Origin of the sequence: Catellatospora paridis (assembly GCF_009720365.1) — a bacterium.
GTDB lineage: Bacteria > Actinomycetota > Actinomycetes > Mycobacteriales > Micromonosporaceae > Catellatospora > Catellatospora paridis.
On sequence record NZ_ML769314.1, the window covers coordinates 452620 to 508537 of the forward strand.

The following is a 55918-nucleotide window of genomic DNA, read 5'->3' on the forward strand; positions in this document are numbered from 1 at the left end:
CCGAGCCCACCGAGTAGCGGGCGGTCACCAGCTTCACCATGCGGTTACGCCAGCGCGGCGGGATCCGGTAGAAGACGCCGTAGCCGAACGAGACCAACTTCAGCCGCAGTGGTGAGCGCCGGTTCACCGGACAACCCTGCGGGGCTCGTGCGCGCGCTCCTCGTTCTTCACCTTGCCAGGCTAGTCGACGAGCGTCGCGGCGGCGTGGCAGCGGCTTCGCCGCGCGGGGCGACCACGTTCACCGGGGCCGAACGGGCCGCGTCGTTCTGGTTGTCGACGCTGGCGATGAGCTGGTCGACGATGGTGTCCGCGGACACCCGGTGCTCGGCCACCGCCATCAGCAGCGTGTCGAGATCGGGGTAGTCCAGCGCCTGGGCGAGGCTGATCAGCCGCTGCTCGTCGGCGAGCGCCCGGTCGCGGCGGCGCAGGGCCAGCCCGATCGCGGCCCGGCCGAGCTGCAGCCGGTCGCTGACGGTGCCGGCGGCGACCTCCGGGTCGGTGAAGCGGCGGCTCAGCCGCAGCCGCGCGTTGGGGGCCTTGACGAACTCCAACCACTCCCGGCGCGGGCCGGGATGGTTGCGCGCCCGGCTGACCAGGATGTCGACCACGTCGCCGTCGGTCAGCGCGGCGTTGAGCGGGGTCAGCACGCCGTTCACGGTCGCCGCGACACAGCGGTCGCCGGTGCGGGTGCCCAGCTCGTACGCCACGTCCACCGGGCTCGCGCCCTCGGGCAGCAGCAGCTGGCGGCCCCAGGCGAAGACCTGGATCTGCTGCTCGGCCAGGTCGCAGCGCAGCGTCTCGACGAACTGCACCGCGTCGGGCGCGGCCTGCTCCAGGTCCAGCGCGCGGCGCAGCCAGGCGTGCTCGCCGTGCTGACGCGGCGCGGGCGCGACCTCCCGGGGCGCGGTGCGCGGGTTGAACACGCGCAGCGCCCCGCTGCGCCGCGACGGGCGGGTCGGGTAGCGGAACGGGGCGACCACGCCGTACTCCACGGCGCGGTGCATCTGCTCGGTGCGGATCAGCACCTCGACCATCTGGTCGCCGGGGCCCAGCACCGTGGTGTGCAGCGAGCGGTAGAGGTTGTTCTTCGGCGCGGCGATGAAGTCCTTGAACCGGCCGGGGATCGGCTTCCACTGCTGGTGCACCGCGCACAGGGCGGCGTAGCAGTCGGGGTCGTCGCCGTCGAGGATCACCACGATGCGGGGCAGGTCCATCGGCACCGGGCTGCCCGCCTGCTGGGTGTCCTTCCAGATCGAGTAGTAGTGCCGCGGCCGCGGCTTCACCCGGCCGTCGAGCTTCTCCTTGCGCAGCGCGCCCCTGCCCAGCGTGACCAGGTTCTGGACGTAGTCGTTCCAGTCCGGGCGGTTGGAGACCATGCCGTCGATGCGCTCGTATTCCTCCGGGTCGAGGAAGAGCAGCACCTTGTCCTCGAGTTCGCGCTTGAGCGCCTGGATGCCGAGCCGATCGCAGAGCGGCACCAGCACCTCGCGGGTCGCGCCGGCGATGCGGGCGCGCGAGGCCGCCGAGCGGGCATCGAGGGTCTGCATGTTGTGCAGCCGGTCGGCGAGCTTGATGACGAGCACCCGGATGTCCTGCCCCGCGGCGACGATCATCTTGCGGATGGTCTCGGCCTCCGCGCGGGCGCCGAAGTGCGCCTTGTCGAACTTGGTGACCCCGTCGACCAGGTGTGCGACGTCCGGGCCGAAGTCCTCGCGCAGCTGCGCCAGGGTGTAGCTGGTGTCCTCGACCGTGTCGTGCAGCAGCGCCGCGGCCAGGGTCGTGCCGTCCATGCCCAGGTGGGCCAGGATCTCCGCGACGGCCAGCGGGTGGGTGATGTAGGGGTCGCCGCTCTTGCGCATCTGGCCGCGGTGCATCCGCTCGGCGACCAGGTAGGCGCGGCGCAGCAGGGCGACGTCGGAGCCGGAGTGCACCTGGTGGTGCGCCTTGATCAAAGCGGTGACCGGGTCGGCGGGCGCCGGTGTCCGCTCGCGCATGTTCGGCCAGCTGAGCATTGCTCTGAGCCGGGTGGTGAGCAAGCTCTCCCCGGCCCGGCCCGTGACCGTAATCCCCGTTGCCACCGTGGCGGCTTCCGCGTCCACTGAGGACACCCCCCTCACCGCGTGGAGGTGGAGCGTCGCGCGGCACGTACGCGGCCTCGACGCCCCGTCACGACTGCCCACTTCCGAGAGATCTCTGGATATCGCTCCATAGCCTAGTAACGAACGTCGTAGCCGAATGGTCAAGACCTTTCATGCGTTCGGTCAAGTAATGGCCGAACGGGTATGCCGACAGTGACGCCGCGGGGGTCGGCGACTCGGCTGTTCAGGGCTGCCCGTTACCGGGCGCCGCCGAGCAGGAGCGTTTTCCAGCGCGCCGCGCCGCGGGCCGGGGAGGCCCAGCCTGACGTCGCCTCCACCAGGCGGGTCTCCGGGCGTTCGAGCCAGTCCAGGATCCGCTCGGTCTCCTCGGGCGTGGCCGCGGGCGTCGGGCCGGGCGCGGCGAGCACCGTCTCGGCGGTGGGTCGCAGCACGTCCAGGGTCCGTCGCGGATGGACGCCCGGCTCGGCGGTCGCCGCGGCGGCCAGCCGGCCCCGCCGCACGATGGCGATCTCCCACGCGTTGCGCTCGGTGCGCCGAGCCGCGATCAGCTCCTCGATCGACGTCAGCGCGGACAGCCGCTGCATGCGCACGGCTGCGCGCAGGAACGCGGCGAGCCGGTCGCGCACCGCCGCGGCGTCCTCGTAGCGCTGCGCGTCGGACAGCTTGCGGATGCGGGCCAGCAGCGGATCCACCACCGCGTCCGGGTCGCCGTCGAACGCGGCCCGCAGCGGCGCGGCGGCCAGGGTGTCGTACTCCTCGACGCTGATCGTGAGCTGGCAGGGCGCCGGGCACTTGCCGAGTTCGGCCAGCGCGCAGGCCGGCGAGGCCTTGCGCGCCGACAGCCGGGGCGTGCACTGCCGCAGCGGCAGCGCCTCGTGGATCGCGTCCACCGCCGCCTGCGCCGTCGCCCGCCCGGCGAACGGCCCCAGGTAGGCGGCGCCGTCGGCGGTCAGCTGCCGGACCACGGACAGCCGCGGGAAGGCCTCCGCGGTCAGCTTCAGCCACTGCACCCGCTCCGGGTGCTTGGAGCGCCGGTTGTACGGCGGTGCGTGCACCGCGATCAGCCGCAGCTCGCGGACCTGTGCCTCCAGCGCGTGGGCGCACTCGACCGCGTCCACCCGCACCGCCGCGCCGAGCATCTCCTTGATCCGGGCCCGGCGCTCGGCCGCGGTGAAGTAGCTGCGCACCCGGGTGGCGATGTCGTTGGACGTGCCGACGTAGAGCGGGCGGTCGTCGGCGGCCCGGAACAGATACACCCCCGGCGCGTGTGGCAGGTTCTCGGCCAGGTGCTTCTTGGCCCGCTGCACCGGCGCGACCGCCTTGACGAACTCGATGGTGTCGCCGAGCGTGTGCACCTTGTGGCCGCCGAGCCGGGCGATCAGCGCGTGCAGCACCCCCACGGTGGCTCGTGCGTCGTCCATCGCGCGGTGGTTGGGCTGGTCGCCGACCCGGAAGTAGGCGGCCAGGGTGCCCAGCTTGTTGTTGGGCACCTCGTCGCGCAGCAGCACCCGGCGGGCCAGCGCGACGGTGTCCACCACCCGGGGGTTCGGCCAGCGGTAGCCGTGCGCGGCGCAGGCCGCCTTCAGGAATCCGGTGTCGTACGGCGCGTTGTGCGCGACCAGGACCGCGCCGGACAGGAACTCCAGCAGCGAGGGCAGCACGGCCTCGATCGGCGGAGCCTCGATCGTCATCGCGGTGGTGATGCCGGTAAGCACGGTGATGAACGGCGGGATCGGCACCCCGGGGTTGATCAGCGTGCCGAACGAGCCCAGTTCCTCACCGCCGCGTACCTTCACCGCGCCGATCTCGGTGATACCGCCGCCGTCGGGCGCGCCGCCGGTGGTCTCCAGGTCGAGCACCACGAAGGTGGTGTGCCGCAGGTCGAGCTGCAGCGGGTCGGCCAGCATGCCGTCGAGGGTCGGCTGTTCGAATCGGTCACGCGGCGCGGCGGGGCGCGCGGACGGCACCTGGGACGGGGACGGCACAGACCGGACGCTAAACGTCCGGTACGACATGGGTGGTCGGCGGAGACGGCGAGCCGCGAACCTGAGCGACAAGATCGGTAAGTCGGTGGAACACTAGGACCATGTCAGCCGCTGAACTTTCGTTCGATGCCTCCTCCGGGGACCCGGTGGGGGCGGCTGACTTCATGCCCGAGCCGATCCTGTCCGAGCCCATCCGCCAGCGGGTGGTCGCCCTGGCCGCGGCCGTGCTGACCGCACTGCCCAACGACGAGATGCCGGTCGCGCTACGCAAGGTCGCCAAATTCGCGCCCAACCGCCGGGCCCGGCTCGGCGGCGCGGCCATCGCGGCGCAGCTCACCGCCGACTCGGTGTTCCGGCAGCGGATCAGCGGCCGGGTGCTGGCCGACGCGGGCGAGCTGGGCACGGCGGTGCTCGGCGGCATGGCGCCGGCCGCCGCCGACCCGATCGAGGTCGCCGCGCTGGCCTACCTGGCCCGCCCCGCGGGCTGGCGCGAGCTGCTCGACGCCGCCGGGCAGGCGGTCGCCGCCGAGGCGGAGAGCACCGCCGTCGCCGAGCACATCCGCGACGCCGAGACGCGGGCCGCCCGTGCCGAGCACGACCGCGCCGTCGCCCGGGTCGAGGCCGACAAGCTGCGCGACGAGCTGGCCCGGGTGCGCGACGAGCTGGGCCAGCTGCGCGAAGAGGCCCGCGCGAGCGGCAAGGCGCTGCGCGACGCGCAGGCCCAGCTCAAACGGGCCAACGAATTGCTCTCCATCGAGAAGGGCCGGGCCGCCAAGGGGCACGGCGACCACGAGGCCGAGCTGCGCCGGCTGCGGTCCCGGCTGTCCGACGCCGAGGCGGCGGCAGGGGACGCGCGCCAGGCCGCCCGCGACACCCGGGCCGTCGACGAGGCGCGGCTGTGGCTGCTGCTGGAGACCATCGGGCAGGCCGCCGTGGGGCTGCGCCGGGAGCTGGCGCTGGACCCGGCGAAGGTGCTGCCGGGGGACACCGTCGCCGCGGCGTACGCGGACATGGTCGGCGCCCCCACCGCGACCAACCGGGCCACCGACGGCGACGACCCGGCCCGGCTCGCCCAGCTGCTCGCGCTGCCCAAGGCGCACCTGGTGGTCGACGGCTACAACGTGACCAAGCGCGGCTTCGCCGAGATGTCGCTGGAGCAGCAGCGCAACCGGCTCGTCACGGGCCTGGGCGGGGTCGCCGCGCAGACCGGGGCCGAGGTCACCGTCGTCTTCGACGGGGCCGAGCGGGTGCACGGCCTGCCCGCCCCGCCGCGCGGGGTGCGGGTGCTGTTCTCGCGCAAGGGCGAGACCGCCGACGAGGTGATCCGCCGCCTGGTCCGGGCCGAGCCGCCGGGCCGCCCCGTCGTGGTGGTCTCCTCCGACCGCGAGGTCGCCGACGGCGTACGCCGCCACGGCGCGTACCCCATGAACTCCGAATCCCTGGTCCGCCGCCTCACCCGCAGCTGACCCCGCCCGGCCGTAGGATCGGGCGATGACGGTGCGGGGCTGGGCCTGGCTGACGTTGATCGTCCTTTGTGGCGCGCTGGCGGTGACCGTGGCGCTGCTGGTGCCGTGGCACCGGCCGCCCGCGCCGCGCGCCGACCAGCTCGCCGCGCTGGCCACGCTGCCCACCGACCGGGTCGAACAGGCCCGGCAGCTGCGCGGCGAGCTGCGCTGGATCACGTACCCGGCGATGCTGGTCGGGTTGGGCGTGGCGCTCGTGCTGGGGCTGACCCCGCTGGGCTCCTGGCTGGTGGGGCTGGTGCCCGGACCGTGGCTGGCCAAGGTGCTCGGCGGCGGGCTGCTGGTGCTGCTGGCCGCGGACCTGATCACGCTGCCGTTCGCGGCCTGGCGGCACACCGTGGCGGTGCGCTACGGGCTGTCCACCCAAGGCTGGGGCGGCTGGGCGGTCGACCTGCTCAAGGGATACGCCGTCGGCGCGGTGCTCGGCGCGGTCGCCCTGCTCGGCTTCTACGGCCTGACCAGGCTGGCGCCGAACTGGTGGTGGGCCTTCGGCACGGTCGGCGCGGCCGCGCTCGTGGTGCTGCTCAGCTTCGTGTTCCCGGTGCTGGTCGAACCGGTGTTCAACAAGTTCACGCCGATGGCCGACGGGCCGCTGCGCACCGAACTCATGGAGCTGGCCCAGCGCGACGGGGTGCCGGTGCGCGACGTGCTGGTCGCCGACGCGTCCCGGCGCACCACCTCGCTCAACGCATACGTCAGCGGCATCGGCCCGACCCGGCGCATCGTCGTCTACGACACGCTGCTGCGCGAGGCCCCGCAGGCGGAGATCGTCGCCGTCGCCGCGCACGAACTGGGCCATGCGAAACGCGGCGACGTGGTGATCGGCACGGTCATCGGCGCGCTCGGCGCGGCGATCTTCGTGGTCGGCCTCTACCTGCTCGGCGCGTGGAGCTGGCTGCTGCACCGGGCGGGGGTCGAGTCGATCGCCGAGCCGCGCGCGATCGGGCTGCTGCTGGCCGTCGCGACGGTGGGCGGGCTGCTGGCGGGGCCGGCGCAGGCGTACGTGTCGCGGCTGATCGAGGCGCGCGCCGACGAGCACGCGCTGGAGCTGACCGGGGACCCGGCCGGGTTCGAGCAGATGCAGGGGCGGCTCTCCCTGGTCAACCTCGGCGACCCCGACCCGCCCGCCTGGGAGCAGGCGCTCTTCGGCAGCCACCCCACCACCGTGGAACGCATGGCCGCCGCCCGCGCGTACGCCCGCGACCACTGACCGAAAACTGACATGTATCAAATCCTAGCCAGTTCGTTATGAGGTGGCTAGGATTTGATACATGTCAGAGCGGGGAGCGCGCCGAGCGCGGGTGCGGGCACTGCCACCCACCTTCACCGCCGCTCGCGCGCGCGACGCCGGGATCGGCTCGCGCGACCTGCGGCACCTGGCCGACAGCGGAGACGTCGACGAACTGTCCCGCGGGGTGTATCGGCGCTCGGACGCACCCGAGTCGGCCTACCTGGACCTGCTGGCCGTCGCCGCCCGCTGCCCGGACGGCGTGGTCTGCCTGGAGTCCGCGCTCTCCCTGCACGACCTCATCGACGACCTGCCCGGTGAGGTCCATCTCGCGGTCGCGCGAGGGCATCACGCGCCGCACATCACCTATCCCGTGGTCGACGTGCACCGCTTCGACGACGTGACCTTCGAGATCGGGGTGGAGTTGTTCGAGGCGGCCCCGGGCGAGCACGTTCGCGTCTACAGCCCGGCCCGCAGCGTCGTCGACGCGATGCGGCTGCGGCACCGGGTCGGCGACGGGCTGGCATTGCACGCCCTGCGGCGCTACCTGCGCCGGACGGGACAGCGCGGAGTGCCGGAACTGCTGCGGCTCGCGCGATCGTTCCGGGTCGAGGGGCCGGTTCGTTTTGCCGTCGAGGCGGTGCTCGCCTGATGCCCAACCCCCGCCGTGACACCACCGCCGGTCGGGTCTTCAACGACCTGCGCAATCTGGCCCTGCGCAACGGCCGCAACACCGAGGAACTGCTGATGGCGTACGCCCTCGAACGGTTCCTGCTGAGGTTGAGCATGACCGCGCCGCAGCGGTTCGTCCTCAAGGGTGGGCTGCTGCTGGCTCTGTTCGGGTCCCGCCGTCCCACGCGCGATGTCGACCTGCTGGGCCGTGGCGTCGTCAACAGCCACGAGGAGATCAGTAACGAGATCGCCCGGATCTGCGCGGTCGAGGTGGACGACGGTGTCCTGTTCGCCGCGCAGCGGATCAGGACGGCCACCATTCGCGAGGATGCCGACTACGCGGGCGTGCGGGTGATCCTGCCTGCGTCGCTGGGGCGAGCTCAGCTCAAGCTGAGTCTCGATGTGAACTTCGGCGATCCGGTGACGCCCGGGCCGCGTCGGGTCCGGCTGGCGCAACTCCTTTCCGCCGAGACCTTCGACATGCTTGGTTACCCGATCGAGACCGTCATCGCGGAGAAGCTGACCACCGCGGTGGCCCTGGGCGACGCGAACACCCGTGACCGCGACTACGCCGACATCCACCGGCTCGTCGGCGGCAACGACCTAGCCGGCGATGCGGTCACCGAAGCGGTGCTGAAGACGGCGGCATATCGCGGGATCGAGCTGACGCCGTTGAGTCAGGTGGTCCACGACCTCGCGGAGCGCAGGCAGAGCGCCTACACCGCGTGGCGACGGCGGCAGGGCGCGGATGCCGCGGGTTATCCGGAAAGCTTCCGCGAGGTCGTTGAGGGGGTCGTGGAGTTCGCCGATCCGCTGCTCACCGGCGCGGCTGCCGGGGCGGACTGGTCGGCCGCCACACGTCGCTGGTCGGCCGGATCGGGCCGGTAGGCTGCGCGGATGCGCACGCTGCTGGTGACCAACGACTTCCCGCCCCGCCCTGGGGGCATCCAGCAGTTCCTGCACAACCTCGCGATCCGCCAGCCCGACGGCGAGCTCGTCGTCTACGCCTCGACCTGGCGCGACCCGAAGCAGTTCGACGCCGAGCAGCCGTATCCGGTGGTCCGGGACCGGACCGGGGTGCTGCTGCCCACGCCACGGGTGGCGAGGCGGGTCGCCGAGCTGGCCCGCGCGGAGGGCTGCGACCGGGTCTGGTTCGGCGCTGCCGCGCCGCTCGGGTTGCTGGCCCAGGGCCTGCGCCGGCGGGCGGGGATGCAGCGGGCCGTCGGCGTCACGCACGGGCACGAGATCGGCTGGGCGGCACTGCCGGGTGCGCGCAGCGCGCTGCGCCGTATCGCCGACGGCAACGACGTGCTCACCTACCTCGGGGAGTACCAGCGCGTCCGGCTGGCCAAGGCGCTGGGGGAGCGGACCAGCCTGCAGCGGCTCGCCCCCGGTGTGGACTCGGCGATGTACCACCCCGACGTGGACGGCGCGGCGGTGCGGGCCCGGCATGGGCTCACCGGGCGCCCGGTGATCGTGTGCGTGTCCCGGCTGGTGCCGCGCAAGGGCCAGGACACGCTGGTACGCGCGCTGCCGCTGGTGCGCCGCGCGATCGGTGACGCGGCGCTGCTGCTGGTCGGCGGGGGACCGCACCGGCCCACCGTGCAGCGGCTGGCCCGCGAGCTCGACGTGGCCGACCACGTGGTGCTGACCGGCTCCGTGCCGTGGGCCGAGCTGCCCATGCACTACGCGGCCGGCGACGTCTTCGCCATGCCGTGCCGCACTCGAAACCGGGGCCTCGACGTCGAGGGTTTGGGCATCGTCTACCTGGAGGCGTCCGCGGTGGGCCTGCCGGTGATCGCCGGCGACTCCGGTGGCGCGCCGGACGCCGTCCGCGAGGGCGAGACCGGATATGTGGTGCCCGGCCGCGACGTGGACGCACTCGCCGCCCGCCTGGTCGAGCTGCTGTCCGACGACGCGCTGCGGACCAAGATGGGCGCGGCGGGCCGCTCCTGGGTCGAGCAGGAGTGGGGCTGGGACCTCCAGGCCCGCCGCCTGCGCGCCCTCCTCACCACCGCCCCCGCCTGACCCCGCCTGACTCCGCCCAAATCCACCCGAACGACCGACCCGCTTCGTGCACCCGCCCCGCCTCCGGAGGCACCCCACCCCGCGCCGGCGGCCGCAGTTTCGGGGAAACTGCCGGAATCAGGCACGGCGAAGGTGCAGTTTCCCCGAAACTGCGGGGATGGTGCAGCCCCGTGGCACGGGCTGCGGGGCGGGTCAGTCCTCGCGGGGCCACTCGTGGACGGGGATGTTCTCGTGCATGTGGGTCATGTAGCGCAGCAGCATCTCGCGTAGGGCTTCGGGGCGTCCCAGGCCGCCGCGTTCCAGGCGGTGGACCGTGTCGATCTGCCAGGTCGCGCCGTTGCGGCGGAGCAGGCAGCGCTGCTCGATGATGCCCAGCAGCCGGTCCCGCTCGCGCGCCTCCACGCCCCAGCTCTCCAGGCCCTGGTGGGCCAGTGGCAGCAGCCGCCGCAGCACCAGCTCGTATGCGGTGAGGTAGCCCAGGTCGGGCCAGAACAGGTGGGCGCCGATGCCCTGCCGCGCGCCGGTGTAGAAGTTCTCGTCGGCCTGCTTGAACGGCATCCGGGACCACACCGGCAGGCCGCCCTCGGCCAGGGTGCGCACCAGCCCGAACCAGAACGCCGCGTTGGCCATGATGTCGACGACGGTGGGGCCCGCGGGCAGCACCCGGTTCTCCACCCGTACGTGCGGCATGCCGTCGGAGACGTCGTACACCGGGCGGTTCCAGCGGTAGATGGTGCCGTTGTGCAGGCGCAGCTCGGTCAGCTCGGGCACCTCGCCGCCAGCGAGCTGGTCGGCGGGGTCGTCCTCGGTGCTGATCGGCAGCAGCGCGGGGAAGTAGCGGACGTTCTCCTCGAACAGGTCGAAGACCGAGGTGATCCAGCGCTCGCCGAACCAGACCCGGGGGCGTACCCCCTGGGTCTTGATCTCTTCCGGCCGGGTGTCGGTGGCCTGCTTGAACAGCGGGATGCGGGTCTCGTGCCACAGCTCGTGCCCGAACAGGAAGGGCGAGTTGGCGGCGATGGCCAGCTGCACCCCGGCGATGGCCTGGGCGGCGTTCCAGTACGCCCCGAACTGGGCCGGGCTGACCTGCAGGTGCAGCTGGGCGCTGGTGCAGGCGGCCTCGGGCGCGATGGTGTCGGCGGTGACGTTGAGCGGGTCCGGCCCGTCGATGCTGATGCGCAGGTCCTCGCCGCGGGCGGCGAACACCTGCTCGTTGATGAGTGCGTAGCGGGGGTTGGCCGACAGCGCCGCGCCGGTCAGGTGCTCGGTGCGCAGCGTCGGCAGGATACCGATCATGGCGGTGTGCGCGCCGACGGTGCGCGCCTTGTCCTCGGCGGCGTTCAGGCTGGCCCGGATCTGCTCCTCGTACGCCGTCAGGCCGCCCTTGGCCAGCTCCCGCGGCGGAATGTTGATCTCGATGTTGAACTGGCCGAGTTCGGTGACGAACGCCGGGTCGGCGATCGCGGCGAGCACGTCGGCGTTGCGCATGGACGGCTGGCCCTGCTCGTCGACGAGGTTGAGCTCGATCTCCAGCCCGGTGAGCGGGCGCTCGAAGTCGAACTGGGACTCGCCCAGCATCAGCGCGAACACGTCCAGGCACCGGCGGACCTTCTCCCGGTACATCGCGCGGTCCGCGCGGGTGAAGACGTGCTGCTGCACCTTCTCGCCCATCGGGCGCTCACCGCCCCTCACGGGATCCTTCGCTAATGTCCCATAGATCCCTGCCCGGTGGGAGCAGGACGGAAACATGCGGGCCCCGCAGGCGAAGGGCGCCCGACCACGGTGCGGTCGGGCGCCCTTCGGCACGAACCCGCCGGAGCGGGCTTCGGATGATCAGGCGAGCCGGGCCAGTTCGGCCGTGATGGCCTCGCGGAGCTGGTCGTACTCCTCCGCCTTCGGGGAGACGAGGGTGTCGTGCTCCTCGGCGAAGCGCACCTCGTTCGGGTAGCGCCACACCGGGGTGTCGCGGAACTCCCGGGCCTCCCAGGAGTAGCGGGGGTGGATGTGCGCGTGCAGGTGGTGCAGCGAGTTGCCGAGGATCTCGTAGTTGAGGCGGCGGAACGCGGGGTCGAAACCGTTGCAGGCGGCGAAGACCGCCTCACCGAGCAGGCCCATGTCGGCCAGGAAGTCCGCGCGCTGGGTGCGGGACAGGTCGGTGAGGTGATCGGCGCCGTCCACGTCGGACAGCAGCACGCAGTATCCAGGCAGGTGCTGCGTGTCGCCGAAGACGGCGTATCCGCTGTTGAGCTTGGCCATGACGAGGGGGTTGTCGCCGCGCCGGGCAGCACCCAGCCGGTCGGTCCGCCAGTTGGTGAGCAGTTCGTCACCGCTGGCGTGGGCGTGCCGCCCCATCAGGACAGGTTCGGGGCGTCGGGCGCCTGCAGCAGGCCGAGGCGCAGCGCGGTCATCAGGGCCTGGGCGCGGTTGGCGGCGCCCAGCTTCTCGTAGAGCTTCGAGATGTGGGTCTTGGCCGTCGACTCGCTGACGAACAGCTGCTTGGCGATGCCGGAGACGCTCATGCCCTCGGCGAGCAGCTTCAGCACCTGGCCCTCGCGCGGGCTCAGCTGCGGGCCGCTCGGGGTCAGCCGGCGCTTCATGGCCTCGGCCAGGTCGGCGGCGGTGAACGCGCTGGGCGCGCTGGCCGCGTGGCGGGCCGCCGCGACGACCTCGTCGGCCGGGGCGGTCTTGGGCACGAACGCGCTGGCGCCGGCCTCGAGCGCGCCGAAGAGCTGGTCGTCGCCGGCGTACATGGTGAGCACCACGATGCCCATGGTCGAGCTGGACTTGCGCAGCGTGCGGGTGGCCTCCAGGCCGCTGCCGTCGGGCAGGCGGAGATCCATGATCACTACGTCGGGGTGCAGGGCGCCGGCCTGGCGTACGGCCTCGGCGGCGGTGCTCGCCTCGCCGACCACCTCGAACTGGCGGTCCCGCTCGAACGCGTGGCGAAGCCCCTTGCGGATCAGGTCATGGTCGTCGACGAGCAGGACTTTGGTTCGCCCTGTCGGCACAGTACTAGTGGACATGCCCGCTTTCTCCCCTTCTGGCACCCGCGCTCTGGCTGTGCGGGTGACACACGTTATCGCGTCGCCCGGCCCTCTTGTCGAGAGGAACCGCCCACGACCACGGCGACGGTGGTTCCCACCGGGTCCCGAGGCCTGATCTCGAGTCGGCCCCGGATACGTTCCGCCCTCTCCGCCATGATCGCAAGACCGTAGCGTCCGTCCGTACGCTCATCGGGTATGCCGCGGCCGTCGTCGGACACTTCGATCAGGCCGTACGGCGGGTCCACGGTGCAGGTCACCCACAGATTCGCGGCATTGGCGTGCTTTCGCGCGTTCGTGATCGCCTCCTGCGCGATCCGCAGCAGCTCGGACTCGATCGAGGCCGGCAGCCGGCCCGCCTCGTCCAGGGACAGGTTCACCTTCAGCCCGGCCTGGTTGCCCGAGATGCGGGCGAACTCGGCGATGGCCGCGGTGAGCCCGCCGTGCCGGTCCACCTCGCTGCGCAGCTCGAACAGGCTCAGTCGCAGCTCGGTGATGACCCGCGTGATCTCGGCGCGGAGCACCCGCAGCTCCTCGGCGGTGTCCTTGGCCTCCTCGGGCAGCGTCGCCTGCGCGTTGTCCACGCCGTACCCGATCATCACGAGTTCCTGGGCGACGCCGTCGTGGATCTCGCGGGCCAGCCGCTGGCGCTCCTCGTTGGTGGCGATCGAGCGCACCTCCTCGAACAGCAGCGCGGCCTCCAGCCGCAGTGCCGCCGGGGTTGCCGCGGCCACGATCCGGCCGGTGAGCGCCGGCGGGTAGCCGTTGGTGCCGTCGCGTTCCAGGGCCACCAGGCCCACCGTGCGCACGCCGGCGATCAGGGGCACCACCACGGCCGAGACCGGGCCGGTCTGGTCGAACGAACGCAGCTGGGAGCGCCCGGAGATCTGCGGCTGCTGGCTGGCCCACGCGTCGGCGATGGCCGAGTCGGCGTCGAGGCTGGTCTCCCAGGCGGCCCGGGTCGAGGTGTCGTCGGCCTCCACGCCGAACTGGGCGAGCACCACCAGGCGGCCCGCGCCGCTGGCGGCCAGCACCGCGGCCCGCTGCGGGCGGCCGATCGGGCGCAGCTCCTCGAGCAGGTGCTCGGCGATGCTGCCCGGGTCGAGGGTGGCGCCGGGCAGCTGGCGGGCCACCTGGCGCAGCTGGGTGAGCAGCCGGGTGGCCTCCGCGTACGGCTGGGGGGTGCGGCGGATCAGCGCGGCCCGCTGCATGGCGCCGGTGGTGATGGTGCCGACCGCGGCCAGGATCAGCCACTGCGCGCAGGCGGCCAGGTAGCCGAAGTGGCTCAGCTGCCGGGTGCCGTCGGGCAGCAGGGTCAGCCAGCCCGCTACGGCCAGCGTGAGCGCGGCGACGCTGAGCAGCCCGGCCGACTCCAGCGGGCGGTGGTTGAGCATCGCGGCGGTGATCGGCACGGCCAGGTAGGGCAGGATCGCCGAGGCGCCCGCCCCGTCGGACAGCGAGTACATCTGGTCGGCGGCCAGCGCGACGGCGCTCGCGCCCAGGCCGACCAGGACCGTCTCGGCGAACCGGCCCAGCGAGGCGAGCACCGCGTGCCGGGGCGTGAGCACCCCGGGCAGCCCGGCCAGCGCCAGCAGGGCGACCCAGCGCAGCTCCGCCCAGTCCTTGGTGGCGGCCATGATCAGCACGCCCACCAGCAGCAGCATGGTGCCGCGTACGGCGATCGCGATCAGCTGTGAGGCCGGGATGCGCCGGAGCCGGCGCTTGGGGCGCTCAGCGGTGGTAGATGGCATCGATCTCCTCCGCGTACTCCTTCATCACGACCGCGCGCTTGACCTTCAGCGACGGGGTCAGCTCGCCGGTCGCCTCGGTGAAGTCACGGGGCAGGATCGAGAAGACCTTAATGCCTTCGGCCGCCGACACGGCCTTGTTGGCCTCGCTGACCGCGGCCTGGATCTCGGCGCGCAGGTCGGCGTCGTCGACCAGCGCCGAAACGGGCGTGTCCGGACGGTTGCGCGCGGCCAGCCAGCCCGGCAGCGCCTCGGGGTCGACGGTGACCAGAGCGGCGATGAACGGCTGCCGGTCGCCGACCACCATGCACTGGCTGACCAGCGCGTGGGCGCGCACCCGGTCCTCCAGTACCGCCGGTGCGACGTTCTTGCCGCCCGCGGTCACGATGATCTCCTTCTTGCGCCCGGTGATGCGCAGGAAACCGTCTTCGTCCAGCGAGCCCAGGTCTCCGGTGTGGAACCAGCCGTCGGCGTCGATCGCCTCGGCGGTGGCCGCCGGGTTGTTCCAGTAGCCCGGGAAGATGACCTCGCCGCGGGCCAGGATCTCGCCGTCGTCGGCGATGCCGATCGTCACCCCGGGCAGCGGCTGGCCGACCGTGCCGATCTTCTGCGCGCCGGCCCGGTTGAAGGTGATCGCGGGCGAGGTCTCGGTCAGGCCGTAGCCCTCCAGCACGTTGAGCCCGACCCCGCGGAAGAAGTGGCCCAGCCGGTCGCCCAGCGGCGCGCCCCCGGAGATCGCGCTGTGGCAGCGCCCGCCCAGGGCGGCCCGCAGCTTGCCGTAGACCAGCTTGTCGAAGACCGTGTGGCGCAGCCGCAGACCCAGGCCGGGACCCGAGGGCGTCTCCAGGGCCTGGCTGTACGCGATCGCGACGGCCTCGGCCCGGTCGAAGATCGCGCCCTTGCCGCCGCTGTGCGCCTTCTGCCGGGCGCCGTTGTAGACCTTCTCGAACACCCGCGGCACGCTCAGCACGAACGTGGGCTTGAACGCGCCCAGATCCTCGACCAGGTTCTTCACGTCGGCGGTGTGGCTGGTGCGCACCCGGCCCTGCACCACGCCGATCTGCAGCAGCCGCGCGAAAGCGTGCGCCAGCGGCAGGAACAGCACCGTCGAGGAGCCCTCCTGGAACAGGATGTCCAGCGCCGGGATGGCGTTGCCGATGTCGGAGAGCATGTTGCGGTGCGTCAGCACGCAGCCCTTGGGCCGGCCGGTGGTGCCGGAGGTGTAGACGATGGTGGCCGGGTCGTCGGCGCTGCCGGACTTGCGGCGCACCTCGATCTCGGCGGGGTCGACGCCCGCGCCCCGCGTCACCAGCGTGGACAGGTCGCCGCCCTCGATCTGCCACAGCCGCGTCAGGTCGACGGCGGCCTCGCGCACGGTCGCGGTGTGCGCGGCCGTCTCGGTGAAGCAGCCCACCGTACCGGAGTCGGCCAGGATCCACCGCACCTGCTCGGCACTGGAGGTCTCGTAGATCGGCACGGTGACCGCGCCGCAGGCCCAGATCGCGTAGTCGATCAGCGTCCACTCGAACCGGGTGCGGCTCATCAGGGCGACCCGGTCACCCGGCTGCACGCCCGCGGCGACCAGGCCGCGGGCCAGTGCCACCACCTCGGCGTGGAACTCGGCGCAGGTGACGTCCGCCCAGCCGGACCCGGCGCGGCGGGAGAACTGCACCAGCTGGGGCGTCTGTGCCGCGTTGTCCCACACCGGGTCGGTCAACCGGTCGGTGTCATCGACGATCACCGCCGGGGCCTGCGAAAACTGCCGCACCAAACGCTCCTTGAGCTGCTCGTTCGGGCCACTGGCGCGTCCGCGCCGCCCGGCGGCCAGCGCCGCTGCCGCCCCCGGCACTGTAGAACGTCGTCCCGGTCCCTCTGCAAACGCTGTCCCTGTTCCGACGGGTTGCCGCCCGTCCGTCGTGGCGGGTCGGCTATGCCCCGGCCGCTACGGGTAGCCTGCTGTTCATGGCGGAATCCTCCTCCCAGTCGATCGTGATCAACGCCGACCCGGCCCGCATCGCCGAGGTCATCTGCGACTACCCCTCGTATCCCCGGTGGACCCAGGCCATCAAGGCCGCTGAGGTGCTCGAGGAGTACGAGGACGGTTACCCGGCCACCGTGCGCTTCGTCATCGACGCGGGCATCGTGCAGGACGAGTACACCCTGCACTACGACTACGCCGAGGACATCTCGCGGATCGAGTGGCACCTGGTCGCGCCGTCCAAGATGCAGAAGGCGCAGGACGGGTCCTATGACATCACCGACAACGGCGACGGCACCTGCACGGTGACCTACACGCTGTCGGTGGACCTCTCGATCGGCATGCTGGGCATGTTCAAGAAGAAGGCCGAGAAGGCGATCATGGATACCGCCTTGAAGGAGCTCAAGAAGCAGGTCGAGGCGGCCTGAGCATGGAAATCTCGCCGGGCACTGCCCGAGAGGAGGCGGAGCGGCTGGTGGCGGCGGTGCTCGCGGCCGCGACGCTGGCTGCCAACGCCAATCCGCACCTGGCCACGGGCTCCCCGGAGTGCTGCGTGTGTCCACTCTGCAAGGTGATCGCGGCGGTCCGTGACCCGGACCCGGAACTGGTCGAGCGGGTCGCGACCGGAGCCGGCGACCTGGCCGCGGGCCTGGCCAGCTTCCTGCGCAGCGTCTCCACGCACCGTCCCGGCGACGCGGCATGGCGCGACGCCACGGCGCACCCGGGCGGCCCCGCCGAGGGCGAGGGTGCAGCCGCGGCCCGGAGCGCAGCCGAGGGCGACGGTCCCGGGGGTCCGGCCGACGCCGCACCGCCCGCCGCCTCGGCGGACGCACCGCCCTCCCGGCCGATGGCCAAGAAGGCGGTCAAGAAGATCGTCAAGAAGGTTGTCACTAACCCGACACCCTCTGTTTCCGAGTCGGAAACACCCCCGTCACCCGCTCGGGTTAAGGCAGCAAAAAAGGCCGTCCGCAAGGCGGAGCCGCACCCGCCGCCGGAGTTGTGACATCGATCTTCGGCGGGCGACGCTCGCCGGGGGTCCTTCCGGAGTTAGGGTGTTGCCCAAGTAGCACGGCGTGGGCTCCCCAAAGCGTCACCGCCGGCAAGCCCAGCAAGAAAGGGTTCGGCCGTGGCACTCACCATCGGCGTGGACATCGGTGGCACCAAGGTGCTTGGCGGTGTGGTCGATCCTGACGGCACCGTCGTCGCGACAAACCGTCGCGACACCCCGGCCGGCGACGTCGCCGCGACCCGGGACGTGATCATCGATGTGGTGAAGGATCTGTCCGCCGAACACGAGGTGGACGCGGTCGGCATCGGCGCCGCCGGATGGATTGACGCGACCCGGTCGACGGTGCTGTTCGCACCGAATCTGGCCTGGCGTGACGAACCGCTGCGCGACTATGTCGCGAAGGCGGTCAACCTGCCCGTGGTGGTGGAGAACGACGCGAACGTGGCCGCGTGGGCGGAGTTCCGCTACGGCGCGGCGGCCGACGCCGAGGACTCGATGGTGATGTTCACCGTCGGCACCGGCATCGGCGGCGGCATCGTGCTCGGCGGCGGTCTCGTGCGCGGCGCGCACGGCATCGCGGCAGAGATCGGCCACATGCTCGCGGTCCCCGACGGCCACGTCTGCGGGTGCGGCCGGCACGGCTGCATCGAGCAGTACGCCAGCGGCAACGCCCTGGTCCGCTTCGCCCGCGCGGGAGCGCAGGCCGAGCCGGAGCGGGCGGCACTGCTGCTGGGCAAGGCCGACGGCAAGGTGGAGAACATCACCGGTCCGATCGTGACCGCGGCGGCGCAGGCCGGCGACGAGGTGGCGATCGACGCGTTCACGCAGATCGGATACTGGCTCGGCCAGGGTCTGGCCGACCTGGTCCAGATCCTCGACCCGCAGGTCCTCGTGGTGGGCGGCGGCGTCATCGACGCCGGCGACCTGCTGATGACCCCCGCCCGCCAGTCCTACCTGGACAGCCTCGCCCAGCGAGGCCGCCTCCCCGTAGCCGAACTCCGCGCCGCCAAGATGGGCAACGTCGCAGGCCTCGTCGGCGCCGCCGACCTGGCCCGCCTCTGACCCCACCCGCCGTACCGCGATGATCATGAACTTATGGCAAGGCTCGACGGCGTGTCGTGGCCATAACTTCATGATCATCGTGGTGGGGGTGGGGCATGCTGGGCGGCATGTCGCTGCGGGTTGTGTCGTACAACGTGCATTCGTTGCGGGATGATCTGGCGGCGCTGGCGGGAGTGGTGCGGGGGCTGGCGCCGGACGTGCTGATCGTGCAGGAGGCGCCCCGGCGCTGGCGGTGGCGGACCAAGTGTGCCGATCTGGCGGCGTCGTTCGGGATGTTCATGGCGGCGGGGGGCATGCCCAGCCTGGGGAACGTGATCATGACGAGTCTGCGGGTGCGGGTGCTGGACCAGTGGTGCATGCGCTACCCGCTGACGCCGGGCCGGCACATGCGCGGGGCGTGCTTCGCGCGGCTGGAGGTGCCGGGGCGGGCGCCGTTCGTGGTGGTCGGCTCGCACCTGTCGACCGACGACGCCGAGCGCCCCGCCCAGGCGGCGCTGCTCAAGCCCGCGCTGGCGCTGGACGACCCGGTCATCGTGGGGCTGGACCTCAACGAGTGCCCGGACGGCAGCTCCTGGCAGCTGCTCACCGACCGGCTGGCCGACGCCGCGGCACTGGCCGACCGGGAGGACCGCCACACCTTCCCGACCCCGAACCCGACCCGCCGGATCGACGCGATCCTCCTGGACCCACGCCTGGAGCTGGGCAGATACCAGGTGATCACGTCGGACGAGGCGGACCGGGCCAGCGACCACTACCCGTTGGTCGTGGACCTCGTCTAGGAATCCGCGCTTTACAACCTCTGCCGCAAACGGGAAAGATGCTCTGCGTCTTACCTAGTCGTGGAGGTCGCGGGTGACGTATTCGGCCGGTTACGGCGATCCCGAGTCGGGAGGTCCCGCGACGGCGTGGCGTGACGGCTGGCCGGTCTACGACCGCAGCGGCACGGTCTGCGTCATCGGTGCGGGCCCCAGCGGGTTGACCGCGATGAAGAACCTCAAGGAGCACGGGTTCGGCGTCGACTGCTACGAGCGCGACACCAGCGTCGGCGGGGCCTGGAACTGGCGGCACGACCGCAGCCCGGTGTACGCGAGCACCCACCTGATCTCCTCGAAGCCGTTCAGCCAGTTCCCGGACTTCCCGATGCCGGACAGCTGGCCGGACTACCCCAAGCACACCCAGGTGCTGGAGTACCTCGAGCACTACGCCGACCACTTCGACCTCAAGCCGCACATCTGGTTCGGCACCGAGGTCGTCAAGGTCGAGCCGGCCGAGGGCGAGCGCTGGGACGTGACCACGCGCAGCACCGGCGGCTACGGCGGCGAGCGCATCCACCGCTACGCGGCGGTGGTCATCGCCAACGGCCACAACTGGTCCCCCAAACGCCCGGAGTACGAGGGCCTGGAGGACTTCAAGGGCGAGGTCATCCACGCCGCGCAGTTCAAGGACGCCGCGCAGCTGCGCAACAAGAAGGTCCTGGTGATCGGGGCGGGCAACACCGGCTGCGACATCGCGGTGGAGGCCGCCCAGCAGGCCGCGCGCTGCTGGCACTCGACCCGCCGGGGCTACTGGTACACCCCCAAGTACACCCTGGGCCGCCCGGCCGACCAGGTGAACGACCTGATGCTGTGGCTGAAGCTGCCGCTGCGGGCCCGGCAGTTCCTGGCCCACCGCACGCTGAAGTCGACGGTCGGCGACCTGACCCGGTTCGGTCTGCCCCAGCCCGACCACAAGATCTACGAGACGCACACCATCGTCAACAGCCAGCTGGTCTACTACCTGGGCCACGGTGCGGTCTCGCCGGTGGGCGACGTGGCGCGCTTCCACCGCAACAGCGTGGAGCTCAAGGGCGGCGAGGTGATCGAGCCGGACCTGGTCGTGCTGGCCACCGGCTACCACCCGTCGTTCGATTTCATCGACGGCAACCTGCTCGGCGTCGACGCGTCGGGCCGCCCGCGGCTGGCCATGCACGCCTTCCCCAAGCGCCAGCCGACGCTGGCCGTGGCGGGGCTGCTGCAGCCCGACTCCGGGTTGTTCCCGCTGGTGCACTGGCAGATGGTGGCGTTCGCCCGGATGCTGCGGGTGCGCGAGGCGGCCCCGGCGAAGGCGGTCGCGGTGCAGCGGCGGCTGGAGGCGGAGCTGGACCGGCGATGGACCACGGCGAAGGTGAAGGACTCGACCCGGCACTGGTTCGAGATCAGCCACACCACCTATCTCAAGGCCATCCAGCGCCTGCTCGACGAACTCGGCCTGGAGGGGGCGAAGTGAAGGTCATGCGCGCCCGCGAGTGGGCGTTCCCGATCGCACCGGTACGCCGTGAGGTGCGCCGCGCCACCCCCGAGCTGGACGAGGGCAGGCCGCCGGTGCTGTTCGTGCCCGGGTTCGGCCACGGCGCGTGGGTGTTCGCCGAGCACTGGCTGGAGCACACCGCCGACCGCGGCTTCCCGGCGTACGCGGTGAGCCTGCGCGGGCACGGTGACAGCGCCAAGGCGCCGAAGGCGACGCTGCGGGCGTACGCCCACGATGTGGCCCAGGTCGCCGCCTCCCTGCCGCGCCGCGCGGTGATCGTGGGGCACGGGGCGGGCGCCCTGGTGACCGCGCACGCGCTGGCGCGTTACCCGGCCCGCGCGGCGGTGCTGCTGTCGCCGGTCTTCGGCGGTGCGGGCACCGCGCTGCGCAACCCGATGCTCAGCCTGCCGGCGCTGTTCGGCGGCGGCCTGCGCCTGCCCGCCGGGCAGCTGTTCAGCCGTGAACTGCCGAGCAACGCCTCCCGCGGGTACGCCGCCCGCCTGGGCCGGGCCTCCACCCGGGCGCAGTGGCAGCTGCTGCGCGGCCGCACCCCGCAGCCGCCGGTCGGCGACCCGCCGGTGCTGGTGGTGGGCAGCCCCGACGACCGCATCGTGTCCGACACCGCGCTGCGGCGGGTGGCCCGCGGCTACGGCGGGGCTCCGCTGCTGTTCCCGGGCATGGGCCACGACCTGATGCTGGACACCCGCTGGCGGGAGCCCATCGACGCGATCCTGGACTGGCTGGAGAAGTCGGCCTGAGTAGGCGAGCCCGCGCGGCGGGCTCGCCTGCTCAGACAGGAGCCCGTCGGAGCGGCCGCTCGGGTGTACGGCCGCAGCGCAGCGGAGGCCGGACGACCGATCAAGGCGCGGAGCGGGCTCCGCATGTCTCAGCGCGGGCTCCGCTAAACAACAGCGCCGTCGTCCGGCGGCAGCTCGTCGTCCTCGTCGCCGGGGCGCAGCCGCATGATCAGCGCGGTGGCCCCGCCGAGGATGCAGACGAGCGCGAACAGCATGCTCACCCGATCGTTGAAGGGCAGCAGCCGGGTGTCGAAGAACAGCACGAAGCCGAAGACGATCGACAGCACGGCGACGATCGCGGCGAACGGCACCCGCGGCAGCGGCGGGGGCGGCGGGGGCACGAACTCGTCCGGCGTGTCGTCGGGCAGGCCGCTGCCGAACGAGTCGAGCGAGTCGAGCAGCGACGGGTCGCCGGGGGAGACCCCTCTGGGGTCGCCGGTCAGCGCGGGGCGGTTGAGGATCGGGCCGCCGGCGGGCCACACCGGGCCGGCGGGCGCGGGCGGGCCGGCGGGCGGCTCCTCACCGGCCGGCCAGGTCCGGGCGGTCAGCGGCGTGTCGAAACCGGCGACGATGCGAGCGAACTCGGCATCCACCTGTTCGGGCGTCGCCTCGTTGCCGGACGGCCCGGGACGCGCGGGTTCGGCCGGCGTGCGGTCCGGATCGTCCGTGGCTGGCACCTGGCACACTCCTTGGCGGGATAGGGGCTCGTCGTGGGGCCGGTGGGCATCGCTTCAAATCCTGACACGTGACACCCGTGTTCCGGCAGTAGGCTCTGCGATGCATGCCACAAACTCGGTATGTCCCGGCCGGCCCCTCCGAGCCGGATCGTCAAGCGCCACACCACGTTCGCCGATCGACTTGGACGGGACTCAGTGCTCTACTGGCTGCTGAAATACATCTTCCTCGGCCCCCTGCTGCGGTTGATCTTCAGGCCGCAGGTCGAGGGTCTCGAAAACGTGCCGGGCGGGGGCCCGGCGATCCTCGCCAGCAACCATCTCTCGTTCTCCGATTCCATCTTCATGCCCCTGGTGGTGAAGCGGAAGGTCACATTCGTGGCCAAAGCGGAATACTTCACCGGCAAGGGTCTCAAGGGCCGGCTGACGAAGATGTTCTTCGTGGGCACCGGCACCATCCCGGTGGACCGCTCCGGCGGCCGCGCCGCGCAGGCCGCCCTGGACACCCAGCTGCGGGTGCTGCGCGCGGGCGGGCTGGCCGGCATCTACCCCGAGGGCACCCGCTCGCCGGACGGGCGGCTGTTCCGGGGCAAGACAGGGGTGGCCCGGCTGGCGCTGGAGAGCGGCGCGCCGGTGGTGCCCGTGGCGATGCTCAACTCCGACGTGGTGCAGCCCACCGGCAAGCTCATCCCCAAGGTGATGCGGGTGAAGATCCGCTTCGGGACGCCGCTGGACTTCTCCCGCTACGCGGGCATGGCCGGGGACCGGTTCGTCGAGCGGGCGATCACCGACGAGATCATGTACGACGTGATGGAGCTCTCCGGCCGTGAATACGTCGACACGTACGCCGTGAAGATCAAGAACGTCGCGGCGGCAGGCGTCTAGCCCAGCAGCCCGGTCGCCCGGTTGCGGGCGGCGAACTCGTGCAGCTCGGCCAGGCCGTCCTCGTCGAGCGCGCCCGCCCGCGCGGCCCAGGCCAGCGAGAGCATCCGGTTGCTGGCGTCGCCGATGCGAGCGAAGTGCCCGGCCGCCTCGACGTGCTCACCCGCGACGGTGGCCAGCGCCGCCCGGACCCACGGCGTACGCCGCGGGGACCGCGCCAGCATCGTCCGGACCCGTTCCCGCTCGCCGGGGCCGAGCAGCGCCGCCGCGTGCCCGGCGGCCGCCACCCACTCGCCGAACGGCAGCATCACCCGGGCCTGCCAATCCCGCTCCAGCTCACCGAGCAGCGCGGCGGCCTCCTCGGCGCGGCCCTGCAACGCCCGGCACAGCGCGGCAGGTGCCGCGGCGCCCCGCAGCACCCGGTGGAAGCCGCTGCGGCGGGCGAAGTAGAGCATCTTCTCGATGGCGTCGTCGTCGGGCTCCTCGCCGCGCAGCACCCCGATCCAGGACGAGGTGAGCACGGACATGGCGTCCCACTCGGCCGCGTTGGAGCGCATCGTCTCGCCGATGGCCCGCATCTGGGTGTCCCAGTCCCCGGCGAAGAAGGCGTCGGCCGCCTCGCGGTGGAAGTTGGTGGCCAGGCTCAGCCCGCCCGCGATGTCCACCGTGCGCTGTTCGGTCAGCAGCCGGTGGTGCCGGGCCAGGTCGCCCTCCTCCAGGCAGGCCCAGGCGAAGTTCTGCACCGCCCGGCGACGGCTGGTCAGCCGGTGCTCGCGGCAGTGCTCGGTGAGCAGCTCCAGCTCGCTGAACCCGGTCGGGTCGCCCGCGATGTAGCGCGCCGTGGCCGAGGTGATGCGGGCGTTGGCGTGCGCCTCGGCCAGGCCCAGCCGGTCGGCGATGTCGGCGGCCGCCTCGGCGGCGCCGATCGCCGGCTCGGTCTCGTAGTTCATCATGTGCACCCGGGCCAGCTCCAGCAGCGCCTCGGCCTTCTCCAGGGTCTCCGGCAGTTCCTCGTAGCGCTCGACCGCGGCGTCCAGGTGGGCCAGCGTCGCGGCGCGGTCCGCCCGGCTCCACGCGATCGTGCCGAGCAGTGTCAGCGCGCGGGCGGCGCCGGCCCGCTCGCCGAGCCGGTCGAGCTCCTCGGCCAGCTCGGCCAGCCGCTGCGGGCCGCCGCTGTCGCCGAAGGACTCCCCGGACCGGAACAGCGAAAGCTCGGCGGCGAACAGGTCCAGCAGCGGGTCGTTGTCCAGTTTGAGGCTGAGCGCGCGGTCGAGCAGCGTCGCCGCGGCGTCCAGGGCGTGCAGGGCGTACGCCCGCCGTGCCGCGCGGTGCAGCGCGGTTCGCGCCGCCGGGGCGTACGGCTCGGAGTCCATGCCCAGGGTCCGGGCGATCTCGTGGGCGGCCCAGCGGTGGTTGGCCAGCACCTCGGCGAGGTCGGTCGCCCGGTTGTCGGTGATCTGCTCCAGCCAGTCGGCGGTGCGCTGGTGCCGGGTGACCCGCTCGGTACGCGGCAGCCGCTGGTAGCAGACGTCGCGGACCAGGACGTGGCGGAAGGCGTACTCCGGCTCGCCGGCCATCGCCGAGGTCGGGTGCTCGGCGACCAGGTCCCGCTGCTGCAGCCGCTGCAGCGACCGGGCCACCACGTCGACGGGCAGACCCAGCGCGCCCGCCACCGCGCCCGGCCAGAACTGGGTGCCCACCACGGCGGCGGCCTGCAGCACCGAGCGGTCGGTCGATTCCAGCAGGTCGAGCCGGTTGGCGATGACCGCCTGCACCGTCTGCGGCATCGGGGTCGCGTCGCCGTCGGCCAGCGCCCAGTTGCCGCCGACCGGCCGCAGCTCGCCCCGCTCGACCAGCATGCGCACGAACTCGTGGGCGTAGAGCGGGTTGCCCCCGGCGAGCTCGACCAGCGGGGCGACCCCGGTGGCGGGGAAGACGGCCTGGCCGAACATCAGCCGGTACATGGCGGCGATGTGCTCGTCGTGCATCGGGCCCAGCGACACCGAGACGGTGCCGGTCACCGCGCTGGTCCAGCCCGGCCGGCGCTCGCGCAGCTCGGGCCGGGCGGTGGCGACGACCAGCAGCGGCACGCCCGGGCCGATGCTGCCGAGCATCTCGACGAAGCGCAGCATGGCCTCGTCGGCCCAGTGCATGTCCTCGAAGACCAGCACGGTCGGGTTGGCCGTGGTCATGGCCAGCAGGAAGCGCCGCCACGCCGACTCCGTCTCGCCCGGGGTCAGGCCCGCGCCGGGCAGGCCCACCAGCGGGCCGAGCGCGTCGCCCAGCCGGGCCGCCTCCAGCTCGCCGCACATGGCCCGCAGCGCGCTCTCCAGCCGGCTGCGGGCGGTCTGCTCGTCGTCGGTGTCGAGGATGCCGACCTGTGCCTTCACGATCTCGGCCAGCGCCGAGTAGGTCACGTTCTCGCCGAACGGCGGGCAGTGCCCGACCCGCCAGCACACCGTGGTCTCCGGGATGCGCTCGGCGTGGCGGGCCAGCTCGCGCAGCAGCCTGCTCTTGCCGATGCCGGCGGGTCCGAACACGGTGACCAGCTGCGGGCTGCGGTCGCGGATGGTGCGGTGCAGCGCGGTGACCAGCAGACCCCGCTCGTGGTCGCGGTTGACCATCGGGGTGGACTCGTCCCGGTCGCGCCGCTGTAGCCGCGCGGACACCGCCAGGAAGACCCGGCTGGTGGCGCTGCGGCCCTTGAGCGTCCTGGGCGGCAGCTCGTCGTACTCGATGTCGTCGGCGCTGGCCCGGGCGGTCTCGGCGCACACGAACACCGCGTGCGGCGGGGCGGCGGCCTGCAGCCGGGCTGCGGTGTTGACCACGTCGCCGGCCACGATGGCCTGCCCGCCGTCGCGGGCGGCGCCCACGTCGACCAGCGCCTCCCCGGTCGCGACTCCGGCCCGGAAGGTGGCAGCGTCGGCCAGCGGCCCACGGCTCAGCACCCGCTGCGCCTCCAGCCCGGCCCGCACCGCGCGCAGCGCGTCGGTCTCGGTGGCGACCGGCGCACCGAAGATGGCCATCACCGCGTCGCCGATGTACTTCTCCACCACGCCGCCGAACTGGCGGACCACCTGGCGCACCGCGCTGAAGTACTCCTGCTGCAGGGTGCGCACCTGCTCCGGGTCGGTCTGCTCGGCGTACGTCGTGAAGCCGACCATGTCGACGAACAGCACGCTGACCTGTCGCCGGTCCTCCCGGGCGGGCGGGCCCTGCCCCGCGGCCAGCGGGTTGCCGCAGCCGGTGCAGAAGAGGTCGCCGAAGGCCACCGTACGTCCGCAGTGGACGCAAGGTGGCGTGAGGTTAGCCCCGCAGCCGCCGCAGAACCTGTCGTCCGGGCCGGCCGCGCGGGAGCAGTGCGCGCAGGTTGGGGTCTTCACGTCTCCGCCAGGTCGCCGGAGGTCCAGTATGGCCTGACCACCCGGGTCGATTCCTTACCGCTGTAGCTAACGCGACAAGGGGTCCGCGCCAACACCGCCGCGCGGCTACAGTTTCGTGCACTGACAGACCGCGGCCTGCGCGCCGGGGTCTCGTGTGGCGCTGATGGCGAGTAATCGGGGGTCCCGCCGAGGTGGGCCGCCGGTGCGCGCTGCCAGCGGACGCTAACCAATCGATGGTCGTACGTGGGAGGCCGAACGATGTTGGTGCGACTGGCGCTCGCCTGGACCGATCCCTTCGGGATCGCGCACGGCGTGGGCGAGCTTGTGGACATCGACGCGGTCACCCTCGCGGAGCTCGAAGAGCAGGGAGTGGTGGAGAACATGACCGAAATCCAGCCGACGCCCGACCAGCCGCAGAAGGCGTGGGTCGGCCCCGGTGCCCCGCCGGCCGGTGACAAGGCGTGGGTCGGCCCCGGTGCGCCGCCCGCCGAGGAGAAGGCGTGGGTGGGCCCTGGCGCGCCGCCCGCGGACGACCCGGACGCGGAGACCGACGACCAGCCGTGACCGCCTGACGGCGGCATCACCGCCGTCGCACACCATGGCCAGGTGCACGACGTGACGCAGGGGGCGGGCCGGGTGACCGGCCCGCCCCCTGCCCGTCCGATCAGCCGGCGCTGCAGGCCACCCCGTTGAGCTTCACGTTGCTCGGGGCCGTGGACGGCCCGGAGCCGGTGAAGCTGACCGTCCAGCTCTGCGCCGGGGCGAGGTTCGGGGCCCAGCCGGGGGCGGTGACCGTCACCGTGCCGCCGCTGCCGGTGAATGTGCCGTTCCAGCCGTTGACGATCACCTGGCCGCTGCCGAGGGTGAAGGTCAGCACCCAGTTGGTGAACGTGGTGCTGCCGGTGTTGGTCAGCACCAGCGAGGCGTTGTAGCCGTTGGGCCACGAGTTGTCGATCCGGTACACCGCCCGGCAGCTCGTCCCGGTGCTCGGGCTGGCTGACGCGCTGGGGCTCGGCGGCGTGCTGGCCGACGGGCTTGCGCTGCGGCTCGGGCTGGGACTGGCGCTCGGGCTCGCGCTGCGGCTGGGGCTGGCGCTCGGGCTCGCGCTGGCCGAGGGGGACGGCGACGGGCTCGCCGAGCGGGACGGGCTGGCGCTCGGCGACGGGTCGACGACCCCGCTCTTGGCCTTCATGTTCGCCGAGTGCTGCCGGAACACGGCGTGCTCGGGGCAGCCCTGGCCGGAGTCGAACCCGCCGCAGTTGCTGTTGGCGGGGAACCACCAGAACGCGTCGCCGTCGCCGCCGGAGGCCTCCATCTCGGCGTACATCTCGGACCACCAGGTGGTCTTGTCGTCGTGCACGTTCCACTCGCCGAGGAAGAACGGCTTGCCGACGACGGTGTGCGCGTCGCTGATCCAGCGCCGCAGCAGGGCGCGGGCCGAGGCGAAGTTCAGGCCGGCCCAGCCCTCCGTGGGGTACATGTGCCCCGAGGTGAAGTCGACGTACGGCGAGGACTGGATGTAGGTCCACGGGCCGCCGGAGTCGCCTCCGTAGCCGTACTTCGTCTCCTGGCCCTCCTGGCCGGTGCCCAGCAGGTGGTTCGGGTCCAGGCTCTTGACCAGCGCGCCCATCTCGTCGACCCAGGCCCGCAGGGTGGTGCCGGTGGTGTTCTCGTTGGGGGTGGCGTCGGGGTAGCGGGGCTCGTTCATGAGCTCCCAGGCCAGCACCGTCGGGTCGTTCTTCCAGGCCACGCCCGTGAACGAGTTGACCCGGGTGAGCGCCTTGGTGACGTAGTCGCGGTACTGCGTGAAGCAGCCGGGGCAGGCGGTCTTGTTGAAGAAGCGCCAGCGGTTGGCGTATCCGGTGGGCAGGCCCTCCCAGGACAGGCGCTTGTCGATGCCGCCGTACGCCTCCCAGAAGTTCTCGAAGACGGGGATGAGCCGGATGTTGTGGTCCCGGGCGGACTTCATGACGTAGTCGAAGAGGATGAACGCCTCCTCGGTGTAGACGCCCTCGGCTGCCTCGAAGCCCATCCAGTCCTCGTGGCTGAACATCCACAGCCGCAGCACCGACACGTTGTCGCTCTGCAGCCGGGTCATGTGCGCATCGATCTTGGCCTTGTCCACGTACTGCTCGCCGGGCAGCCAGTCGTAGCCGAAGGTGAACACGTCGTAGGTGTTGGCGCCGGCGAAGTAGTAGGGCTTGCCGTCCAGGCAGAAGCGGATGCCGCAGCGGGTGACGAAACTGTCGCGCGGGTCGGCCGCCTGGGCGGCGGGCGAGCCGACGAACGGCAGGGCCAGAGCCAGCGTGGCCGTGACCGCCGCCAGCGCGGCGAGCAGGGCACGCCGTGGAGAACGGGACATGGGGACTCCTTGGGAACGCGGCCGCGTCCCAGCGATGCGGGCACATCGCGGGCGATGGGAACGGCCGTCAATGGAAGCGCTCCCATACTAGGGCCGGGCCCGCGTCAGGTAAAGCGGTTCAGTAGAGGCCGAACCGGTTGCGCCGCAACGGATCGAGGCTCCGTCCCCGTGCGGGGCGGAGCCTCGATCAGATGATCCTCGGCGTCAGCGGTCCTGCATGCCCGCGCGGCGGCGCAGGGCGGGGACGTCCATCACCACGATGCGGCGGCCCTCGGTGCGCAGCCATCCCCGGCTGGCGAAGGAGCCGATCGCCTGGTTGACGCTCTGCCGCGAGCCGCCCGCCATCTCGGCCAGCTGGCTCTGGTTCAGCTCGATCGTGATCATCGGAGCCTGGCTCTCCCCGGCCAGCCGCACCAGCGTCTTGGCGACGCGGCCGGGCAGGTCGAGGAAGACGTGGTCGGCGTTCTGCTCGGTGAGCCGGCGGATCAGCGCGCCCAGCGAGCGCATGACCGCGTCGAGGATGCGCGGGTTCGAGTGCACCAGCTCCATGAACGCGCCGCGCGACAGCGCCAGCGCGGTGCAGTCCTCCAGCGCCTCGGCCGAGAGCGAGCGGGCCGCACCGTCCAGAAGGGACACCTCGCCGAGCACGTCCGGCGGGCGCATCACGGACAGCACCGCGCGCTCGCCGGTCGGGGAGGTGCGGAAGACCGCCACCGATCCGCGCTTGAGCACGATGAGGGACTCGCCGGGGTCGTTCTCGACGAACAGCAACTGCCCCTTGCGGAAGGTGCGGGGCACCGCCGCGGCGATCACCCGTTGCCGTACCTCAGGCTCCAGACCAGCGAACATGTCGACCCCGGTGAGCGCGTCCGCAGCTTCCGGAATGCGAATCTCCACCGCCTACCCCTTCCGTGTCCCACCCCCGCCGACGCACACGGTCGTGTTCGTCGGCGCAACCCTGGACAGATCATCGCGTGCGTGAGCCGCCACGTCCACTCCGTGCGTCGCCATCGGAGACTGTCCATTGCCGGATCTACCGCAACGCAGACACCTCCGACGGATACGACAGCGTGCTGCCACATGTGATAATCCGCCCGTGCTGGCTGACGATACGATCCGCACGACACTTCGGACGGCATGGCACCTTCAGCCGGACGGCTGCACTCCGCTGGACGGTGAGCCGACGACATCGACCAGGTCGGTCGCCGCAGGTGACCGGCGGTACCTGGCGGTCCTGGTCGCGGGCGTGGAGCGCCCTCGATTCGAGGCGGGGCTGGCCGCCGCCGAACATCTCGCCCGGCAGGGTCTGGACACCGGCGCCCCGGTGCGCGCCGCGGACGGCGCGCTGTGCGTGCCCGCCGACGAGCACGTGCTCGCGCTGCTGGAGTTCGTGCCCGGCCGCCCGCTCGACGGCGCGGACCCGGTCGACCAGCAGTGGTGGGGCGACCGGCTCGGGGCGGCGCACCGCGGGCTCGCCGGGTTCCGGCACCCCGGCCTGCCCGCCTGGCATCCGCTGCGTCCGGACGCGCCGTATCTGTCCGTCGCGGGCTGGCTACGCCCTGCGATCACGGGTGCGGTCACCGCGCTGACGAAGCTGCAGGTCACCGACCGGCTCACGGTCGGCCCGCTGCACGGCGACCCGCGCCCGGAGGCGTTCCGGCTGGACCCGGCGACCGGCCGCATCGGGCTGGTCAGCTGGGGTCGCGCGCGGTTCGGCCCGCTGATGTACGACGTGGCCTCGGCCGTGCGCCATGCCGGCGGCCCGGCACGGGCTCAGGAACTGCTGTCGGCGTACGAGGACAGCGGCCCGGTGCCGGTCGCGGAGATCGAGGGCAGCCTCGACACCCTGCTGCGCTTCCGCTGGGCGATGGAGGCCGACGCCTGCGCCCGCCGCCTGGCCGGCGCCGCGCCCGACGCCCCCGTCGACCGCTGGCGCACCGCACTCGACCAGGCCCGCATCGCCCTGCTCGACGACTGAGCGATAGGAAGGGCACCTTCTGCAACGTATGGCGAGGTGAAGGCGCCCTTCCTTCGTTCAGGCGCGGAGGTGGGTCAGGACGAGGGGGTCGATGTGGCCGGGGACCATGCGTTCCTCGAGGTTCTCGATGCCGGCCCAGTCGGACAGGGCCGCGTCGAGATCGGACTGCGCGTGGCCGCGGGCGGCGAGCAGGGCGCGCACCTCGGCGGCGACGGCGTCGCGCAGGGGCAGCAGGGTGGCCGGGTCGGGCTTGTCGAACAGCAGCGTGTGGATGTCGAGCAGGCGGGCCAGCTCGGCGCACGGGTCGGGGTGGTCGTCCACGCGCAGGTCCACCACGACGTCGCTGGTGCCGCCATAGCCCTGGCCGGGGGCGACCACGAGCAGCGCCGCGCTCTGCCGCCCGCGCTTGTCACCGCCCGCGCCGTCGCCCGCGCGCAGCGCCGCGAGCAGCCGCCGCGCCAGCGCCGCCGACGGTGCCGAGGACAGCCAGGCGGTCTCCATCGCGGCGACCACCTCCGGCCCAGTGAGGATGTTGCCCTGGACGGCGTACCCGTCGCCGGTGCGGCCGCCCGCCCAGCCGTGGCAGTCCGCTCCGGTGTACGTCGCGCCGTCGCCGCTGCGGCCCACGACGCCGAGCTGGCGTGATTCGCGACCAGGGTCGGCGGCGGTGAGCCCGGCCACCACGTCGCCCGGCGCGGTGCCGGTGCGCAGCAGCGCCAGCCCCTGCGGCCGGTAGGCCAGGTTGGCGTAGGACTGGGTGGCCAGTGCGCCGACGGCGGCCTCCGCGGCGGGCACGGCCGCGCCCACGGCCAGGAACTTGCTGGCTACGGCGACCCCGTGTGCGGCCCCGTCGGCTGAACGCGCGACGATCGAGAACGTCATGGCGTCAGGGTAGGGGTCCGCGACGCCGGGCGTACAGGAGAGATCCTCACGACAGGGGAAGACGTGGCCTACCGCTATTTCTACGACTGCGAGTTCATCGAGGACGGAGTCACCATCGACCTGGTCTCGATCGGCGTGGTCGACGAGTTCGGGCGGGAGTTCTACGCCGTCTCCACCGAGTTCGACCCGTCCCGGGCCATCCCGTGGGTGCGCGACAACGTGCTCAACCTGCTGCCGTCCCCGGCGGACAAGGCGTGGCGCTCGCGCGAGCGCATCCGCACCGAGCTGCTGGAGTTCCTCACCGAGCCGCTGCAGGGCCGCCCGCAGGAGACCATCGAGCTGTGGGCCTGGTACGGCGCGTACGACCACGTGTGCCTGGCCCAGCTGTGGGGGGCGATGGTGACGCTGCCCCGGGCCATTCCGCGCTTCACCAAGGAGCTGCGCCAGCTGTGGGACGACAAGGGGCGCCCGACGCTGCCCGAGGCGGCGACGGCCCGGCACGACGCGCTCGTCGACGCCCGGCACAACCTGGCCCGCTTCCGGGCGATGACGGCGCGTAAGCGCAAGGACGCCAAGCCGCCCGCGGTGGACGCCGGGTGAATGCCCGGTGACAGGCCGGGACGGCACGGCCCGGGGTGCCGCGGGCGTGTCACGCACGGGTAACCTTGCCATGACGACACTGTTGCGCTCGCCTGGTGAACGGCTTGCGGCCCCGACATCCGGACAGCGGCGGGGCGTGCTGGCCTAAGCCCGGTGATCCCAGTACAGTGCGCATTTGCGGCCCGCCCCGGCCGGCAACGTAGCCGTGATCACTCGTCTCCCGGGGCCCGGCAACTGACTACCCGTAATCGGGAGGACGAGAAAATGCGTATCGGCGTACTCACCGGCGGCGGCGACTGCCCCGGTCTCAACGCGGTCATCCGCGCCGTGGTCCGCAAGGGCGTGGGCACCTACGGGCACGAGTTCGTCGGATTCCGCGACGGCTGGAAGGGACCGCTGGAGGGCATCACCCGCCCGCTGGGCATCCCTGAGGTCCGCGGCATCCTGCCGCGCGGCGGCACGATCCTGGGCTCGTCCCGCACCAACCCCTTCAAGATCGAAGGCGGCGTGGAGCGGATCAAGCAGAACCTGGCCGACATGGGCGTGGACGCGCTCGTGGCGATCGGCGGCGAGGACACCCTCGGGGTGGCCACCAAGCTGACCGAGCTGGGCGTCAACGTCGTCGGCGTGCCGAAGACGATCGACAACGACCTGGGCGCGACCGACTTCACGTTCGGCTTCGACACCGCGGTCAACATCGCCATGGAGGCGATCGACCGGCTGCACACCACGGCCGAGTCGCACCACCGCACCGTGGTCGTCGAGGTCATGGGCCGCCACGCGGGCTGGATCGCGCTGCACGCGGGCCTGGCCGGCGGCGCGAACGTGATCCTGCTCCCCGAGCAGAAGTTCGACCTGGACAAGGTCGTCGAGCACGTGGAGACCCGGTTCAAGACCAACTACTCGCCGATCATCGTGATCTCCGAGGGCGCCATGCCGACCGACGGTGACCTGATCACCCTCAACGGCGAGCTGGACGCGTTCGGCCACGTGCGCCTCGGCGGCATCGGCAACTGGCTGGCCGACCAGCTGGAGAAGCGCACCGGCAAGGAGGCGCGCGCGGTCGTGCTGGGCCACACCCAGCGCGGTGGCACGCCCACCGCCTTCGACCGGGTGCTCGCCACCCGCTTCGGCCTGCACGCCATCGACGCCGTCCACGAGGGCGACTTCGGCAAGATGGTGGCCCTGCGCAGCACCGAGATCGTCCGCGTCCCCCTCGCCGACGCCACCCGCGAACTCAAAACCGTCCCCCCGCACCGCTACGCCGAGGCCGAGGCCTTCTTCGGCTGAGCCGCGGTCAACCCTTGAGCGGGTTGATCATGAACTTATGGCACGGGTCGACGGTGTGTCGCGTCCATAACTTCATGATCGACCCGCTTTCGCTTTCTGGAGGGAGCACGGATGTACACCGTTGCCGTGATCGGGGCGGGGAAGATCGGGGAGGTGCTGCTGTCGGGGCTGGTGAAGGCCGGGTGGCCGGTGGATCAGATCGTCGCGACGGCGCGGCGGGAGGAGCGGGCCGAGCAGCTGCGCAACCGGTACGGGATCAGGGTGCTGGACAACGCCGAGGCGGTGGCCGCCGCCGACGTGGTGGCGATCGCGGTCAAGCCGCAGGACGCCGGGGCGCTGATGGCCGAGCTGGGGCCGCAGATCCCGGCGGGCAAGCTGGTGATCTCGCTGTGCGCGGGCCTGCCGACGGGGTTCTTCACCAAGTGGCTGGCCGAGGGCACGCCCGTGGTGCGGGTCATGACGAACACGCCCGCCCTGGTGGACGAGGCCATGACGGCGATCTCGGCCGGGCCGCACGCCACGGCGCACCACCTGGGGATCGCCGAGGAGCTGTTCTCGCCGCTGGGCCGCACCATCCGGGTCCCGGAGAGCCAGCAGGACGCGGTCACCGCGCTGTCCGGCTCCGGTCCGGCGTACTTCTACTTCCTGGTCGAGGCGATGACCGACGCGGGCATCCTGCTCGGGCTGCCGCGCCAGGTGGCGCACGACCTCATCGTGCAGACCGCGATCGGCTCGGCCATCATGCTGCGCGACTCGGGCGAGCACCCGGTGAAGCTGCGCGAGGCGGTCACCTCGCCCGCGGGCACCACCATCTCTGCCATCCGCGAGCTGGAGAACCACGGCGTGCGCGCCGCGTTCCTGGCCGCGCTGGAAGCGGCCCGAGACCGGGCGAAGGAGATCGCCGACCAGGCCGCCTGACCACGGACGCGTGATCCCGTCACCCCCGCAGGCTCATTCACGCCTGCGGGGGTTCCTGCTGTTCAGACCGTCGCTTTAGGCTCGGAACAGGGAGTTTGAGCCGAACCCCCGGCCCCGTAGCTCCGCCCTCGGAGCCACACGCAAGGAGACGGCCATGCGACGTGCCGCAACAGTCATCGGGACCACCCTCGCCGCCCTCATGATCTCCGCCCCGGCCTACGCGTACGCCCACGACAAGGTCACCAACCCCGTGCTGCACGCGATCCTCGACGTGCTCACCCTCGCGGTCGTCACCGCTCCGGTGTGGACCGCCTTCGCCTGGTCCCGCGGCCGCCGCTCGGCAGCGCTGATGCTGCTGATCGGGCTGGTGCAGATCCCGGCGGGAGTGCTGGCGTTCGTGCCCATCCCCGACCCCGTGCTGCACTCGATGGCCCTGGTCACCAGCCTTGCCATCACGGTCACGTCGATCGTCTACGTACGGCGCGAGGTCGCCGTCGCGGTCGAGGCGGCCGGCTGAGAGACCCGCTGCCGGGGCGACCCGGCGGACGGAGCGAACCCGCTGTCGGCTGTGTGCGACGAGTCGCGGACGGCCGGCGGCGGTGCGGCGCAACCGCCCGATCCGGTGCTGCTGCCGGGTCGGGCGGCGGTGCGCAGGGCCACCCGTTCCCCGTCCAGGTCCAGTTCCAGCAGCTCGCCGCTGCGCCGCACGCGCGGGCAGCCCGGGTGCGGCGGGCCCCAGGCCCCGTCGGTGCGCCGGTAGGCCGTCCACCGGCAGTGCTCCTCCCCGACGTACCCCCAGGCCATGAAGAGCTCGGTGCCCAGGTAGCGGTAGAGCCCCACGGTGGCGGTGCGCCCGTCCTCGGGCCGGCGGAAGAACTCGCCGGTCAGCCCCGGTACGACGTGCCCTTCGAGGTCGATGTCGGACACGATCCGGTGCGGCGCGTACTCCGCCAGGCGCGGCAAGGTGGTCATGCCTCCTCCTCGCTGCGCTCGTCGTCGCCAGACGGATCTTCGACATGATTCGCTCGCTGCGCTCGCTCATACTCGCTGCGCTCGTCGTCGCCATGACGCGTCTTTGACATGATTCGCTCGCGGTGCTCGCTCATACTCGATCAACGAGGCCGCGCCCTGGTGGCGACACGTTCGCGCAGGGTGATCTCAGCGTGCGGAATGCGCCACGTCGGCTGCGGTGGGCAGCGGGCACGGCCTTACCCTTGAGGCCATGCGCCACGAATGGCATGAGCTCAGGCACCCCGGTCTCGAACTGGGCGACAACCGGCAGCCCGGCGAGTCCGGCGTCACCATCGGGCGGCCCACCAGCCTCGCCTCGGCGGAAGACCTCGGCCTGGACCACTGGCGCACCCTGCCGCGGGCGCAGATGCCGCCGTGGGAGGACTACAGCGAGGTCGAGCAGGTGTGCCGGGTGCTGGACTCGGTGCCCTCGGTCGTCGCGCCCTACGAGGTCGACCAGCTGCGCCAGCGGCTCGCGCAGGTGTGCGAGGGCAAGGCGTTCCTGCTGCAGGGCGGCGACTGTGCCGAGACGTTCGCCGACAACACCGAGCACCACCTGCTGGCCAACGCCCGCACCCTGCTGCAGATGGCCGTGGTGCTGACGTACGGCGCGAGCATGCCGGTGGTCAAGGTGGCCCGGGTGGCCGGGCAGTACACCAAGCCGCGCTCGCAGGCGCTGGACTCGCTGGGGCTGCCCGCGTACCGCGGCGACATGATCAACTCGCTGGAGCCGACGCCGCAGGCCCGCGTCGCCGACCCGCAGCGCATGATCCGGGCGTACGCCAACGCGGCCGCCGCGATGAACATGCTGCGCGCGTACCTGGGCGGTGGCCTGGGCGACCTGCACGCCGTGCACGACTGGAACCGTGACTTCGTGCGCACCTCCGCCTTCGGGGAGCGCTACGAGGCCATCGCCCGCGAGATCGACCGGGCGCTCGCGTTCATCCGCGCCTGCGGCATGACCGACGAGGAGGCCCTGCGCACGGTCACCCTCTACGCCTCGCACGAGGCGCTGGCGCTGGAGTACGACCGGGCGCTGACCCGCATCGCCGACGGGCAGGCGTACGGCCTGTCCGGCCACTTCCTGTGGGTCGGCGAGCGCACCCGCGACCTGGACGGCGCGCACCTGGACTTCATCTCCCGCATCGCCAATCCGATCGGCGTGAAGCTCGGCCCGACCACCACGCCCGAGTACGCGCTGCGCCTGTGCGAGATGCTCAACCCGGACAACATCCCGGGCAAGCTCACGCTGATCAGCCGGATGGGCAACCACCAGGTCCGCGACAGCCTGCCCCGGCTGGTCGAGGCGGTGCGCGACAACGGCGCGAAGGTCGTCTGGCAGTGCGACCCGATGCACGGCAACACCCACGAGTCGTCCAACGGGTACAAGACCCGCCACTTCGACCGGATCGTCGACGAGGTGCTGGGCTACTTCGAGGTGCACAAGATGCTGGGCACCCACCCGGGCGGCATCCACATCGAGCTGACCGGCGAGGACGTCACCGAGTGCCTGGGCGGGGCGCAGGCCCTGGTCGACTCCGACCTGCCCGGCCGCTACGAGACCGCCTGCGACCCCCGCCTGAACACCCAGCAGTCCCTGGAACTGGCCTTCCTGGTCGCGGAGATGCTCCGCGGCTGACCCGCCCGCCGCGCCTTCTGGAGCATGATCGCTGTTTTCGGTCAAGATCTGCGCTCAGACCGCAGATCTTGACCGGAAACGGCGATCACCGCCCGGAATCGGCCGGGACCGCTCGGCGGCCGCCTGGGCCGATGCGGTAGGAACGGGGTATGACGCAGATGGTTGATCTTCGCAGCGACACCGTGACCAAGCCGACCGCCGCGATGCGGGCCGCGATGGCCTCCGCCGAGGTCGGTGACGACGTGTACGCCGAGGACCCGACCGTCAACGCGCTGGAGCGCAAGGTCGCCGCGATGTTCGGGCACGAGGCGGCGCTGTTCGCCCCGACCGGCTCGATGGCCAACCAGATCGCGCTGCAACTGGTCGTGCCGCCCGCGCAGGAGCTGCTGTGCGACGCGAACGCGCACGTGGTGACGTACGAGATCGGCGCGGCCGCGGCCATCGGCGGCATCTCCAGCCGCACCTGGCCCTTCGCCGGCGGGCTCATCGACGTGGACCAGGTCGCCTCCATGATCCGCCCGGACGGGTATCACGCCGTGCCGACGCGGGCGCTGGCCGTGGAGCAGACCCACAACATGGCCGGCGGCGTCGTCATCGGGCTGAACACGCTGCGCGGCCTGCGCGAGGTCGCCGACACCGCCGGGATCGCGATGCACTGCGACGGGGCCCGGATCTGGCACGCGCACATCGCGGACGGGGTGCCGCTGGCGGAGTACGGCGCGCTGTTCGACACGCTGTCGGTGTGCCTGTCCAAGGGCCTCGGCGCGCCGGTCGGCTCGCTGGTGGTGGGCAGTGCGGAGAAGATCGCGAAGGCGCGCTGGATCCGTAAGCGCATGGGCGGCGGGATGCGCCAGGCGGGCATCCTCGCCGCGGCGGGTGTCTACGCGCTGGACAACCACCTGGAGCGGCTGGCCGAGGACCACGTGCGGGCGCGGCGGCTGGCCGAAGCGCTGGCGCCCTTCGGCGTGGTGGACCTGGACCGGGTGCGCACCAACCTGGTCATCCTCGACCTGGCCAAGACCGCCCTGGACGCGCCCACCCTGGCCGCCCGGGCACGGGAGCAGGGAGTGCTGGTCAGTGCCCTGGGGCCGCGCACCGGCCGGCTCATCACGCACCTCGACGTCGACGACGCGGACATCGACCGGGCGATCGACGTGCTGGCGACCGCATTCCGCGCTTGATCCCCTCTCGGACACCGGGAACGGGCCGGTGCGTGACGCACCGGCCCGTTTGTGGTCTTCGGGTGTGTTCCTGTCGGTCAGGGCTCCGGGTGCTCCGTGACGTTCTGCAGGTAGAGGCCCTCGCCGAGGCTCGCGATCAGGCCGAGCTGTGTCTCCAGGTAGTCGATGTGGTGCTCCTCGTCCTTGAGGATGTCCTCGAAGATGTTGGCCGAGGTCACGTCACCGACCGAGCGCATGTAGTCGATGCCGAGGCGCAGCCGCTCCACGGCCTCGACCTCGACCTTCATGTCGCATTCGAACTGTTCCTTGACGGTCTCGCCGATGCGCAGCGCGAAGAGCTTCTGGAAGTTCGGCAGGCCGTCGAGGAACAGGATCCGCTCGGCGAGGCGGTCCGCGTGCTTCATCTCGTCGATCGACTCGTGCCGGGTGTACTTCGCGAGCTTCGTGTAGCCCCAGTTCTCCTGCATGCGGTAGTGCAGCCAGTACTGGTTGATCGCGGTGAGCTCAGCGGTCAGCTGCTCGTTGAGGAACTCTATGACTCGGGCGTCGCCTTGCATGGTGAAGTAACCCCCCACGGGAACTCTCGTATAGGGGGTAAATCTACGCGGGTTGTCCGCTTATGCACCCATAGACACGAGCGTGTCGGCGTTCTCCTCGTCGATCAGGTCGTAGATGCGGTCGATGCACGAGCCGCACCCGGTCCCGGCGCCACATGCCTGGCCGACGGAGTCCTCGCAGCGCGCGCCCGCGCGGATCACCGAGCGCACCTCGCACTCTCGAACCCGTTCACAGATGCACACGAACACAGCAGGGACCCTTCGGCACTGGAGGAGTGAGGCTCCGAATCAAGCAAGCCTTGCCTCAGTAAGGGTGCCCTAAAGGAAATGCCTAGCGCAAGCCCCTGAGCAGGGAAATGTCTGCGGCATGGGTCTCACCCGGTGTCTCGACGACGACCGGCACCCCGGCGAGCGCCGGGTGGCGGAACATCTCCGCGAACGCCTCCGCGCCGATCAGGCCCTTGCCGATGGCCTCGTGCCGGTCGCGAGTGGACCCCACCGGGTCCTTGGAGTCGTTGGCGTGCACCAGGCCGAGCCGGTCCGGACCGCACACCTCCACCAGGGTGTCCAGGGTGAGCGTCATGCCGCCCGGCTTGGCCAGGTCGTGCCCGGCCGCCCAGGCGTGGCACGTGTCGAAGCACACGCCCAGGCGCGGATGGCGGTCCACGGCGTCCAGGTACGGCCCCAGGTCCTCCACGCGGGCCGCCAGGGAGCGCCCGCCGCCCGCGCTGGGCTCGACCAGCAGCCGGGGGCCGTCGTCGGGCAGCGCGTCCAGCAGGGGCAGCAGCACCTCGCGCACCTGGCGCATCGCCGCCGGGGCGTGCTCGGCGTCGACCGAGGACCCGGCGTGGAAGACCACCCCTTGCGCGCCGATCGTGGCGGCCCGCAGCAGCGCGTGTGCCAGCACCTCGCGGGACTGCTCGACCGTCGCGGCGGTGGGGGAGCCGATGTTCACCAGCAGCGAGGCGTGCACGTATGCGGGGACCTGCCGGGTGTGGCAACCCGCGGTGAAGGCCTCGTCCTGGCGCGGGTCACCGGCCGGGCGGGCCCAGCCGCGCGGGTTGCCCACGTAGACCTGGACCGCCGCGGCCGAGACCGCGTCGATGTACGCCAGGGCGGCCTTGGCCAGCCCGCCGGCCGTCGGCGCGTGCGCGCCCACCGCGTTCGTCATCCCAGCTGACATTCGATCACCACATGCTGTCCCGGCTGTACCGCCGTGTTCGGGGCGGGGTCCTGGTTGACGACCTTGAACCAGTTCTTGTCGCCGAGCACCCCGCGGACCTCGACCTGCAGCCCCAGCGAGGCCAGCAGACTCTCGGCGTCGCCGCAGCGCGCGTTGCGCACCTCCGGCATCGCCTTGACGTTCTGATTGTTGCTGACCTGCAGTTTCACCTCGTCATTGGGTTCCGCGCCGGCACCGTTGGCGGGGGTCTGCTTCACCACGATGTCGAACGGCTTGTCGGAGTCGATCCGCTCGACGACCACCCGCAGGCCAAGCTTCTGCAGGATGTCGGTGGCTTCGGCGATCGACTTGCCTTCGACGAACGGCACGCTCAGCGGGGCCTTGCCCTTGCTGACCACGACCTTGACCTCGGTGCCAGGGGGGACCTCGGTGTCGGCCTTGGGATCGGTCGACAGCACGGTGCCCTTCGGGGCGAGGTCGTCGTACTTCTCCCCGGCCTGGACCGCCTTCAGCTTCAGCGGCGCGGCCTGCAGGTCGGCGACGGCCAGCTCCCAGGACTTGCCGACCACGTCGGGCACCAGATAACGCTCGGGTCCGTTGGACAGCGTCAGGGTCACCGTGCCGCCGCGCACCACCCGCTCGCCGGGCGGCGGGTTCTGCACGAGCACGACGTCCTTGGGCACCTGCTCGCGGTACTGCGGCTCCAGGAACTCGTACTTCAAGCCGGCGCTCGCCAGCGTGGTGATGGCCTGGTCCTTGGTCAGGTTCATCAGCTGCGGCGTCACCTCGTAGCGGCCGAAGCCCAGCCACCAGCCGCCGGTCAGCACCAGCAGCACCAGCACGACCGCGCCGGCGGTCAGCGCCGTACGGCCTCGCGGGTCGGCCATCAGCTGCCGGTACTTCGCCTTGATCCGGTCGAGCGGCCCGGTCGGTGCCGGTGCCGGGGCGCGGCGGCGCGAGCGCGGCGCGGGCTGCGCGTCGGGCAGCCGGGCCCAGGACGGGCGCTCGTGGGGCACGACGTGGCTGACCACCACGGTCTCCTGCGCCACCGGCCGCATCCGCTGCGTGGTGGTGCTCGCGGTGATGTTCTCCCGGGCCGCCTGCACGGCCGCCAGCAGCGCGCCGGCATCGGTGGGGCGGCCGCCGGGGGAGCGGCGGGTCGCCGAGGCGACCAGCTCGTCCAGCGCCGGGGGCAGGCCGGTGACGATGCGCGACGGCGGCGGCACGTCCCGGTCCACGTGCTGCCAGGCCACGTCGACCGGGCGTTCGGCGTCGTAGGGCACGCGCCCGGTGAGCATCTCGAACAGCACGATCCCGGCGCTGTACACATCGCTGCGCGGGTCGGCGTGGCCGTCGGTGACCAGCTCGGGGGCGACGTAGGCGACGGTCGCCATGAGCTGCCCGCCGCTGGAGTCGTCCGCGCTTGCCTCGACGGCGCGGGCCAGGCCGAAGTCGGCCACCTTCGCGACGGCGTCGATGAGGTTGTGGCTGCCGCCGGTCGGCGCCTCGGCGACCAGCACGTTCTCGGGCTTGACGTCGCGGTGCACCAGGCCGGCGCGGTGCGCCGCGGCCAGCGCCGCGAGCACCTGCTCCATCACGGCGAGGGCCTCGACCGGGGTGAGCCGGCGGCGCTCGGCGAGGATGTCGCGCAGCGTGCGGCCGCGCACGTACTCCATCACCAGGTAGGGCAGGCCGGCGTGGGTGCCCTGGTCGTAGACCGCGACGACGTTGGGATGGGTCAGCCGGGCGATGGTCTTGGCCTCGTCGGTGAAGCGATCGAGGCTGAACGCCTGGCCGGCGGCGTCGCGTACCTGCGCCGGGTGAATGATCTTCAGAGCGACGGTGCGCTCCAGGCGCTCGTCCACTGCCGTGTAGACGGTCGCCATGCCACCACGAGCTACGCGACCGCGGATGCGGTAGCGCCCGTCGACGAGTGTGCCGAGTAGTGGATCGGCGACCTGAGTGTCCATCGCAGCGCAGTCTAAGTCAGGTGGTGGCCTGCGTCGTACACCCGCGCGTGCGATCGCGTCGCGATCGGGCGTTTCTGCAGCATGTCAGGGAGTCGCCGGGTCCTCGTGGGCGTCCTGCGGAACCGGGTCCACCGGGTGCGAGGTGTCCGGCATCACGATCGAGGACGCCGACGCCAGCGCGGACGCCGACGCGGACGCCGAGACGGACGGGCTGGGGCAAGGCGACGGGCTCGGCGACGGCGACGGCGACGGTTTGGGCGACGGTGAGGGCTTGGGCGACGGTGAGGGCGTCGGCGACGACTCGCAGTCGCACGGGGTCGCCGTGGGCGTGGGCGGGGGCGTACGCCGCGGGCTGGGACCCGGTGTGACGATCCGGCCGGCCGGGACGTCTTTCACCCGATCGGTGGGGGTGGGCGTCGCGTTCGCCTGCCGCCACGGCACCGGGTCCGCGGAGCCCGCGGGCACGTTCACGTGCGGCAGGGCGCCGGGCTGGCGCTCGTCGCCGAGCAGGGCGTCCACCCCCGCCGCGATCGCGTAGTAGCCGCCGACCCCGACCGAGGCGAGCACCAGCACGCCGGCGGCGAGCACGACCCGATGGCGGGCCTGGGGCGGCTGCGGGGCAGGCCCGTCACCGACCGCGGGCATCTCGGCGGTGTCGCCGTTCATCCGGCGCCGGGCGAGATCGTAGCGCAGCGAACGGCGCGCGCCGTCGATCTCCCGCTTGAACGTCTGCCAGGGATTCATCAAAGGCTCCTCTGCTCGGCCGCCACGGCGGCCGGGACGGGGATGCGGTGGTGGGCCCGGTCGGCGACGTGGCAAGGTGTGGAGGTGGCCGAAACTTCGCACTCGACGACCGACGCACCCACGACCTGGCTGCCCCTGCCGGACGTGGCCGAGCGCCTCGGCCTGTCGATCCTCAAGGTGCACCAGCTGATCAAGGACGGCTCGCTGCTGGCCGTACGCCATGAGGGCGTGCGCCAGGTGCCGGCGGAACTGGTGGCCAACGACATCGTGCTCAAGCACCTCCCCGGCGTGCTGACGTTGCTGCGCGACGCCGGGTTCAACGACGATGAGGCCGTGCGGTGGCTCTACACCGCCGACGACACGCTTCCGGGGACGCCCGCGGCGGCGCTCGGCGGCGACAAGGCCCGCGAGGTGAAGCGCCGGGCCCAGGCCGTGGCCTTCTGACGGTGTACGCGTACCTGGCGGTGCTGCTCGGCTGCCTGCTGTGCGCGCTGTGGCTGGAGCCGGTGCTGCGGGTCGGGGTGCTGCGCCAGTGGCGGCGGCTGCTGTTGGTCGCGGTGCCCGTGGTGCTGGTGTTCGGTGCGTGGGACCTCGCCGCGATCGCGGCCGGGCACTGGTCCTTCGATCACGACCAGGTGCTCGGGGTGTGGCTGCCCGGCGGGATGCCGCTGGAGGAGCTGCTGTTCTTCCTGGCGGTGCCGCTGTGCGCGATCCTCGGCTTCGAGGCCGTGCGCAAGGTGCTGGACCGGGCCGGGCGCTCGTGACGTACACCGCGGCCGCCGCGCTCGGCCTGGCCGGGGCGGTGGCGGTCGACCTGCTGGTGCTGCGCACCCGGGTGCTGCTCAGCCCGGTCTTCTGGGCGACGTATCCGATCGTGCTGGTGTTCCAGCTGCTCAGCAACGGGGTGCTGACCGGGCGCGGGGTGGTCCGCTACGCGCCCGAGGCGATCACGGGCCTGCGGATCGCGTACGCCCCGGTCGAGGATCTGGTGTTCGGTTTCGCGCTGGTGCTGTTCACGCTGTCGCTCTGGGTCTGGACCGGACGGCGGCGACGATCAGCGCGATCGTGACCGCGAACGCGCCCACTGCCTTGGTCAGCACCGGCACCCCGAGCCCGTTCGGCAGCGTCAGCAACGCGCAGACCACGGCCCCCACGGCCAGCCACCGCCGACGCCGCGGATCCGTCTCGGCCGCGGCCAGCACGGCCAGCGGCGCGAGCGCGTACCAGGGATAGAACACCGGCCCCAGCAGCGCCGTCGCGGCCATCACCCACCCGCACGCCCGCACCACCGCTCCGGCGTCGCCCCGCCGCCGCCACGCGTGCACCAGCCCCCACACCCCGACCGCCGCCAGCGCCACCAACCCCAGCGCCCGCCCCACGGCCACCGCCGCGTCGACCCACTCACCCCGCCCGACCAGCCGCAACACATACCCCGCGGCCATGCCGACCGCCGTCGGCGGCGAACTCCACTGCACCAGCTCCCCGGTCCCCCGCAGCGCCGAAACCCACCCGACCCCCAACCCACTGACCGCACTGACCCCGGCAAACGCAGCAACCCCCGCAACCGCCCCCGCCCACCACCGCCGCCCCAGCAGGATCAGCACGAACGGCACCACCACCACCGCCGTCACCTTGACCCCCACCGCCCCCGCCCCCAAAACCCCCACCCCGACCGCTCCCCACCACGCCGCCGCCCCACCCACGCGGGCACGATCTTGCGCGAACTGTGGGGACGACACGCCCGGATCGGGCAAAGGGGCAACAGTTCCCGCAAGATCGTCGTGATCTTGGCGGCGGTGGGCCAGGGACACGGTCAGGGCGGTGACGGTGAGGGCGGCGACGAGGGCGTCGTTGTGGAGGGCGGAGAGAGCGTGGACGGCGGTCAGGGGGGTGAGCAGGGCCAGCCAGTAGGCGGCGGGCACGGGGACGCCGCAGGCGCGGGCGAGGGGTGGTAGGGCCAGGGTGAGCAGGGCCACCGCGGCGAGGGTGAGCAGGCGTAGGCCGGCCAGCGCGCCGAGCAGGCCGCCGAGGCCGGTCACGGCCCCGGTCAGCAGCACCGCGACCGGGCCGTAGGGGGTCGGGGTGTGCCACCACAGCTCGGGCACCGATGCGGTCCAGGGACAGCCGCCGTCGGCGACACCCATTGCGTACGGGTTCAGGCCCGCGCGCCACAGCCAGCCCTGGCAGGCGTACGCATAAGCGTCGCGGCTGCCCAGCGGCGGCGCGACCAGCAACGGAGCGGCCCACGCCGCCCCGATCGCCAGCAGCCGCCACGCCGGCCCGGAGCTCAGCTCACCGGCCCGGCCCAGCCGCCACCACGCGACCGTCCAGCCGGCCATCCCGGCCAGCCAGCACGCCAGCCCCAGCGAGAAACTCCCCGGCACCGCGCCGAACCCGCCCAACCGCAGTCCGGGCCCGGGATCACCGCCCGGCAACGCGCCCGCCAGGTACGCCGAGACGGCCAGCAGCACGCCCGAGACGCAGCCCAGGGCGGCGGTGGCACGGGAGGTGGCGTGGGGGAGCACCCGTTGATGATTCCACGGTCCTTGATCGCGACCACGCGACACCGCACACTCCCTGATGTGGACAGCTACGCGACGCGGCGCAACATCACGATCGCCGCTGCGGTGGCGGTGCTGCTGATCGCCCTCATGGCGCTGGTGGGCTACTGCGCGCGTACCGCCCTGACGCCCGCAGGCGACGGCGGCGCACCCGCCGCGTCGGCCGGCCGGACCTCGGTGTCGGGGCTGCCCACGGTGCCCCTGCGCGAGCTGCCCAAAGAGGCGGTCGCCACGGTCGCGTTGATCGACGCGAACGGGCCGTTCCCGTACGACAAGGACGGCACCGTGTTCGGCAACCTGGAGGGCATCCTGCCCAAGCAGCCGCGCGGCTACTACCGGGAGTACACGGTGCCCACGCCGGGCTCACGCGACCGCGGCGCGCGGCGGCTGGTGGCCGGCCGCGACGGTGACCTCTACTACACCGACGACCACTACGACAGCTTCCGGCAGGTGCTGCGGTAACCGCCGCGGCTCAGGCGGCGCGGTGCACCGCGGCGTCGGCCAGCTCGCGCAGCATCTCGGCCGCCTCGGGCTCGACCGGCGCGGCCGCAAGCGCCGTGAGCGCCGTCGAGGTCAGCTCGGCGATGTACGCCTCCGTGCGGGCCAGCGCGCCCGACTCCGTGATGATCCGGCGCAGCTGCGCCACGCCCGCCTCGTCGAGGTCGGCGCTGCCCAGCGCCGCGGCGAGCGTGTCGCGATCCGCGGGCGATGCGTGCGCGAGCGCCATGACGATGAGGTAGGTCCGCTTGCCCTCGCGCAGGTCGTCCCCGGCCGGCTTGCCCGTGGCGACCGGGTCGCCGAACACCCCGAGCACGTCGTCACGCAGCTGGAACGCCTCGCCCAGCGGCAGCCCGAACGACGAGTAGGCCCGGCTCAGCGCCTCGGGGGCGTCGGCCAGCGCGGCCCCCAGCAGCAGCGGGTGCTCGACGGTGTACTTCGCCGACTTGAACCGGGCCACCTGCGAGGCCCGCTCCACCGAGGTGTCGGCAGACGCCTGGGTGAGCACGTCGAGGTACTGCCCGATCATGACCTCGGTGCGCATCAGGTCGAAGACCGGCCGCGCCCGCGCCACGGTCACCGGGTCGAGCCCGCTCCCGTGCAGCATCTCGTCCGACCAGACCAGGCACAGGTCGCCGAGCAGGATCGCCGCCGCGGCGCCGAACCCGGTCGCCCCGCCCTGCCACCGCTCGCGGTCGTGCAGCATCGCGAACCTGCGGTGCACCGCGGGCTCGCCGCGGCGGGTGTCGGAGGCGTCCATCAGGTCGTCGTGCATCAGCGCACTGGCCTGCACCAGCTCCAGCGCGGCCAGCGCGGACACCACGTCGTCACGGTCCTCGCCGCCCGCGCCGCGGTAACCCCAGTAGGCGAAGGCCGGGCGCAGGCGCTTGCCGCCGCCCAGCACGAAAGCCTCCACGGCGTCTGCCAGCGGGCCCAGGCCGGCGTCGATGCCCGCCATGTGCGCCCGGCGGTCGGCCAGGAAGACCGCGAGGGCCTTCTCGACCCGCGGACGCAGCGCGGCCCGGTCCACCGGGTGAATGGTCATGGGACGAACTTAGTTCACTCCCGGCCGTGTGGATGACCCCGGTAGGTATGACGTGAGCTGGGTGATCAGTTCACTCAAGTCACGTACCGCCCTGGTCTGCGGTCGGGCCGCCAGCCGTACCGACAGCTCGCGGGTCTGCTCGGCCGCTCGCACCGACCCGGCGCGCACCGCCTCGACCGCCGCGTCCGCGCCGACCGCGCAGGCCTGCTCCACCTCGCCGACGCCGAGCAGGGCACGGGCCAGCCAGCCCGCATAGACCGCGCGGGTGCGCGGCTGACCGCGGCGAGGCCGCCGCAGGGCAGGCTGCTCCAGCAGCGGCAGCGCCCGCGCCGGCCGGTCCAGCGCGACCAGGCAGCGGCCCGCCATCGCGGCCAGCTCCGCCTGGTCCAGCCAGTACAGCCAGGACGGCTCGTGCTCCGCTCGCACCCGGTCGCCGAGCCGCCGGGCGACCAGCAGGCCGTCCTGCGCGGCGCGGCCGTCCCCGGCCCGTGCCGCGGCCAGCGCCGCCCGGTGCGCGAGCAGCGCCCGCAGGCCGGGGCTGCCGTCCCGGCGGGCACCCGCCGCAGCGATCCGGGCCAGCCGCCAGGCCGCCCCCGGATCCGCCTCGCAGAGCAGATGACTCGCCCCGCCCAGCACGTGCGCGCCCAGCGCCGGATCGCCCGCCTCCATCGCCAGCACCAGCCCCGCCCGGTATGCCCGCAGCGCCGTCACCCGGTCCCCGGCGTCGGCGGCGGTCCACCCGGCGAGCTGGGCCAATTCGGCGACGGGCCGCAGCAGCCGCCGCCGATCCACGCCGCGGGCGCGGTGCAGCCGGTCCGCCGCCTGCACCCAGCACCGGCGCGCGACCGGGGCCAGATCGGCCCCGCCCACGAGATCGTCCATCCGCCGCAGCTCGGCGATGTGCCGATCGAGCTGCCCCGCCGCGCGCTGGTCCGACGAGCCCCGCGACTCGCCCGGCGCGGCGTCGCCGTGCACGGTGTGGCGCAGCCACTGCTCGGCGAGTTGGTGCAACCGGGTGACGCCGTCGACGGGAACCGGCCGGTCGACCGGCCGCGCGGAGGCGGCCAGCCAAGCGGGCGGCAGGTCGAGCACGAGCGCGAGCCAGGCCAGCCACTGCGCGCCGGGCAGCCGGTCACCCCGCTCCCAGCGGCTCACCTCGTGCCTGGTCACCGTGGTGACCCCGGCCGCCGCGCAGAGCAGCGCGGCGAGCCTGGTCTGGCTGTACCCGCGACGGCGTCGGGTATCGGCGATCAGTCTGCCCAGCGGTGGACGGGACACGGCGGCCTCCAGGCTCGTCCCACGGCGTTACCGGACACAGCCGACCCCCGGCGCAGGCCCCCATGCGCCGACCCGTTTCTACCGTCCGCGTACGACAGTCCGGCCGCCCCAGCGCGCCACCGACGGGCCATGACGTTGTCTCGTGTCGGAAAGCGCGGTCCGGCCTCACTTTCCGACCCGAGACAACGATCATCGCGAGGCGAGCCGGGTCGCCGCGAGCTGCCGGACCTCCGGCCTCTCGATCGGATCGTGGACTAGGCCGTCCAGCACCGTCCTGGTGACATGGTCGAGGTGGACATGGGCCGCGGCGAACTCGCGCACACCGCTCTCGCTGTCGAACAGGCCCTGCACCAGCGGAACCTCGGCGGCCAGGGGGTCGACCGCCAGCAGTGCCCGCAGGCAGGCCGTCCGCTCGTACGAGTGCGGAGTCCACTGCCACATCGCCCGCAGCCGCGGCACGGCATCGGCCGCGACAGCACCGAAGCGGGCGAAGCCGTCGGCCAGGACGTCGAACCCGCACCACTCGTCGGCCTCCCACCACCTGTCCCAGGCCTCGATCAGCCGGGGGATGTCCTGCTCAGTGCCATGCTTGGCGAGCAGGGCCGCGCCGAACCGGTGCATCCGCCCGTCCTGGGCCCACACCCTGGCGTGGCCGATCGCGGCCGGGCCCAGCCGGGAGACCGCGCGGTGCAGCAGCGGCGTCCCGAATAGGTCCTCGGCCAGATCCAGCAACCGCGGCTCCGGCGCGGACCGGGCCAACTCCCGCACCGCAGCCGACCGCTCGCCGCGCGACGCCAGCGGGTCGGTCAGCACCGCGACCAGCACATCGTTGGGGCGTGGGGCGGGCGTCGGCGGGCGTGCGCTGCGTTCGGCCGTCCGCCGTGTCAGGTCCTTGATCCGGGTATGCCGCTGCGCCCAGGTGGTCCAGGGGTCCCGGAACCCCAGCACGTCTTCCTCGTCCTGCGGGGTCAGCCGGGCGAGCACCACGGTGTCGAGGTCGTCCCAGCTCGGCCTGGGCCACCGCCCGGTGATCTCGTCGAGCACCGTCATCCAGTGGCCGGCCTCGGCGACGGCCTGCCGCAGCGCGGCCACCGCCCGGCGGTCGCCCGCGTGACCGAGCGTTTCCAGCACTCTGAGCGTGACGTGGAAGGAGCCCTCGTCGTAGGAGGTCTCGTCGTCGAGGTCGAGGTCCCGGTCGGCCGTCCAGAAGAGATCGATGATCGGCGTGAGATCCATGTCCAGGTCGCGGACCAGGCGGGCGAGGTAGTCGCCGCAGTCGTCGACCTGGCGGTCCCAGCGGTGGTCGCGCGCGATGCAGGCGAACACGGCCTCGGCCACGCCTGCGTCGCGTCGATCACGGCGTGCCCTGAGCGCGCCGCGCCCGTGCCCGCGTTGCAGGCTTCCCAGCAGGGTCCGAGCGCTCGGTGCGTATGCCGATGCACAGGCGGCGTATGCGTACCAATTGCTGCGACTGCACCGCCGGGACGGCACCGGCTGCTGCCGGTGCTGCGGCCGGGTTCATCCCTGCGACGAGCGCACCCGTGCCGGTCGCCTGATCGCACATTTCGATGATTGGGCTATTGACAGCCATTGACCCCGCGTGATGGCGAGCGCTCGGGCCGCGACATAGATATTCGCGCTGGTAGAGGACGCGTAAGGACTCGAAGTTCCCTGGCCCCTTTACATTTTTGTGCTGGCCCCTCCCGCGGGGCGGAATCTTCGCTGTGATGAACGGGCTCGCGCTGGTGGACGGCACTCCCAACACCGGACGAGCCGCCGGGGCGGCGCGTCACTCCCATGGCCTGCGCCGCCCCGGTGCCCTTCGTCGCGTACATCCTGGAGGGTTTGATGGATCTGCCCCCGATCGACTGGGAGAACCCGCCGCTCGATCCACCGGAGCAGGTGGCGCAGCCGCTGATGTGGCGGCTGGCCGCGCGGCTGCTGCACGACCACGTGCCGGGTGCGGGGTTTCGGCCGCCGGTGCACCGCTGCCGGGTGTGCGAGCTGCCGTGGCCCTGCCCGGCGCGGCGGTATGCCGAACGCGGGCTGCTCGCCGCCTGCCATCACCCGGCGGTGGGGCGCGGGTCGGCCTCGTTCGCGGACTGGTTCCTCACCGGCGAGGAGCCGCGGTGAGCGCGCCGGTCGGGGCGGGTGCGCGCGGGGCGGGAGGGGCCGGTGAGCACGGTCACGTGGGCGGGGCGCACCACGCACTGGGACGAAACCGCTCCTCAGGCCGGTCGGCCGATAGAGTCGGCAGGGTGACGCTGCGTGCTCCATCGACCATGCCGGGACCCCGGCCGACCGTGCGTGAGCTGCTGACGTCGGGTGAGCCGACGTTCTCGTTCGAGTTCTTCCCGCCCAAGACCGCCGACGGCGAACGCGTGCTGTGGCAGTCGATCCGGGAGCTGGAGTCGCTGCAGCCGTCGTTCGTCTCCATCACGTACGGCGCGGGCGGCAGCACCCGGGACACGACGGTGCAGCTCACCGAGCGCATCGCGACCGAGACGACGCTGCTGCCGCTGGGGCACCTGACCGCGGTCAACCACTCGATCGGCGAGCTGCGCAACGTCATCGGGCACTACTCGGACGCGGGCGTGCGCAACATGCTGGCGCTGCGCGGCGACCCGCCGGGCAGCGACCCGCAGGCCGAGTGGGTCGCCCACCCGCAGGGGCTGCACTACGCCGAGGAGCTGGTGCGGCTGCTCAAGGACAGCGGCGACTACTGCGTCGGGGTGGCCGCGTTCCCGGAGAAGCACCCGCGCTCGGCCGACTTCGCCTCGGACGTGCATCACTTCATCCGCAAGTGCCGGGCGGGCGCCGACTACGCGATCACGCAGTTCTTCTTCGACTGGCAGGACTGGGCGCGGCTGCGTGACGCCACCGCCGCGGCGGGCTGCGACGTGCCGATCATCCCGGGCGTCATGCCGGTGACCAACGTCAGCCAGATCGAGCGGATGGCGCAGCTGTCCGGCGCGGCCTTCCCGGCCGACCTGGCCGAGCGGCTGCGCGCGGTCGCCGACGACCCCCAGGCGGTACGCGCCGTCGGCGTCGAGGTGGCCACCGAGCTGAGCACGAAGCTGCTGGCCGAGGGCGCACCCGGCCTGCACTTCATCACGTTGAACCGGTCGACGGCCACCCGTGAGGTGTGGCAGCGGCTACGGGTGGGCGCCGCGGTGTAGCTCCCACCCGGGTGGCCCGCGCGTGAGCGGGCGGACCGGGAGTGGAGCATGGCAGCGCCGACGACGGGCACGAGCTGGGACGGGTACGTCTCCGGCTGGTCGAACTCGCACGACGGGTACGACCCGCGCCACGCGGGTCCGCTGCTGCGCAAGTGGCTGCGTGCCGCGTTCACGGTCGGCGGGGTGCTGGCCCGGTTGGGGGCGCGGCCCGCGTACGCCATGACGGTCGCCGCGGCCTGTGCCGTGCTGGTGCCGGTCATCGCGGCCCGCGGCGGCTCGTGGCCCGCGCTGGCGGTCCCGGTCCTGGTGCTGGGGCTGGCCGCGGACACGGTCGGGCAGACGCTGGCGGTGCTGCTGGGCCGGACCTCCCGGCTCGCCTCGTTCTACCGCACCATGCTCGACCGGATGAGCGAGGTGTGCTGGCTGATCGCGCTGGCGACGCTCGGCGCGCAGCAGACGCTGCTGCTGGCCTGCGGGGCGATGGTGTGGCTGCACGAGTACATCCGGGCCCGGGCCGGGGCGGTCGGGCTGCGCGCGGCAGGTTCGGCGACCATCGGCGACCGGCCCACCCGGGCCTGGCTGACGCTGCTGTCACTGCTGCTCGCGGCCGCGTCGACGGCCCAGGTCGGCCCCGATCTCGCGGCCGGCGTCGTGACCATGGTCCTGGTCCTGTGGTTCTCCCTGGCCGTGCTGGGTCTCGGCCAGCTCCTCACGGTGGTCCGCAAAGTCCTGACCTGACCCGCTGCCCGTCAGTGGGTCATCGGGAGGGGGCGGCCGAGGACGGCGAAGGGGCGGGGGTCGCCGGGGAAGAGCAGGTGGCGGGAGACGTCCACGAAGCCGGTGCGCCGGTACAGCCGCCAGGCGCGGGACGCCTGCTCGTCGGCCTCGGGGGTGGACAGCAGCGTGGTCGCCGCGCCGGTCATCGCCAGCAGCGCCCGCAGTTGCGCCTCGCCCAGCCCGTGGCCCTGCGCGGCCGGGCGCACGTGCAGCTCGACCACCTCGAAGCAGTCGGTCAGCCAGCGCTGCCGCGCCGCGGGGTCGAGCACCGCGCTGACCTGGTCGTGCCACCACTGGCCGGGCTCGGAGTGGTAGCCGTAGGCGAAGCCGAGCAGCTGGCCCATGTCGCTCAGGCTCGCGATGGCCCGGAAGTGAGGCCGGTGCAGGTGCGTGGTGATGTAGCCGCGCCGCACGGCCAGGGCCTGGGGGTGGTACGACATGGCCTCGCCGAACACGGTCAGCACGTCGTCCATGCGCCGGCCGAGGTCGTCCGAGGTCCAGGGGACCAGCCTCATGCGACCTCCGCCGGTGTCGCCGAGGTGACCCTCAGCAGCTCCGGATAGGTGATCGGGAAGACGGCCTGGGGCACCCCGCCGGCCGCCCAGATCTCGCCGTATCCGGCGAGCGCGGTGTCGATGAGCGTGCGCACCGGCTTGGGGTGGCCGAGCGGGGCGACGCCGCCGATGACCTGGCCGGTGTGCTCGCGTACGAACTCGGGGGTGGCCCGGCGCAGCTTGGCGACGCCGAGGTCGGCGGCGACCTTCGCGGTGTCCACCCGGTGCCCGCCGGAGGTCAGCACCAGCAGCGGCTCGCCGTCGACCTCGAAGATCAGCGAGTTGGCGATCTGCGCGGCCTCGACGCCCAGGGCGGCGGCCGCGGCGGCGGCGGTGTGCACGCCGTCGTCCAGGACGATCACCCGGCAGCCCGCGCCGGTGTGGTCCCGGGCATCGGCGGCGTCGAGCGCGTGCTGGACTGCGATCACGTTCGGGTGCGACAACATCACTCGATCCATGTCTTGGCGTTGGGCGCGGTCGGTCAGCGGGTGCTGTGCACGCGAACCGGGTCGGGTGCGACGGCACGGGCTTCATTCTGCCCCAGCGGCACCGGCTCGATCAGCGCCGCCACGGGCACCCGGGCGGTCTCGGCCAGCGCCACGCCGATCAGCAGCAGCGCGCCGCCGGCCAGCTGCGCCGGGTTGAGCAACTCGCCCAGGGTGAGCCAGGCCACGGCGGCGGCCAGCACCGGTTCGATCATGCCGAGGATGCCGACGCTCGTCGCGGGCAGGTTCCGCAGCGAGCCGGCGATCAGCAGGTACGGCACGATGGTGCCGAGGATCAGCAGGTAGGCGCAGAGCAGCCAGAGCGGGGTGCCGCCGTCGGTGTGCCCGCCCAGCGCGCTCCAGTCGGGGGCGCTGCCGCTGAAGGCCCGGAAGAGCAGGCCGGCCACGGCCGACACGCCGAACGCCCAGCCGGTCAGCGAGACGGTGTCGCGGCTGGCCACGCCCTTCGCGCCGAGGATGAAGTACGCGGCGAGCAGCACGGCCGCGCCGAGCCCGGCGAGCACGCCGACGCCGTCCAGGCTCAGGTCGCCCCAGACCTCGGCGACGCAGGCGAGGCCGAGCAGGCACAGGGCCAGCCCGGCCCACAGCCGCGGGCGCACCGGACGGCGCTGGCCGAAGCGGGCCCACAGCGCCACGAACAGCGGCGCCGTGTATTCGAACAGCAGCGCGACGCCGACCGGCATGCGGGCGATGGCCACGAAGTAGAGCATCGGCACGGCGAGGAAACCGGTGATGCCGTATGCGATGAGCAGCGGCAACTGCCGCGCGGTGAGTGCGAACCGGCGCAGCCCGGGGCGCAGCGCCGCGCCCAGCGCGAGCAGCCCGGCGCAGGCGCCCAGGGCGCGCAGCGTGGTCAGGTCGGGCGCGCTGACCCCGGCCCGCAGGATCAGCTTGGAGACGGTGCCGTTGACGGCGAACAGCAGGCTGGCCAGCGTGACCATGGCGATGCCCAGAGCGGGCCGGGGACGGAACGGCACTGTTCGAGGCTACCTGTTGTCATGTGCGGATTCGCATCTGGTCCTTACCTTTGCGGTCCGGATGGTGACACGGCGCGGGCCAGGGTTTACAACGCGATTTTTTCGAACTAACGTTCTACTCGTTGTTCGGACAAGTGTTCGATCATGTCTCGGGGGGAGCGGTTCGCAACCGCGAACTCCGGGCCGGTGTTCGCGGCACCGACCCAGGTCACCGGAGATTCGCGGCTCCGGCGGCCGACCAGGCGGGTGCCATCCGCTGCCCATCGACCCCCGGGCAGCGGATGGCCGCCCGACCGGCGAGCCGGTCCGGGCGTGGCGTGGGGAAGCTCCACGCCCGGCCGGCAAGCGCTACACCACGTCTTCCTCCGTGGCTCGGAAAGCGGGCGGTCGCCCGGCCCGGAACGATCCGGGTCCGCGTGACAGCCCTGGGTTCGGCCGGGTATAGGCCGACGATGGAGGGAGCCGCCGACATGAACGCCACGACGAAGGTGCCGGCCCATCTGCTGCCGCACCGCACTCCGATCGAGCTGATCGTCCTCGCCCGCCGCGGGCTCGCCGAGGCCCGGGAGACCGGAGGCCACGCGCAGCGCTACGCCACCGCCCACCTCGCCGCACTGCGTGCCGCGGCCGCCGTGATCGCCGCCCGGGCCCTGCCCGCGCCCGTCCGGCGCCGCCAGATCACCAGCGTGTGGGTGCTGCTGGCCATGGTCGCTCCCGAGCTGAGCGCCTGGTCGTCCCTGTTCTCGTCCGGCGCGGCCAAGAGATCCGCCGCCGAGGCCGGCATCGCCCGGGTCACCGCCGAGGAGGCGGACACCCTGATGTTGCAGGCCGGCCACTTCGTCGACCTGGTGCAGGAGGCGCTGGATCTCGCGATCCAGCCCGTGCTCGCGAGCTGACGCTCACGAGGTGAGTCCGGGCCCGCGGGGGTGGGCCCGCGCCCGACCGGGCGCACCTCGGACAGCTCGTCCCCGGCGCCGCCCGCCTGCGGTCCGCCGGGGACGAGCCGCCGGGGATCAGAACGACCGATATCCACGCACGACGGGGGGATGAACGCCATGACGGGGCTGAGCCAGGCCCGGTCAATGGAGTTGCAGCACGCTTCGGTGCGGCGCGCCAGCGACCTCACCGACGAGCAGGCCGGGCTGGGCACGGACCGGATGCTGCCGGTGCTGCCCGAGCTGCGCGAGCTGCTGCCCGGCCGGGGGCTGCGCCGGGGCAGCACGATCGCGGTCGCCTCGACCGACGCGCCCGACTGTGGCGGCACCACCTCGCTGCTCCTGGCCCTGCTGTCCGCCGCGTCGTCCGCCGGTTCCTGGTGCGCCGTGGTCGGGCTGCCGAGCCTGGGCCTGGCCGCCGCCGCGGAGATGGGCATCGCCCTGGACCGGCTGGCGCTCGTGCCGCACCCCGGCCCGCAGTGGACCACGGTCGTCGGCGCGCTGCTCGACGGGTTTGACGTGGTGGTGGCCGCCCCGACCGGGCCGGTCGCCGCGTCCGTACGCCAGCAGCTCGCCGCCCGCGCCCGCCAGCGCGGCAGCGTGCTGGTGCCGTTCGGCGGCGGGTGGGAGGGCGCCGACGTGGTGCTGTCCCCGGTCGAGGGCATGTGGATCGGGCTGGGCCGGGGCCACGGCCGGCTGCGTGCCCGCGAACTGACCGTCTCGGCTCGGGGTCGGGGGGCCGCGGGCCGCCCGCGCCGGGTCACCATGTGGCTGCCCGCGCCGTCCGGGCCGGCCGTCCCGGCGTCCGAACCCGTGACCGTGTCACCGTCGCGGCCGCTGCCCCAGACCGAGGGGCAGAGCCGGGGCCACCTGCGAGTGGTGCAGGGATGACCGGGGT

At 72.6% G+C, this 55918-nt stretch carries 55 protein-coding genes (1 of these 55 cut by a window edge); 29 read left to right on the top strand and 26 right to left on the bottom strand.

The features are described from left to right. The 3 genes from F9C41_RS11150 to F9C41_RS11160 all read right to left on the bottom strand — a co-directional run. Positions 1 to 127, bottom strand: partial view of an NUDIX hydrolase gene (locus F9C41_RS11150; protein ID WP_155386620.1) — the 5' portion only. It extends 419 nt beyond the left edge of the window; the window shows 127 of its 546 coding nt (coding positions 1-127); the start codon lies at positions 125 to 127; the stop codon falls past the left edge of the window. A 40-nt stretch (positions 128 to 167) separates the two neighbouring features. Then, positions 168 to 1994, bottom strand: coding sequence for a RelA/SpoT family protein (locus F9C41_RS11155; RefSeq protein WP_407924683.1), 1827 nt, complete (start codon positions 1992 to 1994; stop codon positions 168 to 170). Between the two features lie 341 nt (positions 1995 to 2335). Next, positions 2336 to 4006, bottom strand: coding sequence for a DEDD exonuclease domain-containing protein (locus F9C41_RS11160; RefSeq protein ID WP_230689538.1), 1671 nt, complete (start codon positions 4004 to 4006; stop codon positions 2336 to 2338). A 179-nt stretch (positions 4007 to 4185) separates the two neighbouring features. On the opposite strand from F9C41_RS11160, the gene F9C41_RS11165 reads away from it, so the two are divergent. The 5 genes from F9C41_RS11165 to F9C41_RS11185 all read left to right on the top strand — a co-directional run bounded on the left by F9C41_RS11165 (position 4186) and on the right by F9C41_RS11185 (position 9535). Then, on the top strand, positions 4186 to 5550 hold the full coding sequence (locus tag F9C41_RS11165) for an NYN domain-containing protein (RefSeq protein WP_155386622.1): 1365 nt from the start codon (positions 4186 to 4188) through the stop codon (positions 5548 to 5550). Positions 5551 to 5575: 25 nt separating this feature from the next. Continuing rightward, positions 5576 to 6817, top strand: coding sequence for a M48 family metallopeptidase (locus F9C41_RS11170; RefSeq protein WP_155386623.1), 1242 nt, complete (start codon positions 5576 to 5578; stop codon positions 6815 to 6817). Positions 6818 to 6878: 61 nt separating this feature from the next. Then, positions 6879 to 7487 (top strand): type IV toxin-antitoxin system AbiEi family antitoxin domain-containing protein, encoded by a 609-nt coding sequence (locus F9C41_RS11175; protein ID WP_155386624.1) that lies wholly within the window; start codon positions 6879 to 6881, stop codon positions 7485 to 7487. A gap of 95 nt (positions 7488 to 7582) precedes the next feature. Further along, entirely contained in the window at positions 7583 to 8395 is an 813-nt protein-coding gene (locus tag F9C41_RS11180) for a nucleotidyl transferase AbiEii/AbiGii toxin family protein (RefSeq protein WP_230689492.1), read from the top strand. 9 nt (positions 8396 to 8404) lie between these two features. Then, positions 8405 to 9535: a glycosyltransferase family 4 protein gene (locus F9C41_RS11185; RefSeq protein WP_155386626.1), complete on the top strand. Its 1131-nt coding sequence runs from the start codon at positions 8405 to 8407 to the stop codon at positions 9533 to 9535. A gap of 192 nt (positions 9536 to 9727) precedes the next feature. Here F9C41_RS11185 and F9C41_RS11190 read toward each other — a convergent pair whose 3' ends face one another. The 5 genes from F9C41_RS11190 to F9C41_RS11210 all read right to left on the bottom strand — a co-directional run bounded on the left by F9C41_RS11190 (position 9728) and on the right by F9C41_RS11210 (position 16092). Further along, complete coding sequence (locus tag F9C41_RS11190; RefSeq protein ID WP_155386627.1) at positions 9728 to 11206, bottom strand: glutamate--cysteine ligase; 1479 nt, start codon at positions 11204 to 11206, stop codon at positions 9728 to 9730. A 162-nt stretch (positions 11207 to 11368) separates the two neighbouring features. Next, entirely contained in the window at positions 11369 to 11887 is a 519-nt protein-coding gene (locus tag F9C41_RS11195) for an HIT family protein (RefSeq protein ID WP_155386628.1), read from the bottom strand. Continuing rightward, positions 11887 to 12558 (bottom strand): response regulator transcription factor, encoded by a 672-nt coding sequence (locus F9C41_RS11200; protein ID WP_120316171.1) that lies wholly within the window; start codon positions 12556 to 12558, stop codon positions 11887 to 11889. The genes F9C41_RS11195 and F9C41_RS11200 overlap by 1 nt, the downstream gene beginning before the upstream one ends. Positions 12559 to 12611: 53 nt before the next feature. Beyond that, positions 12612 to 14327 carry a sensor histidine kinase gene (locus F9C41_RS11205; RefSeq protein WP_155386629.1) on the bottom strand — a complete coding sequence of 572 codons (1716 nt, stop codon included), beginning with the start codon at positions 14325 to 14327 and terminating at the stop codon, positions 12612 to 12614. Then, complete coding sequence (locus F9C41_RS11210) at positions 14308 to 16092, bottom strand: AMP-dependent synthetase/ligase (RefSeq protein WP_155386630.1); 1785 nt, start codon at positions 16090 to 16092, stop codon at positions 14308 to 14310. The genes F9C41_RS11205 and F9C41_RS11210 overlap by 20 nt, the downstream gene beginning before the upstream one ends. Before the next feature lie 194 nt (positions 16093 to 16286). On the opposite strand from F9C41_RS11210, the gene F9C41_RS11215 reads away from it, so the two are divergent. From F9C41_RS11215 to F9C41_RS11240, 6 genes are all read left to right on the top strand, one after another. After that, positions 16287 to 16730 (top strand): SRPBCC family protein, encoded by a 444-nt coding sequence (locus F9C41_RS11215; RefSeq protein ID WP_155373198.1) that lies wholly within the window; start codon positions 16287 to 16289, stop codon positions 16728 to 16730. A gap of 2 nt (positions 16731 to 16732) precedes the next feature. After that, positions 16733 to 17305: a hypothetical protein gene (locus F9C41_RS40640; protein WP_196279717.1), complete on the top strand. Its 573-nt coding sequence runs from the start codon at positions 16733 to 16735 to the stop codon at positions 17303 to 17305. A gap of 123 nt (positions 17306 to 17428) precedes the next feature. Next, positions 17429 to 18373, top strand: a complete 945-nt coding sequence (locus F9C41_RS11225) for an ROK family glucokinase (RefSeq protein ID WP_155386631.1) — start codon at positions 17429 to 17431, stop codon at positions 18371 to 18373. Between the two features lie 107 nt (positions 18374 to 18480). Continuing rightward, the gene (locus F9C41_RS11230) at positions 18481 to 19152 is read left to right on the top strand and encodes an endonuclease/exonuclease/phosphatase family protein (RefSeq protein ID WP_155386632.1); all 672 of its coding nucleotides are present in this window, start codon (positions 18481 to 18483) and stop codon (positions 19150 to 19152) included. 73 nt (positions 19153 to 19225) lie between these two features. Further along, positions 19226 to 20638: a flavin-containing monooxygenase gene (locus F9C41_RS11235; protein ID WP_155386633.1), complete on the top strand. Its 1413-nt coding sequence runs from the start codon at positions 19226 to 19228 to the stop codon at positions 20636 to 20638. A gap of 5 nt (positions 20639 to 20643) precedes the next feature. After that, positions 20644 to 21417: an alpha/beta hydrolase gene (locus tag F9C41_RS11240; RefSeq protein WP_155386937.1), complete on the top strand. Its 774-nt coding sequence runs from the start codon at positions 20644 to 20646 to the stop codon at positions 21415 to 21417. Positions 21418 to 21560: 143 nt separating this feature from the next. Here the strand turns inward: F9C41_RS11240 and F9C41_RS11245 are convergent, their stop codons facing one another. Continuing rightward, positions 21561 to 22133 carry a DUF308 domain-containing protein gene (locus F9C41_RS11245; protein ID WP_155386634.1) on the bottom strand — a complete coding sequence of 191 codons (573 nt, stop codon included), beginning with the start codon at positions 22131 to 22133 and terminating at the stop codon, positions 21561 to 21563. Between the two features lie 195 nt (positions 22134 to 22328). Between F9C41_RS11245 and F9C41_RS11250 the strand changes: the two genes are divergently transcribed. Further along, a complete protein-coding gene (locus tag F9C41_RS11250) occupies positions 22329 to 23015 on the top strand; it encodes a lysophospholipid acyltransferase family protein (protein WP_155386939.1) in 687 nt (228 codons plus the stop codon). On the opposite strand, the gene F9C41_RS11255 is transcribed toward F9C41_RS11250, so the two are convergent. Further along, a complete protein-coding gene (locus tag F9C41_RS11255) occupies positions 23012 to 26395 on the bottom strand; it encodes an AAA family ATPase (RefSeq protein ID WP_155386635.1) in 3384 nt (1127 codons plus the stop codon). The genes F9C41_RS11250 and F9C41_RS11255 overlap by 4 nt on opposite strands. Positions 26396 to 26653: 258 nt before the next feature. Between F9C41_RS11255 and F9C41_RS11260 the strand changes: the two genes are divergently transcribed. After that, positions 26654 to 26959 carry a hypothetical protein gene (locus tag F9C41_RS11260; RefSeq protein ID WP_155386636.1) on the top strand — a complete coding sequence of 102 codons (306 nt, stop codon included), beginning with the start codon at positions 26654 to 26656 and terminating at the stop codon, positions 26957 to 26959. Between the two features lie 100 nt (positions 26960 to 27059). On the opposite strand, the gene F9C41_RS11265 is transcribed toward F9C41_RS11260, so the two are convergent. Both F9C41_RS11265 and F9C41_RS11270 read right to left on the bottom strand, forming a co-directional pair. Beyond that, positions 27060 to 28757, bottom strand: coding sequence for a cellulose binding domain-containing protein (locus tag F9C41_RS11265; protein WP_155386637.1), 1698 nt, complete (start codon positions 28755 to 28757; stop codon positions 27060 to 27062). Positions 28758 to 28961: 204 nt separating this feature from the next. Then, entirely contained in the window at positions 28962 to 29654 is a 693-nt protein-coding gene (locus F9C41_RS11270; protein WP_120316161.1) for a Crp/Fnr family transcriptional regulator, read from the bottom strand. Between the two features lie 199 nt (positions 29655 to 29853). Here F9C41_RS11270 and F9C41_RS11275 point away from each other — a divergent pair, with 199 nt between their 5' ends. Continuing rightward, positions 29854 to 30735: a phosphotransferase enzyme family protein gene (locus F9C41_RS11275; RefSeq protein WP_155386638.1), complete on the top strand. Its 882-nt coding sequence runs from the start codon at positions 29854 to 29856 to the stop codon at positions 30733 to 30735. A 57-nt stretch (positions 30736 to 30792) separates the two neighbouring features. Here F9C41_RS11275 and F9C41_RS11280 read toward each other — a convergent pair whose 3' ends face one another. Further along, positions 30793 to 31617, bottom strand: a complete 825-nt coding sequence (locus F9C41_RS11280; RefSeq protein ID WP_155386639.1) for a DUF1028 domain-containing protein — start codon at positions 31615 to 31617, stop codon at positions 30793 to 30795. 63 nt (positions 31618 to 31680) lie between these two features. Here F9C41_RS11280 and F9C41_RS11285 point away from each other — a divergent pair, with 63 nt between their 5' ends. The 4 genes from F9C41_RS11285 to F9C41_RS11300 all read left to right on the top strand — a co-directional run bounded on the left by F9C41_RS11285 (position 31681) and on the right by F9C41_RS11300 (position 34942). Beyond that, positions 31681 to 32217: a polyadenylate-specific 3'-exoribonuclease AS gene (locus tag F9C41_RS11285; protein ID WP_120316158.1), complete on the top strand. Its 537-nt coding sequence runs from the start codon at positions 31681 to 31683 to the stop codon at positions 32215 to 32217. A 264-nt stretch (positions 32218 to 32481) separates the two neighbouring features. Beyond that, entirely contained in the window at positions 32482 to 33507 is a 1026-nt protein-coding gene (locus F9C41_RS11290; protein ID WP_155386640.1) for a 6-phosphofructokinase, read from the top strand. A gap of 111 nt (positions 33508 to 33618) precedes the next feature. Next, complete coding sequence (gene proC / locus F9C41_RS11295) at positions 33619 to 34425, top strand: pyrroline-5-carboxylate reductase (RefSeq protein ID WP_155386641.1); 807 nt, start codon at positions 33619 to 33621, stop codon at positions 34423 to 34425. A 154-nt stretch (positions 34426 to 34579) separates the two neighbouring features. Beyond that, positions 34580 to 34942, top strand: a complete 363-nt coding sequence (locus tag F9C41_RS11300) for a hypothetical protein (RefSeq protein ID WP_120316155.1) — start codon at positions 34580 to 34582, stop codon at positions 34940 to 34942. Here the strand turns inward: F9C41_RS11300 and F9C41_RS11305 are convergent. Next, entirely contained in the window at positions 34897 to 35397 is a 501-nt protein-coding gene (locus F9C41_RS11305; RefSeq protein ID WP_155386642.1) for a hypothetical protein, read from the bottom strand. The two genes, F9C41_RS11300 and F9C41_RS11305, sit on opposite strands and share 46 nt — an antisense overlap. Before the next feature lie 250 nt (positions 35398 to 35647). Here F9C41_RS11305 and F9C41_RS11310 point away from each other — a divergent pair, with 250 nt between their 5' ends. Both F9C41_RS11310 and F9C41_RS11315 read left to right on the top strand, forming a co-directional pair. After that, positions 35648 to 37075 (top strand): class II 3-deoxy-7-phosphoheptulonate synthase, encoded by a 1428-nt coding sequence (locus tag F9C41_RS11310; RefSeq protein WP_155386643.1) that lies wholly within the window; start codon positions 35648 to 35650, stop codon positions 37073 to 37075. Positions 37076 to 37233: 158 nt separating this feature from the next. Further along, positions 37234 to 38256 (top strand): threonine aldolase family protein, encoded by a 1023-nt coding sequence (locus tag F9C41_RS11315; RefSeq protein WP_155386941.1) that lies wholly within the window; start codon positions 37234 to 37236, stop codon positions 38254 to 38256. 77 nt (positions 38257 to 38333) lie between these two features. Here the strand turns inward: F9C41_RS11315 and bfr are convergent, their stop codons facing one another. The 5 genes from bfr to F9C41_RS11340 all read right to left on the bottom strand — a co-directional run bounded on the left by bfr (position 38334) and on the right by F9C41_RS11340 (position 42710). Next, on the bottom strand, positions 38334 to 38831 hold the full coding sequence (gene bfr / locus F9C41_RS11320; protein ID WP_330164750.1) for a bacterioferritin: 498 nt from the start codon (positions 38829 to 38831) through the stop codon (positions 38334 to 38336). 42 nt (positions 38832 to 38873) lie between these two features. Beyond that, positions 38874 to 39062 (bottom strand): (2Fe-2S)-binding protein, encoded by a 189-nt coding sequence (locus F9C41_RS11325; protein WP_155386644.1) that lies wholly within the window; start codon positions 39060 to 39062, stop codon positions 38874 to 38876. 82 nt (positions 39063 to 39144) lie between these two features. Next, a complete protein-coding gene (locus F9C41_RS11330; RefSeq protein ID WP_407924684.1) occupies positions 39145 to 39984 on the bottom strand; it encodes a deoxyribonuclease IV in 840 nt (279 codons plus the stop codon). Further along, positions 39981 to 41966 carry a Stk1 family PASTA domain-containing Ser/Thr kinase gene (pknB, locus tag F9C41_RS11335; protein WP_155386646.1) on the bottom strand — a complete coding sequence of 662 codons (1986 nt, stop codon included), beginning with the start codon at positions 41964 to 41966 and terminating at the stop codon, positions 39981 to 39983. Before pknB ends, F9C41_RS11330 begins: the two co-directional genes overlap by 4 nt. Positions 41967 to 42050: 84 nt before the next feature. After that, positions 42051 to 42710: a hypothetical protein gene (locus F9C41_RS11340; protein WP_155386647.1), complete on the bottom strand. Its 660-nt coding sequence runs from the start codon at positions 42708 to 42710 to the stop codon at positions 42051 to 42053. Between the two features lie 84 nt (positions 42711 to 42794). Between F9C41_RS11340 and F9C41_RS11345 the strand changes: the two genes are divergently transcribed. The 3 genes from F9C41_RS11345 to F9C41_RS11355 are packed head-to-tail and all read left to right on the top strand — an operon-like array spanning position 42795 to position 43779. Then, complete coding sequence (locus tag F9C41_RS11345; protein WP_144121504.1) at positions 42795 to 43154, top strand: Rv2175c family DNA-binding protein; 360 nt, start codon at positions 42795 to 42797, stop codon at positions 43152 to 43154. A 2-nt stretch (positions 43155 to 43156) separates the two neighbouring features. Continuing rightward, complete coding sequence (locus F9C41_RS11350; protein ID WP_230689495.1) at positions 43157 to 43474, top strand: lycopene cyclase domain-containing protein; 318 nt, start codon at positions 43157 to 43159, stop codon at positions 43472 to 43474. Further along, positions 43471 to 43779 (top strand): lycopene cyclase domain-containing protein, encoded by a 309-nt coding sequence (locus F9C41_RS11355; RefSeq protein WP_155386648.1) that lies wholly within the window; start codon positions 43471 to 43473, stop codon positions 43777 to 43779. Before F9C41_RS11350 ends, F9C41_RS11355 begins: the two co-directional genes overlap by 4 nt. Here the strand turns inward: F9C41_RS11355 and mptB are convergent. Then, the gene (gene mptB, locus F9C41_RS11360; RefSeq protein WP_155386649.1) at positions 43724 to 45235 is read right to left on the bottom strand and encodes a polyprenol phosphomannose-dependent alpha 1,6 mannosyltransferase MptB; all 1512 of its coding nucleotides are present in this window, start codon (positions 45233 to 45235) and stop codon (positions 43724 to 43726) included. The two genes, F9C41_RS11355 and mptB, sit on opposite strands and share 56 nt — an antisense overlap. Positions 45236 to 45292: 57 nt before the next feature. Here mptB and F9C41_RS11365 point away from each other — a divergent pair, with 57 nt between their 5' ends. Beyond that, complete coding sequence (locus F9C41_RS11365) at positions 45293 to 45733, top strand: guanyl-specific ribonuclease (protein WP_230689496.1); 441 nt, start codon at positions 45293 to 45295, stop codon at positions 45731 to 45733. A gap of 10 nt (positions 45734 to 45743) precedes the next feature. On the opposite strand, the gene F9C41_RS11370 is transcribed toward F9C41_RS11365, so the two are convergent. From F9C41_RS11370 to F9C41_RS11380, 3 genes are all read right to left on the bottom strand, one after another. Beyond that, positions 45744 to 46814, bottom strand: coding sequence for a polyprenyl synthetase family protein (locus F9C41_RS11370; RefSeq protein ID WP_155386650.1), 1071 nt, complete (start codon positions 46812 to 46814; stop codon positions 45744 to 45746). Positions 46815 to 46823: 9 nt separating this feature from the next. Then, positions 46824 to 48092: a transcriptional regulator gene (locus F9C41_RS11375; RefSeq protein WP_155386651.1), complete on the bottom strand. Its 1269-nt coding sequence runs from the start codon at positions 48090 to 48092 to the stop codon at positions 46824 to 46826. Positions 48093 to 48281: 189 nt separating this feature from the next. Continuing rightward, positions 48282 to 49430 (bottom strand): hypothetical protein, encoded by a 1149-nt coding sequence (locus F9C41_RS11380; protein WP_155386652.1) that lies wholly within the window; start codon positions 49428 to 49430, stop codon positions 48282 to 48284. A 510-nt stretch (positions 49431 to 49940) separates the two neighbouring features. On the opposite strand from F9C41_RS11380, the gene F9C41_RS11385 reads away from it, so the two are divergent. The 3 genes from F9C41_RS11385 to F9C41_RS11395 all read left to right on the top strand — a co-directional run bounded on the left by F9C41_RS11385 (position 49941) and on the right by F9C41_RS11395 (position 52009). After that, entirely contained in the window at positions 49941 to 50225 is a 285-nt protein-coding gene (locus F9C41_RS11385; RefSeq protein WP_155386653.1) for a hypothetical protein, read from the top strand. Between the two features lie 125 nt (positions 50226 to 50350). Next, positions 50351 to 51271: a methylenetetrahydrofolate reductase [NAD(P)H] gene (metF, locus tag F9C41_RS11390; RefSeq protein ID WP_155386654.1), complete on the top strand. Its 921-nt coding sequence runs from the start codon at positions 50351 to 50353 to the stop codon at positions 51269 to 51271. A 48-nt stretch (positions 51272 to 51319) separates the two neighbouring features. Next, positions 51320 to 52009, top strand: coding sequence for a CDP-alcohol phosphatidyltransferase family protein (locus F9C41_RS11395; protein ID WP_155386655.1), 690 nt, complete (start codon positions 51320 to 51322; stop codon positions 52007 to 52009). Between the two features lie 11 nt (positions 52010 to 52020). Here the strand turns inward: F9C41_RS11395 and F9C41_RS11400 are convergent, their stop codons facing one another. From F9C41_RS11400 to F9C41_RS11410, 3 genes are read right to left on the bottom strand one after another with little or no spacing between them, the layout of a single operon-like run. After that, on the bottom strand, positions 52021 to 52563 hold the full coding sequence (locus F9C41_RS11400; RefSeq protein ID WP_155386656.1) for a GNAT family N-acetyltransferase: 543 nt from the start codon (positions 52561 to 52563) through the stop codon (positions 52021 to 52023). Beyond that, the gene (locus F9C41_RS11405; RefSeq protein WP_120316139.1) at positions 52560 to 53048 is read right to left on the bottom strand and encodes a YbaK/EbsC family protein; all 489 of its coding nucleotides are present in this window, start codon (positions 53046 to 53048) and stop codon (positions 52560 to 52562) included. The genes F9C41_RS11400 and F9C41_RS11405 overlap by 4 nt, the downstream gene beginning before the upstream one ends. A gap of 35 nt (positions 53049 to 53083) precedes the next feature. Continuing rightward, entirely contained in the window at positions 53084 to 54085 is a 1002-nt protein-coding gene (locus F9C41_RS11410; protein ID WP_155386657.1) for an EamA family transporter, read from the bottom strand. A gap of 470 nt (positions 54086 to 54555) precedes the next feature. On the opposite strand from F9C41_RS11410, the gene F9C41_RS11415 reads away from it, so the two are divergent. After that, a complete protein-coding gene (locus F9C41_RS11415) occupies positions 54556 to 54981 on the top strand; it encodes an SAV_6107 family HEPN domain-containing protein (protein ID WP_155386658.1) in 426 nt (141 codons plus the stop codon). 159 nt (positions 54982 to 55140) lie between these two features. Next, entirely contained in the window at positions 55141 to 55911 is a 771-nt protein-coding gene (locus tag F9C41_RS11420; RefSeq protein ID WP_330164751.1) for a hypothetical protein, read from the top strand. The last annotated feature ends 7 nt before the right edge of the window (positions 55912 to 55918 follow it).

Coding starts and splice junctions, on each gene's coding strand:
- F9C41_RS11405 (WP_120316139.1), bottom strand. CDS start 53,048: ATGTTGTCGCACCCGAACGTGATCGCAGTCCAGCACGCGCTCGACGCC.
- pknB (WP_155386646.1), bottom strand. CDS start 41,966: ATGGACACTCAGGTCGCCGATCCACTACTCGGCACACTCGTCGACGGG.
- F9C41_RS11200 (WP_120316171.1), bottom strand. CDS start 12,558: ATGTCCACTAGTACTGTGCCGACAGGGCGAACCAAAGTCCTGCTCGTC.
- F9C41_RS11160 (WP_230689538.1), bottom strand. CDS start 4,006: ATGCTGGCCGACCCGCTGCAGCTCGACCTGCGGCACACCACCTTCGTG.
- F9C41_RS11415 (WP_155386658.1), top strand. CDS start 54,556: ATGAACGCCACGACGAAGGTGCCGGCCCATCTGCTGCCGCACCGCACT.
- F9C41_RS11305 (WP_155386642.1), bottom strand. CDS start 35,397: ATGACCACCTTGCCGCGCCTGGCGGAGTACGCGCCGCACCGGATCGTG.
- F9C41_RS11290 (WP_155386640.1), top strand. CDS start 32,482: ATGCGTATCGGCGTACTCACCGGCGGCGGCGACTGCCCCGGTCTCAAC.
- F9C41_RS11165 (WP_155386622.1), top strand. CDS start 4,186: ATGTCAGCCGCTGAACTTTCGTTCGATGCCTCCTCCGGGGACCCGGTG.
- F9C41_RS11195 (WP_155386628.1), bottom strand. CDS start 11,887: ATGGGGCGGCACGCCCACGCCAGCGGTGACGAACTGCTCACCAACTGG.
- F9C41_RS11215 (WP_155373198.1), top strand. CDS start 16,287: ATGGCGGAATCCTCCTCCCAGTCGATCGTGATCAACGCCGACCCGGCC.
- F9C41_RS11185 (WP_155386626.1), top strand. CDS start 8,405: ATGCGCACGCTGCTGGTGACCAACGACTTCCCGCCCCGCCCTGGGGGC.
- F9C41_RS11300 (WP_120316155.1), top strand. CDS start 34,580: ATGCGACGTGCCGCAACAGTCATCGGGACCACCCTCGCCGCCCTCATG.
- F9C41_RS11385 (WP_155386653.1), top strand. CDS start 49,941: ATGGATCTGCCCCCGATCGACTGGGAGAACCCGCCGCTCGATCCACCG.
- F9C41_RS40640 (WP_196279717.1), top strand. CDS start 16,733: ATGGAAATCTCGCCGGGCACTGCCCGAGAGGAGGCGGAGCGGCTGGTG.
- F9C41_RS11260 (WP_155386636.1), top strand. CDS start 26,654: ATGTTGGTGCGACTGGCGCTCGCCTGGACCGATCCCTTCGGGATCGCG.
- F9C41_RS11310 (WP_155386643.1), top strand. CDS start 35,648: ATGCGCCACGAATGGCATGAGCTCAGGCACCCCGGTCTCGAACTGGGC.
- F9C41_RS11230 (WP_155386632.1), top strand. CDS start 18,481: ATGTCGCTGCGGGTTGTGTCGTACAACGTGCATTCGTTGCGGGATGAT.
- F9C41_RS11400 (WP_155386656.1), bottom strand. CDS start 52,563: ATGAGGCTGGTCCCCTGGACCTCGGACGACCTCGGCCGGCGCATGGAC.
- F9C41_RS11155 (WP_407924683.1), bottom strand. CDS start 1,994: ATGCGCGAGCGGACACCGGCGCCCGCCGACCCGGTCACCGCTTTGATC.
- F9C41_RS11240 (WP_155386937.1), top strand. CDS start 20,644: ATGCGCGCCCGCGAGTGGGCGTTCCCGATCGCACCGGTACGCCGTGAG.
- F9C41_RS11395 (WP_155386655.1), top strand. CDS start 51,320: ATGGCAGCGCCGACGACGGGCACGAGCTGGGACGGGTACGTCTCCGGC.
- F9C41_RS11205 (WP_155386629.1), bottom strand. CDS start 14,327: ATGCCATCTACCACCGCTGAGCGCCCCAAGCGCCGGCTCCGGCGCATC.
- F9C41_RS11330 (WP_407924684.1), bottom strand. CDS start 39,984: ATGACGAACGCGGTGGGCGCGCACGCGCCGACGGCCGGCGGGCTGGCC.
- proC (WP_155386641.1), top strand. CDS start 33,619: ATGTACACCGTTGCCGTGATCGGGGCGGGGAAGATCGGGGAGGTGCTG.
- F9C41_RS11370 (WP_155386650.1), bottom strand. CDS start 46,814: ATGACCATTCACCCGGTGGACCGGGCCGCGCTGCGTCCGCGGGTCGAG.
- F9C41_RS11265 (WP_155386637.1), bottom strand. CDS start 28,757: ATGTCCCGTTCTCCACGGCGTGCCCTGCTCGCCGCGCTGGCGGCGGTC.
- F9C41_RS11170 (WP_155386623.1), top strand. CDS start 5,576: ATGACGGTGCGGGGCTGGGCCTGGCTGACGTTGATCGTCCTTTGTGGC.
- F9C41_RS11280 (WP_155386639.1), bottom strand. CDS start 31,617: ATGACGTTCTCGATCGTCGCGCGTTCAGCCGACGGGGCCGCACACGGG.
- F9C41_RS11420 (WP_330164751.1), top strand. CDS start 55,141: ATGACGGGGCTGAGCCAGGCCCGGTCAATGGAGTTGCAGCACGCTTCG.
- F9C41_RS11340 (WP_155386647.1), bottom strand. CDS start 42,710: ATGAATCCCTGGCAGACGTTCAAGCGGGAGATCGACGGCGCGCGCCGT.
- F9C41_RS11180 (WP_230689492.1), top strand. CDS start 7,583: ATGGCGTACGCCCTCGAACGGTTCCTGCTGAGGTTGAGCATGACCGCG.
- F9C41_RS11315 (WP_155386941.1), top strand. CDS start 37,234: ATGGTTGATCTTCGCAGCGACACCGTGACCAAGCCGACCGCCGCGATG.
- F9C41_RS11190 (WP_155386627.1), bottom strand. CDS start 11,206: ATGGGCGAGAAGGTGCAGCAGCACGTCTTCACCCGCGCGGACCGCGCG.
- F9C41_RS11175 (WP_155386624.1), top strand. CDS start 6,879: ATGTCAGAGCGGGGAGCGCGCCGAGCGCGGGTGCGGGCACTGCCACCC.